The organism is Archangium sp., from assembly GCF_045802675.1.
Lineage (GTDB): Bacteria > Myxococcota > Myxococcia > Myxococcales > Myxococcaceae > Archangium.
Genome location: NZ_JBJMQO010000020.1, coordinates 1 through 56,579, shown reverse-complemented (window position 1 = coordinate 56,579; position 56,579 = coordinate 1). Strand labels below are relative to the sequence as shown.

Here is a 56,579-nt window from a genome sequence, read left to right as displayed (position 1 = left end):
GCCCTGGAGCAGGTGTTCGAAGCCGAGCCGTCCGTGCCCCAGAAGCCGTCGCGCTCGTACGCGGTGACGCAGGTGGGGAACACGCCGCCCGCGGCCCGGAAGCCCTCCGCGCCGCCCATCGACGTCACGCCCGACGAGAATCCCGCCGCCTTCGCGCCGACGTACGTCCCCTCCGAGCATCGCGCGCCGGACACGTCCCGGTTCCCGTCCTCCCCGCCGCCTCCGGCACCTCCGCCGCCCGCTCCCTCGCCCGCTCCCGCCGCGCCGGGACCGTCCGCGCTCGCGCCCGTGCCCCCTTCGTCGCTCCAGCGGCCTTCCGCCAATGCCGTGCGGCCGCAGCCCCTGGCCCGGCCGGGGGGCCTGCCGGGTTTCCAGGAGGGGAACCCGCTCGCTCCCAAGCCCAACGTCTCGCCCGGCCTGGCCGTGGCCCTGAGCCTGCTGTGCGTGCCTGGGCTCGGGCAGCTCTACAACGGGCAGGTGCTCAAGGGGCTTCTCTCCCTGGGCCTGTCCGTGGTGATGCTGGTGAATGGGCCCGGTGGGTTCTGCCTGTGCTTCATGGGCTATCTCGCGGCGGCCGTCGACGCGTACCGCATCGCCGACAAGCGTCGGAAGGGGCTGCCCGTGGGCCCCTGGGACTCCTTCTAGTTGGGGTAGATTCGCCGCATGTTGAGCCCGGGGAACGTGGTCGAGCGCTACGAGGTGGAGCGCGAGCTGGGCGGCGGCGGCATGGCGCGCGTCTACAAGGTGCGCCATGTGGCCCTGGGCAGCGTGCATGCGCTCAAGGTGCTCGACCCGGAGCTGGTGGGGAACGCCGAGCTGCGTGCCCGCTTCCTCGACGAGGGCCGCATCCAGGCGCGCCTGAAGCACCCGAACATCCTGGGCATCACGGACGTGGTCGCGGCCCCCGGGGTCGCGGGCCTGGTGATGGACTACCTGGAGGGCGAGTCGCTCGACAAATACCTCGCCCGCGCGACGCGGCCCCCGCCCGCGGACGAGGTGCGTGAGATCTTCCTGCAGGTGCTCGAGGGCATGGAGTTCGCCCACGAGAACGGCGTCATCCACCGCGACCTGAAGCCCTCCAACATCTTCCTGGAGCAGGCCCGTGGCCGGCGGACGGTGCGTGTCCTCGACTTTGGCATCGCCAAGGTGGCCAGCGATGAGAGCCGGCCCACGACGCGCACCGGCACGCGCATGGGCACCCCGCAGTACATGAGCCCGGAGCAGATTCGAGCGGCCGGAGACGTCACTCCGCGCTCGGACATCTTCTCGCTCGGCGTGACGCTCTATGAGCTGGCCACGGCGCGCCCGTGCTTCGAGGGCGAGAGCGACTTCAACATCATGGAGAAGATCGTCCGGGCCGGGTTCGTGCCGCCGCGGGTGGCGCACCCGGACCTGGAGCCCGGGCTCGTCGCGGCCATCCTCAAGGCCATGGACCTGGAGCCGGAGCGGCGGTTCGCCTCGTGCCGGGAGTTCGCCGCCGCGCTGGCGGTGGAGACTCCGGCGGAGCAGGAGAAGGAGCCCGCCGCGGAGCCACCTCCCGCCCCCCGGTCGGCGACGCCCCTGCGTGTCCCCGTGACGAGAGTTCCAACTCCCGCGCCAGTGCCCGCCGTGCCCGTTGCCGTGCCCGCGGCCGTGAGCCCTCGGAGCATGGCCGTGCTCGCCCAGGAGCCCAGGTTGGTGTCCTCCACCCAGCTGCCCGCGCAGCGAGCCGTGGCGGTCCAAACGCCGCCTGCTCCCCTCCGGGCCGTCGTGCCGGCGCCCGCCGCTCCCATCGAGAAGAGCGCGCCCGCTCCGCTCCGTGAGCGCCCCCAGCCCGCGAAGAAGCCCGAGCCGAAGAAGCCCGAACCCTCATCCGAGGAGGAGGGCCCGCCGCGCCGGAGGGCCTGGCGCTGGGCCCTGCTGTTCGCGCTCGCTGGGCTGGCGGCCATGTTCGGTCCGGGCTTCGTGGGGATGCTCCTGCACCGGGGGGCGCCGCCGAGCCTGCCCGCGCCGAAGGGGAGTGTGAACACGGCTCCGCCGGGCACCCGGCTCGGAGGTTCGTCCGGCACGCCGTCCGCTCCCGCCGTGCGCGACGAGAGCCTCCGCATCGAGATTCGTCCCGCGCAGCGCACGATGCTGGAGTTGATGGACCCTCGGGGCAGACGCTTCATGGTGCCCAGCCCGTATGTGGAGGCCAATCCCATGCCCGGGGTGTGGCACGTGATGGCGAGGGCTCCCGGTTACGAGGACGAGCGCTGGACCGTGGAGGTCACGCCGGGCAGGCCCGCGAGCCTGAGCGCGAGACTCACGTCGATGCGCGGCACGCCCTAACCCCCGGCGCCTTGCTCCGTCTTCACCACGCGGACCACCAGGCCGCGCATGAAGCGGATGGCCTCGTCGTCCTCGACGGTGCTTCGCCAGAGGAGCTCCATCGGCGCACTGCCCAGGGTCAGCGGGAGCGGGGCCGTGCGGAGGTTCGGGCGCTTCGAGAGGACCTGCTGGGCGACCATGGAGGGCACCGTGGCGAGCAAGGCGCTGCCCTCCACGAGGGCTCCAATGTTGAGGAACGTCGGCACTGATACCCGCACGCGCCGCTGGATGCCGAGCGTGTCCTCGACGACGCCTCGCAGGTCCCCGTTGTACGAGACGATGACGTGCTCGTGCGCGAGGTATCCCTCCAGTGTCGGGCGCTTCCCCAGCCGGGCGTGCCGGGGATCGAAGAGACACACGAAGCCTCCGGTGAACAGCGTGAGGCGCCGCGTATCGGCCGGGAGCTCGTCGGCCACCGTCACCGCGAGGTCCACTTCCGAGGTGCTCAGGGCCTCGGCGATGGTGCGGAACTGGACCGGGCGCACGATGAGCTTCATGCGCGGAGCCTCCTCGGCGAGCACCCGGAGGAGCGGCGGGAGGAGCCACGCCTCGTTCGCGTCCGAGAGGCCGATTCGCACGGTCCGCTCGCTCGTCTTCGGGTCGAACGTCGCGGGAGAGAGGGCGGCCTCGACGAGCGCCTGGAGGTGTGGCCGGGCCGAATCGAACAAGCGCCGCCCGCGTGCCGAGAGCGCGAGCCCGCGTCCGGCCCGGACGAAGAGGGGTGCCCCGACCGCCGTGGTGAGCCGCCGGAGCGCCGCGCTCACCGCGGGCTGCGTGAGGTAGAGCCGGCTCGCCGCCTCGGTGACGCTGCCCGCTTCCGCCACGACGATGAAGACTCGGAGCAGGTTGAGGTCGAGATTCCTCTCATAGATGCCGTGCATGATTGGGATACAGCCTATTCATTGGATTTCAGTGTGTCGATCCGTAGTCTTGGAGGGCAAGGAGAGACGAACGATGGCCACGAACGAAGCGAAGAAGACGCAGCGCGGGGTGAAGCTGGGCTCCACGGGCCCCGAGGTATTCCCGCTGGGTCTGGGCTGCATGGGAATGTCGGGCACGTATGGCGTGACCGATGACGCCGAGAGCATCCGGACGATCCAGACCGCGATCGATCGCGGCGTCACGCTGATCGACACCGGAGACTTCTACGGGATGGGCCACAACGAGCTGCTCGTGGGCCGGGCCATCGCGGGCGGCCGGAGGGAGCGGGTGCAGCTCTCCGTGAAGTTCGGCGCCATGCGAGGGCCGGATAATAGCTGGGGCGGGGTGGACACGCGCCCGGCGGCGGTGAAGAACTTCCTCGCCTACAGCCTGAAGCGGTTGGGGGTGGAGTACATCGACATCTACCGTCCCGCGCGGTTGGATCCCGCCGTTCCCATCGAGGACACCATCGGCGCGATCGCGGACCTGGTGAAGGCGGGCTACGTGCGTCACATCGGACTCTCCGAGGTCGGCGTCGAGACGATCCGCCGCGCCCACCGCGTCCATCCCATCGTGGACCTGCAGATCGAATACTCGGTCGCGAGCCGTGGCCCCGAGGCACAGCTCTTCCCCGCGCTCACCGAGCTCGGCATCAGCGCGACGCTCTACGGCGTCTTCTCGCGAGGCCTCCTCACCGGCAGCAAGCCGAAGGGGCAGGGGGACTACCGCGCCCACCTTCCCCGCTTCACCGGTTCGAACCAGCAGCAGAACGAGGGCGTCGTGAACGAGTTCCAGCGCTTCGCCCGCGAGCGCGGCATGACGCCGGGACAGCTCGCGGTGGCGTGGGTGCTGGCGCGCCAGCCCGCGTTCGTTCCCGTGGTGGGGGCGAAGACCGTCGCGCAGCTCGAGGACTCGCTCGGCGCGCTGGAGCGGCCGCTGTCGAAGAGTGATGCCGAGGCGCTCGAGGCGCTCGTGAAGATCTCCGGCGAGCGCTACGGCGCGGAGCAGATGAAGCACCTGGACAGCGAGCGCCGGTAACGCGTCGGCGCTCTGGCTGCTACACCGGCCGCCGAGAGGAACCCCGGCGGCCGGTGGTGGAGAGGCTCCTGCTCAGTGCGTCTCCAGGCCGTACCACTCGGAGGTGGACTGGCCCTGGGTGCTGACACCGCCGGCGGCGAGCACCCGGCCATCGGACAGCAGCGTGGCCGTATGGGAGTAACGGTTCACGTTCATGCTGACGGTGGGGCTCCAGCGCTGGGTAGCGGGGTCGTACAGCTCGGACGAGGTGAGGATGCCGGTGTAGTCGTGGTAGCCGCCCGCGACGAGCACCTTGCCCGTGACCAGCAGCGTGGCCGTGTGGTAGCGGCGCGGGGTAGCCATGGAGTCGGTGGCCGCCCAGGTACCGGTGGCCGGGTCATACAGCTCCGCCGAGGCACTGAAGGCGTTGTCGCTCCCGCCACCGGCGACGAGCACCGTGCCGTTGGGAAGCAGGGTGGCCGTGTGGAAGCGGCGCGGGGCGCCCAGGCCGCCGGTGGCCGTCCAGGTGCCGGTGGCCGGGTCATACAGCTCCGCCGACTGGAGATGGCCGCCATCGGCGCCGCCACCCCCGGCAACGAGTACCTTGCCATGGGGCAGCAGGGTGGCCGTGTGGTCTCCGCGAGCCGTTCCCATGGCGCCGGTGAACGTCCAGGTGCCGGTGGCCGGGTCATACAGCTCCGCCGAGGTCAGCAGTCCGCCGGTATTGCTGTCCTCGCCGCCCATGACGAGCACCTTGCCCGAGGGCAGCAGGACGGCGGCGTGGTGGGTGCGGTTCGTCAGCAGGCTGCCGGTGGGCGCCCAGCGGCCCGTGGCCGGGTTGTAGATTTCAGCGGTGGCTCCCGTGATGGGGCACGTCCCGCCACCCGCGATGAGCACCCGTCCATCCGGCAGCTTCGTCATCGTGTGGTACCGGTGGGCTGCCAGTGCGTCGCCCGTGCGGGACCAGATGCCGGTGGCCGGGTCATACAGCTCGGTGGTCGTGTTGAAGCCGCCCGCCACCAGGACCTTGCCCGAATTCAGCAGCACGGCCGTGTGCAGCATCCGGTCCAGCGCCATGCTGCCGGTGAGGACCCACCTGGGCTCGGCGGGAGTGCACGTCCTGGCCATCACCTGCACCGTGCCCGTGCAACTCGAGGAGGCGCCGCGCGAGTCGGTGCACGTGAGCTTGACCGTGTTCGCGCCCGCCGAGTAGGGGCACCCCGGTTGCTGCTCGCACTCAATGGCATCGAAGTCGGGGTCATAAGAGCCCGCGTTGATGGAACCACAGCCCTTGCAGGTGGAGTCCGCTTCGACCGTGATGTCCTTGCAGCGGGAGACAGGCGGACGGTTGGCGACGGTGTCACGGCAGCACAGGACGCCACCCCGCTCCGGGCTCGGCTTGCGGATGACGAGGGACTCGCAATAACCCGAGACTCCATCGTTGCAGTTCCAGGGGCTGCCCAGGGCGGAGCAGGCGTTATTGGAGAAACGGTTGAGCACCCCGCAGCCGTAGACACCCGTGGAGCCGAGGTTGCCGCAGCCGAACAGGTCATTCGAGGTTCGCGTCGTCTGGAGACATCCGGCCGCGCAGGTTCCGCCGTTGCACTGCTCACCCGTGTCGGTGCCCGAGGCGCAGACGCCGCAGCCGGTGCTCGACTGGCGGGTGGCGAAGAAGAGTGCCGGATCTTCCGCGAGGGTGGCTCCATTGCAGCCCGTGGGCGAGTTGGTGGCGACATCCGGCTCGTTGTTGCAGACGTGCCAGCCGGGGGAGCAGAGATCGGCCACGTTGCAGCCGGTTCCCGTGGGATTGGCGCTGTCGTCGCCCGCGACACGGCCGCAGGAGGGCGTCACCGTGTCGTAGGTGGGAAGCGTCGGGCATATCGACGCGAAGCCTGGAGTCGAGGGCAGCACGCCCGGGACGCTCCAGCCGCCGCTACAGCCGGCGATGTTCGGGTACTTCGTCTGATCGACGAATCCCTCGCGTTGTCCGTCGGCACAGCCGTTGTCGCTGGCATGCACGGCGGGCGCGATCAGTGAGAAGACCGTGAGCGCGAGCACCTGCGCGCACCACAGTCCCAAGCGTAGAGCTTTCATGTGTGTTTCCCCCTCTGTTGTCGGATGCGTCCCAGCATTGCCCTCACGTCTGGATGGACGCGGAGGCTGGGACAACCCATACACGCAGCGTAGTCGCGGGGCAATCGTGCCGGAGCGCAGGGGAACGAAATGACTCAATAGTCCACGAGCGTGATGGCGTTCGCCACCCGTTTCTTCGAGTCCGGCATGCAGCGGATGCTCGACGGTATCGCCGAGCGGCTCCGCCGGAAGAGATGATCAGCGCGCCAGCTCCTGAGCGGAGGCGAGCACCTCGGACACCACGGTCCGCACGTCCTCGGCCGTGGTGCGGTGGTTGACGAAGCAGGCGCGCAGGGCGAAGCGTCCCGACAGCGTGGCGTTGGAGAGGTAGGCCCGGCCCCGCGCGTTGAGGCGCGCCAGCAGCTTCGCGTTGAAGGCGTCGCGCTCCGGCTCGGGCACGTCCCCGGCGTAGCGGAAGCACACCGCGCTCAGCGGCACGGGGGCGAGCAGCTCCAGCGCCGGCTCGGCCCGCACGAGCCCGGCCAGCCGCCGGGCGTTCTCCAAATCCTTGCGGATGGCCTCCCGGAAGGCGCGCAGCCCGTGGTAGCGCACCGAGAGCCACGGCTTGAGCGCGCGCGCCCGGCGCGAGAGCTCCATGGACTCATCGAAGAAGGCGAAGCCCTCCACGGCGTCCGTGGTCGTGGTGCGCACGTAGTCCCCACTGAAGGAGAACGCGCGGCGCGCGGCGGCGGCGTCCCGGTAGAGCAGCACGCCGCAGTCCACCGGCTGGTAGAGCCACTTGTGCGCGTCCATGGAGAGCGAGTCGGCGAGCGCGAGGCCCTCGAATTGCTCGGGAACGGCCATGGCGGCCAGGGCGCCGTAGGCCCCGTCCACATGCATCCAGAGTCCGTGCCGCCGGGCGATGGCCGCCACGTCCTTCAGCGGATCCACCGCGCCGGTGTTGACGGTGCCCGCGGTGGCGACGACGGCCAGCGGGCGCCTGCCCGCCGCCAGATCCTCGGAGATGGCGTGCTCGAGGGCCTCGGGGCGCATGCGCCACTCCGCGTCCACCGGGATGAGGCGCAGGTTCCTCCGTCCGAGGCCGAGCAGCGCCAGGGCCTTGGGGATGGACATGTGTACCTCGGTGGAGGCGTACACCACCCCCGAGGGCGAGCCCGTCTCGTTGGCCGGGGCCTTCGCCTCGCGCGCCATCGTCAGGCCCATGAGGTTGGCCGCCGAGCCTCCACCCGTGAGGCTTCCGGTGAAGCCCGCGCAGCCCACGGCGGCGGCCAGTCCACGCACCACGGCGCGCTCCAGGCTCACCGCCGAGGGCGACGAGCGCCACGCGGTGACGTTCTGGTTGAGCACGGCCCCGAGGTAGTCCCCGAGCGCGCCCACCGGCTCGCCCGAGCCGAGCACGTACCCGAGGAAGCGCGCGTTGCCCGCGCGGAGGCCCGCCAGCACCGGACCCAGCGCATCGAGCGCGGCGTCCTTCAACCCCTCCTCGGGGAGTCCCTCGGCGAAGAGGGCCTCGGTGGCGGCGCCGGTGGTGGTGGGGGCGATGGCGCGCGAGTCCAGCTCCGTCAGCCACTGCTCGGCGAGGGTGGAGAGCCGGTCGGCCAGGCGCCGGAAGTCCGCGGGGGAGAGCTCGAGTGGAGTCATGGAGCGGTGTTCTACAACCAGCTCGCGTCGCACATGGGGCACATTGTCGCGTAGGCGTAATCGGAGCGGCGGCCTTCGAAGCCGCAGCTGTGGCAGGTCCTCCTGGGACTCTCTGGAGGCCGCTGGGACAGCACGTCCTGCGCGTTGGGCGTCAGGGTGGCCTGGGGCAGGGGCATGCCCGGCTTCCAGATGAGCTCCTCATGTGGCTTGGACAGCTCCTCCGGAGAGCCATCGAACACCGGAACCACGACGACGTCCGGGAGCTTCGCCGCCGCATGCACCTTGGTGCGCACGGTGCTCGCGAGGCCCGGGGAGTCGCGGCCCCCCAGGCCACGGAAGGAGACGAAGAGGCCTCCCGAGAGGACCGAGCCCATCAGCGACCGGCCGAGGTTGATGCCGACGGGGGGCGGCTTCGGGCCCGCCATGTCGCTCTCCTTGGGAATCTCCACGGTGTCCGAGAGCTTCCACGCGGTCCGCACGCGCTCGGCCTTGGGGTGGAGTTTCGCTTCCACGCGGAAGTGCAATTCGTCGAGCTCCAGGGGGAGCGAGAACGGCAGGCTCCAGCGCACCACCTTGCCCCCGTCGAGCGGCGGCAGGGAGAACTTGCCGAGCTTCCGTTTCTCGGGGCCCGTCTTCTGACGGCCCTCGACGTGGAGGGTGTAGCCGGAGGCGAGGGGCTCGAAGGCGCTCTGTAGCCAGAGGGTGGCGACGGTGTCTCCGAGCGGGCCGCGGATGGCGGACTCCACATGGAGGTGGATGGCGCCGAATTCGCGCGGGGTGCGCCCGGTGCGGTCGAGGACATCCTCGTAGTAATCCATGGCCGCATGCTCGCCGAGCTTCCCGGGAGATACCAGCGGGCCCGGAGGTGCGCTCCGCTGGCGCGGTGCACCTGCCCCCGAGGGCTCGCACCATGCGGTCCAGACGCTTTTCTCCTGCCCCCGAGCGCCTTAGCTTGTCACGCGGGACACGGGGGAGGGGGACAGGATGGGAGGGGTTTCAGTGGCGCTGCTCGCGGCCCTGCTCGCGAGCACGACGCCCTTGATGTCGGTGAGTGCGGGCAATGCGCTCACCCTGCCAGCGCAACGACACGCGGTACGGATTGATACGGGAAGCGGGCGGCCGCCCACCTGGCTGCTCACCGTGCAGCAGGAGGGCGTCGAGGGACGGGGGTTGTCGTTCTTCCGCTCGGATGACGGAGGAAAGACGTTCCGCTTCGCCGCCGCCATCCAACCGGATGGGAGTCACGCGGACCGCACGGATGTGATTGCAGTGGGCCGGGATGTGGCGCTCGTCTATTCATGGGAGGCGCCGAGCCTCAAACCCTCGCGCCGCCACGACGTGTACTTCCAGTGGTGGCGCTACCGGCCGGAGACGCATGACTGGGCACCCCAGCCGGCGGTGCGAATCTTCGATGCCGATGACTCCACGGCCTACTCGCGGGCCCTGCTCGCGCGCGACTCGAAGGGCCGGTTATGGGTGCAGGCCTTCCGCCTGGACGCGGATGGGGGCTCCACCGCGGTGCTGTCCGTCTCCACGGATGGAGGGGCGACCTTCCAGCGCCAGGCGAACCTGGGCCGCGTGAAGCACCGCGGGGGAGGGCGGTTGCTGAGCCTCGGCTCGAAGCTCGTCTTCCTCTACGCCATGCACGATGGCTTCGAGCCCACGCGCATGCGCATCCGCAATGACAGCGATCCGTTGGACTCGTGGAGCTCCGTGCGCGACGCCTTCTCCGACGGCATCTACCACGGGGCGGCGCTGAGCGCGGTCGCGGATGGCCGGGGAGGCATGCACCTCATCTACAAGGACGAGATGGAGCGCCTCTACCATCGCTACTTCGATGGCAACACGTTCGGCTCGCGCACGCTGCTGGAGGACTCGCGCGACTGGTCGATGCAGGCCGCCATCACGCGCATCGGCGACACGCTGTATGTCTTCTACAACGTCATGCGCCAGACCAACACCTCCTACGAAATCCACGCCCGGGTGTGGAAGGACGGGCGCTTCAGCGCGCCGGTGGTGCTCGACTCGCGGGCCACCTACAAGGGCTATCCCAACGCCCTGGAGACGTTGCCCGAGGGCTCCTCCGAGGTGCCCTGCTTCTTCGGTGAGTCTCCCGACGCCAACTCGCGCGCCAACGTGGTCCGCGTGGCCCTCGCCGTCCCGGGAGGCGGTGGCGACGAGGAGCCGCCGCCGGATCCCAGCCCGGTGCCCGGCCAGCTCCTCTTCGGGGACTCGTTCTCGCGCACCTCGTCGAGCAGCCTTGGCTCCGACTGGGCGCTGAGCGGGCTGTGGCGGATGGATGGCAGGTGGGCCATCAGCGATCTGGACAACCCCTATGGGGACGACCTCGCCTACGCGCTGCCCTCGCGCTGTGCCAATTGCCAGGTGCGGGCGCGGCTGCAGGCCTTCGCCGTGGACGAGGCGGGTGTGGTGCTGCGGGCCTCGGGGGATGCGCGCTATGCGCTCGTGCTGCTGCCCGAGGGACGCGTTCAAATCCGCCGCTACCGGGGCGGGAGCTTCACCGTGCTCGGCGAGGCGCCCAGCGGGCAGGCGGATCCCTGGGAGCCCACGACGCTCACCCTGTCCGCGTGGGGCTCGGGCCCGGTGCGGCTCACCGCGGCGGTGGAGGGACAGGTCGTCCTCACGGTGACGGACTCGGACCCGGCCGCCCTCACGGGTGAAGGACTCGCGGGGATCTCCACCCCCATCGCTGGCGTCTGGTTCGACGACTTCGAGGTCCGCGCGGTCGGCGCGCCCTGACGCCGCACGCGAATCCGGCGTTCCATGCAAGAGCGAGTGAGGTGCGGCGGCGTCAGCCCATGGCCTGGGCGGTGCTGGCGCCGCGCTCGGTGGCCTGGAGCAGGGCGGGCCAGAAGTGCTCCGCCATGCGCTGGTAGCCCACGTCCGAGGGGTGGAAGCCATCGGCCGAGAAGTAGTTGGAGCTGCCCGGCAGCTCCACGAGGCTCGGGCCATGCAGGTCCACGCCGATGAGGCGATGGCGGCTCACCACGCGGGCCACCGCCTCGTTGAAGGCGGCGATGCGCGCGGAGATGAGCTCGATCGGCAGGAAGTGCGTCGCCAGCCGCGCCACGGGGGCCAGGGACATCTCCGGCAGGTTGGCCAGCACCACCGGCGCTCCCGCGCTCACGAGGCCGCGCGCGAGCTGCTCGAGGTTGGACTCGAACTGGTGGGGCTCCACGCCGCGCCACAGGTCGTTGATACCCACCGCGAGTGTCACCACATGGGGCTTTGCCCGGGTGGCCTTGGGGAGCTGTCCGGAGAGGACGGTGGCGCTGGTGGCGCCGCTCACGCCCAGGTTGAGCAGGCCCACGCCCTCACGGGTGCGGCGCAGCCGCTGGAAGAGGTGCTCCACGTAGCCGCCGTCGCGGGCGCCCACGCCGACGGCCGAGGAGTCGCCCAGGGCCACGTATCTCAGGGAGAGTGCGCTCATGCGGGTTCTTCCATAGCGGCCGGGTGCCGGTTTCGCAGCGGTGCTCGTCTGCCCGTCCACCGGGCGGCCATCCGGGGCCCCGCACGGCCTTCCTGGTGTGCTCTAGTGCCCATACCCACGGGCCCTCTTGCGAGCCGAGGCGATGACGCGTCCTTCGATTTCCTTCCTGGGTTTTGGTTCCGCGCTGCCAGAGCGGGTGCGCACCAGCGCCGATCCCATCTTCGACCGGATTCGCGAGGAGGCCCGGGCCCGGGGCCAGTCCGAGGCCTCGCTCTTCTACGGCAACAGCGAGCACCGGTGCCTGGCGCCGGGCGAGTCCCTGGCCTCGCTCACCGCGAAGGCGGGGCTGGCGGCCCTGGAGGACGCGGGCGTGAGGGCCGAAGAGGTGGACCGGCTCCACGGCCACCTCACCGTGTCCGAGTTCATCTCGCCCAACGAGCTGTACGAGGTGCACCGGCAGATGGGCCTGGGCTCGCACGCGCTGGTGGTGCCGGTACAGTCGGACTTCGTCAACTTCATCATGGGCAGCGTGCTGGCCTGGGAGGCGATGCTGGCGGGGCACTCGGAGCGGGCGCTCGTGGCGGTGGGGGCCGGGTGGACGCGCAACGTGGACTACTCGCAGGGTCACGCCTTCGGCATCGGCGATGGGGCCGGCGCGGCGGTGCTCGGGCCCGGCGAGCGGCTCGTCCTGGTGGACTACGCCGCGGACACCTTCAGTGACGAGTACGGGGCCATGACCATGCGCCCCCGCCCCGAGGTGGGCATCGACAGGCCCGTCTATGGGCTCGAGCCCGCCCGGGGCCTACAGGCCTTCCTGAACACCGGCATGGACGGGCCTCCGAAGCTCATCGAGCGGCTGTTGCGCAAGCACGGGCTGACCGGGGACGACATCACCCTCGTGTCACACCAGGCCACGCGCAAGCTGCTCGACTACTGGAACGAGAAGGTGCGCCCGCGCGAGTACCTGCACACCCTCGAGGACTGCGGCAACATGGTGATCGCCTCGATTCCCGTCACCCTGGCCCGCCACCACCGCGAGCTGCGCACGAGGTACCTCGTGCTCGTCGGCCTGGGCATCGGCGCGCACCACATGGCCCTGCTGGTGCGCGTGTAGGGAGGGGGCTCGCGGGCGTTACTGGCCGCCCGTGCCGCGCTGCTGCATCCGCTCCTGCATCCGCTGCATGCGCTGCTGCATGCGCTCCTGCATCCTCTTCTGCCGCTCCTCGCTCCGGCCCTCGCGGTCCATCTTCCGCAGCAGCTTCACCATCCGCCCCTCGTGACGGGCCATGAAGATGGCGAGCTGCGCCCGCTTCTGCGGAGGCAGGTCCTTCGCGAGCGCCTGGTACAGGTCCCGGTCCAATGCGGTGAGCTGGGTGCGCGCGTCGAATACCCGCTGCACCGCCTGGTCCACCTGCGACTGCGCCGCCGTGTCGCCCTCCGCCGCCTTGCGCAGCACCTGCGCGGACTCACGCACCTGCTCCATCAGGGGCCGCCGGCGCTCGTCGAACTGGCGCATCGTGTCCGCCATCTTCAGCGCCTGGGTCTCGTTCAGCTCCAGCTCCTCGGCCAGCCCCAGCACCCGCATCATCCGCGCCTGCTTCTCGTCGCGGGCGGCGTCGTCGTTGGCCTCGGGCGGCGCGGCCAGCGAGACGAGGGGCAGCAGGGTCAGGGTCAGCACCGCCAGTCGGATGGGCTTCATCACAGCGACTCTCCAGGGTTGGGGATTGAAAGGAAATCCTCGGCCTCGAGGTCCGCGAGCGTCTCGTCGGCCTCCAGGTCCTCCAGGTCCACGTCGGATGCCTCGAGCACGTCGGACAGGGGATCCGTCAGCGCCCACTGCTCCAGCTCGGACGCGCTCTCCTCCGAGGGGCTGGCGGACGGCTCCACGAGGGGAGTCCGCGGGACGAGCGGCGTCACCCGGTGCAGCACCACCGGCCCCAGCGCGAGCAGCACCACGGCCGCCGCCGCCAGCAAGGCTCCGGTGGTCCGCAGGCGCGACGCCAGGTGGACCTGGGACTTGCGCCAGGCGCCGACCGTCGTCCGGGGCAGCGCCGCCAGCACGGTCTGCTCCCGAGGCGACGGGGGTGGCAGTGCGGCCAGTCCGAGCACCGCGTGGCAGGCCTCCACCTCGGAGCGGCAGGTCGCACAGGACTCGAGGTGCGCGCGCACCCGGGCCGCCTCCTCGGGCTCGAGCGCTCCGGTGGCGAAGAGGGTGAGTGTCTCGTCTGGATGCGGGCACGCGGACATCAGCGTCCCTCCTCGGGGGTATCGGCCACCAGCGCCCGGAGGCGCTTCACGGCGTGATGGAAGTTCACCTTGGCGTTCGTCTCGGTGATGCCGAGCGTCTCGGCGATGTCTCGGAAGCCCAGGCCCGCGTCCACCCGGAGCGTGAGCACCTCGCGCTGGCGGCGGGGCAGGGCGAGCACCGCCGCGCGCACCTGCCGCTCGCGCTCGCCGCGCTCCAGGGCCTCGTGAGCGGATTCGCCGGGGGCCTCGGTGTCTGGATGCTCCACCGCGTGGAGCCAGCGCCGGCCCTGGCGGGCGTGGTTCTTCGCCAGGTTGAGGGCGATGCGGATGAGCCAGGCGCGGAAGGGCGCGGGGCCCGAGGGACTCCAGCGGGAGAAGACGCGGCGCGAGGCCTCCAGGGCGCGCAGGAAGGCCTGCTGGGCGAGGTCCGCCGCGTCCTCGGGCCGGGCCGTGTAGCGCCGCATCAGCGCGAAGACGAGGGCCCGGTGCCGCTCCACCAGCGAGCCGAAGGCCGCCTCGTCACCGGCCAGGAAGGCGCGGCAGAGCGCCTCGTCGCTCGGGTCGGTGGCGGCTGCCGCCAGGGGCAGGGTTGTCTCCAGGGCCTTCACGTCTCCTACAAACCCCGGAGTCGGCGAAAAGTTAATGACGGTTTATTTCGGGGACGCCGGGGTGACGGCGGAGGTCAGGTCGGGGGGTTGCGCGGGCCCTACTTCAAAGGTTATAAGGAGGCTCGCATCGGCGGCGCGTTCCGCTATGCTGCACAGGCCGGGCCTGGGGGGCTCACGTGCTGCCCGGGAGGGCGAGGAGGAGAGACGATGGCGGAGAGCATTGGGGCGGATATCGGCACCCGGATTCTGCAGGCGGTGGAGGGTCTCGGGGTCCGGATGGACAGGCTGGAAGCCCGGATGGGCAAGCTGGAAGCCCGGATGGAGGGGCTGGAAGCCCGGATGGGCGAGCTGGAAGCCCGGATGGATGGGCTGGAAGTCCGGATGGGCAAGCTGGAAGCCCGGATGGATGGGCTGGAAGTCCGGATGGAGGGACTGGAAGTCCGGATGGACAAGGTGGAAACCCAGGTGAAGGACCTGCTCTCCCGAATGACGAAGCAGGAGGGGTTGATGGAGATGCTGGGGGCCGAGTTCATCAAGTCGCGCGACGAACTACGCGGGGGCATTCAGCAGGTGCGCACGGACATGAACGAGGGATTTCGCCGGTTCAATGCCCGCATCGACCTGACGGACGGTGTGGTGGTCCTGCTGGCTGAGGAACTGCGCCGACCTCGGGAGCTCAGTGAGCAGCTGCAGACGAATCTGCGGCATATCGAGGCACGCTGACGGCACGCGCACCCCGGTGTTCGCCTGTCTGCTCCACTTCAGGAGTTTCCTCCGTCAAGTTGCCGCCCCCCTCTTCTGGCTGACACAATCAGGCAGCTCAACGGGGGAGACACACCATGGCACCGGACAGCGCGGCCGCACGCATCAAGGGGAGTGTGCTCATCGCCCGCCTCAAGCTGCTGGCCAAGCAGGGCGGGACGGGACGTGTTGAAGCGGTGCTCCAGCGCCTGCCTCCGGCCGATCGCAAGGTCCTCGAGGGCGTCATCATGCCCATCGGCTGGTACCCCCTGGAGCTCAACCTCCGGCTCGACTCGGCCATCGCCGAGGCGCTCTCGCCGAGGGATCGCAACAAGGCCTTCGTCGACATGGGCCGCGCCTCCGCCGAGGACAACCTCAACGGTCCCCACCACGTCTTCATCCGCAAGGGCGACCCGCACTTCCTCCTCAGCCACGCGCCGGAAATCTACCGGCTCTACTACGCGGTGGGCTCGCGCTCGTACGAGAAGACCGGGGCGCGCAGCGGGGTGTTGCGCACCCTGGGCGCCGAGAGCGTCACCCACGAGGACTGTCTCACCATCATCGGCTGGTACCAGCGCGCCATCGAGATGAGCGGGGGCCGCGACGTGCGCATCGAGCACCCCCGGTGCCGCGCCCGGGGCAACGGCCACTGCGAGTACCACTGCGCCTGGGAGGCCTAGGCGCCCACCGGCTGCGGCCCCGCCGGGTGCCCCCGTAGGTAACGCAGCACGTCATCCAGGTGCTTGTAGACGCGCACCTCGTGGCGGATGACGGCCTCGATGCGCCCCTCCGGCCCGATGATGTAGGTGACGCGCCGGTCCACGTTGAGCACGGGCCAGAGCACGTCGTAGGCCTTGCTGATGGTGCGCGCCTCGTCCCCCAGCAGGGAGAAGTGGATGTCCTCCTGCTCGGCGAACTCGCACTGCGTCTTCACCGTGTCCACCGACACCCCCACCAGCTCCGCCCCCAGGGAGCGCAGGTGCTCGTGGTTGTCGCGGAAGTGACGCGTCTCCTCGGTACAGCCGAGGGTGAAGGCCTTGGGGAAGAAGAAGAGGACGACCCGCCGCCCCCTCAGCGCCGAGAGCGAGAAGGTGCGTCCCCGGCAGTCGGTGCCGGTGAAGTCCGGGGCCTGTTGTCCCACGTCGAGCATCTTCTTCGGCCTCCTGGGCCCGCTCTCCCCTAGCATGCTTCCCGCTGATACGACCACGCTCTCCCCACCCCGAGCTCTCCCGTGGCCCTGCCAACCGCCGCTCCCTTGACTTCTTCCTTCCTCGAAAGACTCGCCCGTGCGCTCGGTGTGACCCGGGTTGCACGTGTCACCGGGTTGGACCGGGCCGGCGTCGAGGTGGCCGCCGCGGTGCGTCCCGGCGGGTACGTGCTGCAGGTGTGCAATGGCAAGGGCCTGGATTTCCAGGCCGCCTCGGCCGGTGCCCTCCTGGAGACGGCCGAGCTGTGGGGCGCGGAGATGGTGCCCCAGGAGCGGCTCGTCTGGGGAACGCTGGAGGGGTGGCGGGCCCAGGGGCGCACCGCCTGGGAAGCCGGCTCCCTCGGGACGCGGGGCGGCGTCGTCGTCCCCCGCCTGTGGGGCCCGACGGTGCGCTGCGCGTGGCGCGAGGCCACCGAGCTGCATTCCTCCCAACCCGTGCTCGTCCCTGCCCAGGCGGTGTACTGCCCGCCCACGGGGGGACCCGCCCTGGGCCCGGTGGGCGTGCAGTGGACGAGCAACGGCTCGGGCGCGCACCCCGAGCGCTCCCGGGCGCTCCTGCATGCGCTGCTCGAGGCCACCGAGCGGGATCAGCTCGCGCGCCTGCTCCCGGACGGGTGGACGGAGGAGGTGCTCCACGCGCGCCTGCTGCGCCCCGCGGGACTGGAGCAGGGGGCTCCTCGCACGGCGGCGCTCGCGCGTTCCCTCGGGGAGCGCGGCTTCGACGTCCACCTCTTCGATCTCACGCCCGCCACGCGGTCTCCCGGTGCCGCGGGCCTGCCCGTGGGCGGGGCGATGCTCGTGGACAGGGACCAGGGCCCGGTGCCGCTGGCGGCGGGCTACGCGTGCGCGCTGGGGAGGGACCAGGCCCTGCTCGGGGCGCTGCTGGAGGCGGCGCAGTCGCGCCTCACCGACATCCACGGCGCGCGCGAGGACGTGGTGGCGACGGACCACGAGTCCGCCCTGGCCCTGGCCTCCGCGTGTGCCGGGGTCCGCCCGCGACGGACCGTGGACTCCCTGCCCGACCGCTCCGACGAGGTGTCCTCGCCGGAGGAGGCGGTGGACGAAGTGTTGAAACGGCTCGCGAAGGCGGGCTTCTCCCGGGCCGCCGCCATCGAGCTGGAGGCCCCTCTCCCCGGACTCCACGTGGTGCGCGTGGTGGTGCCGGGCCTGCTCGTCTCGGAGTTGCTGTGAAACGACGTCCGGCCCCCTTCAGTGCCGATGACCTCATCGTCTTCCTCGGCCCGTCCATGCCGGAGGAGGACGCCCTGGCGCTGGCGCCCTGCCGCGTCCTGCCCCCGGCCCGTCAGGGAGACATCTGGCGCGCCCTCTCGCTGCGTCCGAAGGCCATCGCCCTGGTGGACGGCGTCTTCGAGGCGCAGCCCTCCGTCTGGCACCACGAGCTGCTGGCCGCGCTCGATGCCGGGGTGGCGGTGTTCGGCGGCGGCAGCATGGGGGCCCTGCGCGCGGCGGAGCTCGCCCCGCACGGCATGGTGGGCGTGGGGCGGATTTTCGAGGCCTACCACCGGGGCGAGCTGGTGGATGACTCGGAGGTGGCGCTGCTCCACGCCGACGCGGAGCACGGCTTCCGTCCCCTCACGGTGCCACTCGTCAACGTGCGCCACGCGGCCCGCCTGGCCCAACGCGCGGGGGTGCTGTCTCCTCGCGAGGCGCGGGCGCTGGTGGACGCGGCGGTGGCGCTCTTCTACCAGGACCGCACCTGGCGCCGGGTGTTGGCGGCCGTGGTCGAGGCGTGGCGTCCGGCCACCCGGGAGAAGTGGGACGCGTGGGCCGCCGGAGGACTCGAGGACCTCAAGCGCGAGGACGCCCGGGCCTGCATCCATGCCGCCGCGGCCTTCCTCGCCTCCGGTGCACCCGCCCCCGCGCGCGCGAGCACCCGCCGGGCCCCGCCGTCCTCGTACGTGCGCCGCCGCCGCCTCGTGGAGGGGCTGTGCGCGGTGGAGGGGGACCTCGTGGCCTCGGAGGAGGTGCTCGAGCAGCTGCGCGCCGCGCCCGACGCGGGAGAGCTGGCCGAGGAGGGCCTGCGGCGGGCCCTGCTCGCGGGGTGGGCGCGGACGCTGGGGCTCGTGCCGGGCGCCGAGGAGCTGGCGCGGGTCGAGGCGGAGTGGTGGGCACGGCTCGGGGTTCCCCCCGGCGGGCGCGAGGCGTACCTGGCCGCCTGTGGCCTGGACCCGCACGAGCTGCGGCGGCTGTGTGAGGAGCGAGCGCTGGAGCGGCTCATGCTCGAGCATGCGCCGCGGCTGCTGCCGGATGGACCCTCGTGGGACGAGGCGCTCGCGACCGAGGCGCGCATCCGGGGCCGCTGGGTGGAGGCGGCCCGGAGGCTCGGAGAGCCGAGGCCGCGCCGGCGCAAGCGGTGAGCCCCGGAGGGGACGCTCGCGCTACTCGCAGACCTGCTTGCAGACGGCGGGCACCTTCTTCGGATCGAGCTGTTGCTCGAGGTAGGCGTCGCAGGAGAGGGCGTTGAGGGCGTCCTGGCACTCGAAGAAGTTGCTGGTGCTGAACTGGCTCTTGCCCGCGTTGTAGCCGACGCAGTTCTGCGCCTCCTCGGTCCGCGTGGAGCAGCCGTTGACCTCGTAGTACCTCGCCTTGCACTCCTCCGGACTGGCGCCGAAGACGTTCTTGAACGTGGTGGTGTCCGTGTCCGTCCGGCACGCGAAGCTCCGGTCGCAGAGCTGGTCGACCATCTTGCGGCAGACCTCGTCCGGCGACGGCGTGCAACCGAGGAGGGAGAGTGCGAGCAGGGCACTGCCGGTGAGCAGGGGCGGACGCATGGGGGTTGGAGTAACCACTCCCCTCCGGGCGCGGCCGTTGCCGGGCGGGTCCGACGCGGAGCGTTGTGCGTCAGCCAACGGCGGCGGGCCGGGCCGAGGCCAACGGTCGACACTCCCACCGGGAGGGGCGGGCCCGCGCGGTGACCGCTCCGTGTTCGTTCCGGCGGACACGAGGTCCCCACAAACGTTAGGCTTTGAAAACGCGGCGTGGGGGGACTGCGCCGGAGGCAGCGAGACGATGACGCGGATATGCCAGGACGACGTGGGGCGCTGTGACTTCCTCGACGTGCTCGAGGAGGCCGTCCTGAGGCACCGGCCGGTGGCGGTGCAGTTGCGCGAGGGCGAGGCCTTCATCGACGAGGTGCTGGACGTGGTGACGGAGCAGGGGGACGACTTCGCCGTCTTCAAGACGCACGCGCGGGTGTCCGTGGGGAACATTCTGGCCGTGACGCGAGCGGGGCTGGCCACGCCGCGGTGGTGAAGCGGGGTGGCTGGGGTAGGGTGCGCGCCGGATGAATCCTCACGACGAGAGCGAGTCCTTCCGCTGCGTGCGGGCCGATTCCCGGGAGCCCGGGGGCTACCGGACGGTGCTGGGCGAGACGAAGGCCACCTTCCTGCACACGGATCCGCCGTATTGCCTGCTCACGCGGCGCCGCAAGGGCGGGGACGAGCGGGAGCCTCGCGCGCACAAGAAGATCGACCGCAACCCCATCGTGCGCTTCGAGACGGTGCGCGACTACCGCACCTTCACCGAGGCGTGGATGAAGCGGGCGGTGGAGCACCTCACGCCGGACGCCCCGCTGGCCATCTGGACGAACCTGCTGGGCAAGGAGCCCATCCTCACGGTGGCGCGCTCGCTGGGCTACGGCCACCTGCGGGGCGAGTACACCTGGGGCAAGCGCACCACGGACAAGAACGCCAACGAGCAGCTGCTGCGCGTCTACGAGGTGGCACTGGTGCTCTCGCGCACGCCCGCGCCGGTGCTGGCCCCGGGAGACCTGCCCACCGTCTGGGCGGTGGTGGGCGGCTACGACGATGACGCCGAGGCGGCGCGCTGGGGCAACCATCCCCACCACAAGCCCTTCTCCGTGCTCGAGCCCCTGCTGCGCACGTGGAGCCGGCCGGGGGACTGGGTGTTGGATCCCTTCGCGGGCAGTGGCTCCATGCCGGCGGCGGCGCTGCGGCTGGGGCGCAAGGCGGCCTGCCTGGAGGTGGAGCCCGAGTGGGCCGAGCGGGTGGACCGGCGGCTGCGCGAGACGGCGAGTGCGCTGGCCCGGGGAGCAGGAGTCCAGCCGGAGACGGCCCCCCCGGGCGAGAGGGTATCCGCCACTCCGAATCACCGGTAGGCTGCGCCGCCCCCCGCGTCCCGAGGGGGTGCTCTCCCCAGCAACGCGAAGAGGCAACCGGATGAAGCAGCACCAGAAGATGCTCCTGGGCATCGTCATCGGCACGGTGGCGGGAATCGCCGCCAATACCCTGGCGGGCGGCACGCCCTGGCTCGATTGGGTGGTGACGAACATCACCGCCCTGGCCGGACAGCTCTTCCTCCGGCTGCTGCTGATGCTGGTGGTGCCGCTGCTCTTCTCCGCGCTGGTGATGGGCGTGTGCGAGCTGGACTTGAAGCAGCTCGGCCGGCTGGGTCTGCGGACCATGGGCTACACCGTGGTCGTCTCCTGCATCGCGGTGATGATTGGCCTGCTGCTCGTCAACACCCTCAAGCCGGGCGTGGGGCTCAGCGACGAGGCCCGCGCGCTGGCCATGAAGGGCACGTCGATCAAGGCGGCCCCCACCCCGAGTGACACCTCGGTGCCCTCGATGATCGCCGCGATGATTCCCAGCAACCCGCTGAAGGCGGCGGCGGACGGGGACATGATCGCCCTCATCGCCTTCTCGCTCATCTTCGGCCTGGGGCTGGCCATGACGCCCACCGAGGGCGCGCAGCGGCTGCGCGAGATGATCCAGGGCCTGCACGACGTGATGATGAAGCTCATCGACGGGGTGCTGAAGCTGGCCCCGGTGGGCGTGGGCGCGCTGCTCTTCAGCATGATGGCGCGCCTGGGCGTGGGCGTGCTCATGCAGGTGGCCTCCTACGTGGGCGTGGTGCTGCTGGCGCTCGGGCTGCACATGTTCGGCGTGTACTCGCTGTCCGTGCGCTTCCTCGGCGGGCGCAACCCGATTGCCTTCTTCCGCGACTGCCGCCTGGCCATCGTCACCGCCTTCTCCACCGCGTCCTCCAGCGCCACCCTGCCCACCGCCCTCAAGGTGGCCGAGGAGAACCTCAAGCTGCCGCGCAACGTGTCGCGCTTCGTGCTCACCGCCGGCTCGGCGATGAACCAGAACGGCACCGCGCTCTTCGAGGGTGTCACCGTGCTCTTCCTCGCCCAGGTGTTCGGCGTGCAGCTGAGCCTCTCGGACCAGGCCGTGGTGATGTTCATCTGCGTGCTGGCGGGCATCGGCACCGCGGGCGTGCCGGCCGGCTCCATCCCCGTCATCGCGATGATTCTGGGCATGTTCAAGATTCCCCCCGAGGGGCTCGCGCTGATTCTCGGCGTGGACCGCTTCCTCGACATGTGCCGCACCACCCTCAACGTGACGGGGGACCTGGCGGCGGCCGTCTACGTGGCCCGCGGCGAGCCCGCCCCCGCCTCCGAGCCCGAGGCCGCCCGGCTCGAGCCCGAATCGTCCGCTTCTTGAGCCTCCGGACAGCTTCGGGGTTGCCCCGCTCCCCCGGGCGTCCCATACCCGTAGAAACAGAAGGAGCAGCCACATGAAGGTGTCCAAGGACCACGTCGTCTCTCTGGAGTACCGGTTGCACCTCGGGGATGGGCAGACCATCGATGAGAGTGAGCCCGGGCAGCCGCTCTCCTACATGCATGGCCGCAAGCAGATTGTTCCGGGCCTGGAGTCGCAGCTCGAGGGCATGTCCGTCGGCGAGTCCAAGAAGGTGGTGGTGGCTCCGGGCCAGGGCTATGGCGAGCACGATGCGCGCGGCATCCAGGAGGTGCCCCGGGGCATGTTCCCGCCCGATGCGCAGTTCCAGGTGGGCCAGACCGTCAGCGCGCAGACGGCCGAGGGGGACGTCATCCCCATCACCATCCGCGAGGTGAAGGGCGACACGGTGGTGGTGGACCTCAACCACCCGCTGGCGGGCAAGACGCTCCACTTCGACGTGACGGTGCGTGAAGTGCGCCCGGCCACCGACGAGGAAAAGCAGCACGGCCACGCCCACGGTCCCGGCGGCGCCCACGACCACTGAGTCCCTGAAATGAGGGACGGGAGGGCCTGCCCACTCGTCGGGTAGGGGGTGTTCCGATATGGTCGGCCCCCCAATGACTCAGCCCGTGTCGCCCTCGCCGCAGCAGCTTCGCATCCAGCCCGAGTCCCCGCCCGAGCAGGCGCCCGCCGCCGCTCCCGAGGATCCCGAGCGCTACTGGCTCGAGAACGTCTACAAGGGCGAGGAGGGCCAGCTCACCGTGCGTGCCGTCATCGTCGGCATGGTGCTCGGCGGGGTGATGTGCCTGTCCAACCTGTACGTCATCCTCAAGACGGGTTGGAGCCTGGGCGTCACCATCACCGCGTGTGTCCTCTCCTTCTCCATGTTCGCGCTGCTGCGCGCCGTGGGGCTGGTGAAGACGGAGGTCTCCGCGCTGGAGAACAACGCGGTGGGCTCGGTGGCCTCGGCGGCGGGGTACATGACGGGCGGCGGCAACATGGCCGCGGTGCCCGCGCTGCTGATGCTCACCGGGGCGCTGCCCTCCACGGGATGGCTGGTGGCGTGGTTCGCCGTGGTGTCCGGGCTGGGCGTCTTCGCCGCCATCCCCATCAAGCGCCAGCTCATCAACATCGAGCAGCTCCCGTTCCCCACGGGCACGGCCACCGCCGAGACGCTCCAGGCGCTCCACGGGCAGGACGCGCGCTCGCGGGGCAAGGCGGGCTACCTCTACGTCGCGGGCGCGGTGGGGGCCCTCATCGCCTTCTGGCGGGATGGCAAGGCCCGGTGGCTGCCGTGGAACCTGCCCGCGAAGATCAGCCTGCCGTTCACCCTCGCCGGCAAGCCCGCGGGGGCGTGGACGCTCTCGTTCGACATGAGCCTGCTGCTGGTGGGCGCCGGGGCGCTGATGAGCTTCAAGACGGGTTGGTCCATGCTGCTGGGCGCTGGGCTCACCTACGGCGTCCTCGCCCCGGAGATGGTCAGCCGCGGCGTCATCCCCGAGGTCTCCTACAAGGCCATCAACGGCTGGGCGCTGTGGACGGGGGCCTCGGTGCTCGTGTCCTCGGGCCTGCTGTCCTTCGCCTTCCAGTGGCGCAGCGTGGTGAAGTCCTTCAGGGCGCTCTCGGGCCTGTTCGGCAGGAAGACCGAGGAGGAGAAGGATCCGCTCGCCGACATCGAGTGCCCGCCCACCTGGTTCCCCCTGGGCTTCCTGGTGCTCGGGCCGATGGTGGTGGCGCTGATGGCGTACCTCTTCGCGATTCCGTGGTGGGCGGGCGTCCTCGCCCTGCCGCTGTCGGTGGTGATGGGCGTCATCGCCTCGCGCGTCACGGGCGAGACGGACACCACGCCCACCAAGGCGCTCGGGCCGGTGACGCAGCTGCTCTATGGCGGCCTGCTGCCGGGTAACCTCGCGGCCAACGTGATGAGCGCCAACGCCACGGGCGGCGTGGGCCTGCACTCGGCGGACATGCTCACGAGCCTCAAGTCCGGATGGCTGCTCGGCGCGAGCCCCCGCAAGCAGTTCATCGGCCAGCTCTTCGGGGTGGTGGCGGGGGCGCTCGTGGTGGTGCCCGCCTTCAACCTGCTGGTGCCGAGCGCGGACGTGCTGGGCACCGAGGAGTTCCCGGCCCCGTCCTCGATGGTGTGGGCCGGCGTGTCGAAGATGCTCGTCAACGGGGTGGGCTCGCTGCACATGTCGGCACGCATTGGCGCGCTGTGCGGCCTGACGCTGGGCGTGGCGCTGGTGCTGCTGGAGCGCTGGGCCCCGAAGAAGGCCAGGCCGTTCATCCCCTCGGCGTCGGGCCTGGGCCTGGCCATCGTGATTCCGGGCGCCAGCTCCATCAGCTTCTTCATCGGCGCGGCCATCGCCGAAATTTTGCGCCGCAAGAAGCCGCAGCTGGCCGAGGCCACCGTGCTCCCCGTGAGCTCGGGCTTCATCGCGGGCGAGAGCCTCATGGGCATCTTCGTGGCCATCCTCAAGGCCACCGGGAAGATGCCCAAGTAAGTCGCCGGACGAGGCATTTCTTCTACCATTTGCGCGAGACCTGATCGTAGGCGCAGTAGGACTAATCAAATGAAGTTAGTGGATGTGCATCGACTCAGGTTCGGGGCCACGTATGCGGCATCCATTAACTTGGAAGTCCAAGGGCTTCGAAAAAGGACTGTCGTCCCTTGTCAGGTATCTGCTGGTCTGACAGGATGCAAGATATCCATTAGTTGAAATTTAGGGCTTACGCTATGCCATTTGAAGCACCTAGGCACATCCTGAGTCAGTTGAAATTTCCAGATCGGTATGAGCGTTTGTCCTCTCTATTGGGCAGTCGCGTAGCCGAACTGCTTATCCCTCCTCCCGAAGAAGTTCTGCTTGGGCTACGTAGCATTGCGCATAGTGTCGATACCCGAGGAGAGGGCTTTTTTTTGCCCTTGTCTGGCCCGACAGGCACCGGGAAAACAACGCTGGCCAACAGTCTCAGTGCCTTTCTCCCAGAGTATTTTTGTCAGACGTTTGAGCATCCAGAATCGTCCACAATTACTTTTGAGTCCCTGCAAACGACAGCTATCAAAGGGCGGGAACTCACCTCGCTGGATGATCATCGAATCCTTCCGATTAATGTTGATAACCGAGAGGGTGCCCCGCCATCTGAGCGAGAACTTGCCGAGATTAAGCGTTTCCTGAGATCTCCGAAGACAGGGAACAAGGCGATTGTCATATGGCCTGAGACGTCGCAATCGATTGCTCAACAAATTGGGAAGGATTTTCAGCAAATCGCAGGCGCAACGATCATTCCGCTTCCGTTTGAAGCAAAGGGGCCTCCTCGCGATACTTGGCAGGATACAGCGCTGCATATCCTGCATCTTTGTAACGAAATTACGTCTCTCGAAGAGTTGGGGATCAATCCGAAGAACTACGAACCAAGCAAGTACTCCACTCTGGGAGAGTTTCTTAAAAAGATTTCTATCGATTTTGATACGCAGTCCGCAGAGTTGCGAGCGTCGACCCAAAAGCCTCTACACTTGTTGATTACGTTTGTTTCGGAGAGCATTGAGGCAGGAGCGTTGACGCACCTGACAACGCCCAGTAAATACGGCCTCCTTGATGCCAATGGTCTCCTTAATGCAACAAAAGATAGTGCTATAGGTAAGTGGTGGTCTGCGCGGCGAGCATTGTTGACTCAGTCAATCATCAAACTCAATGCTCGGGCGTTCCATTTGCCTCCGTCGACCAGTATGATCGTGTTGCGACGCTTTGGTCCCGAAGACGTCGTCAAAAAGCTGAACGCTCTTACCAAAAAACCAAAGAGCAAACTCCCTAGGGCTGATCAATCGCGTGTTGCGGAATACGTGCGACGGACTGACCTGGGAAAATATATGTCCAATTCGACAGCCACTGCGTATGAAACGCGGGGGCGACCGCCCGAAGAGGCTAAGGCCGCATTTGCAGCTATGGCCAAACAAGGAATCTGGACTGCAGGGAAAGATAAACAGCTGAATGGAGCCATGTTGGAGGCGCTTAAGATCTTCCTCGCATCTGCGAATATGAAGGTTTCAGAGGCACAGCATGAGAAGGCTATTGATGGGTTGCCGTTGATTCCTGATAATTCGATGAGGATTGGTGAGCAGGTCTTTTGTGTTGAGTACGCTTGGCGCTCGGGGGACTATCTTGACTCTGGTAATAGGTCTGAGGCTGCTCAGTATTGCCTCAATAAGCTCAAGAATTATGCACTGGCGTTTGGCTGGACCGCTCATTGATGTTTGCTGGGGACTCCCGTGAGCTCGGGCTTCATCGCCGGCGAGAGCCTCATGGGTATCGCCGTGGCCATCCTCAAGGCCACCGGGAAGATGCCCAAGTAGGCCTTCGTGGGCTGTGCCGAGGCTGGCGTTGCGGTGCCCGGAGTGTTGTGGGTTGATGCCCGGGTAGATGATCCCTGGTCCCGACATCGTCATCGCCTGCCCGGCCTGCGGGGCCCTGCACCGGTATGCCTCGCTGAGGAGCGGCAATTCCTTCGGCGCCTGGGGCTGGACGGATGGGCGCGTGGTGTCGCCGCTGCTCCCGGACCGGCCTCGCATCACGCGCTGCCATGCCTGCGGCGGCTTCGTCTGGGTGTACCGGGCCGAAGAGGTGGGCACGCTCACCGAGGCGCGCGTCTTCGAGCCCGTGTACGAAATCATCGTGGAGCACGAGGGCCCGCGGCGGGTGGACGTGATGGCCCGGCTGCGCGATCGCTCGAAGCAGAGCTTCGCCGAGGTGAAGGAGCTGCTCGCACGTGCCCCCGTCGTGGTCGCCCGCGACGTGTTCGAGGACGAGGCGCGGCGGCTGGTGCAATCGCTCCAGGATGCGGGGGCTTCCGCTTCCATGCGCAGGCAGGTCATCGACACCGGGAAGACGCCCGAGGGACCTCCGCCCGAGTGGAAGTCCGCCCCCTACGTGACGCACTTGTCCGAGCGGGAGCTGTTGGCCGCGATCGCCGAGGGGGTGGCGGAGTCCTGGGAGGATGCGTGCTACCTGCGCGTCCAGGCGTGGTGGGCGGGCAACGAGCCCTTCCGGCGCACCGAGGTGCCCTGGGTACCGTGGGCGGAGCGCTCCCCCGAAGCGCGCGAGAACCTGCGGGCGCTCGCGGCGCAGTTGTCGGAGAGGGATCCCGTCGAGCGCTTGATGAAGGCCGAGGCCCTCCGCGAGCTGGAGTGCTTCGACGAGGCGAGGGCGGTGTTCCAGGCCGGCTTGCCCAAGGGCTTCGAGCAGGCGGCGGCGTTCATCCGCGCGCTCGCCGAGCAGGGCATCGCCGAGCTGCGCCAGCTGCCTCCTACGGAGCGGCCGGAGCCTTCTCGGTGATGTCGATGATCAGGGTCAGCTGCTTCTGATCTCCGCTGTCGGGAGGGCCCGACATGACCCGCACCTGGTGGAAGTGGCCGAGCTTCGAGACCTGCTCCCGGATGTTCTCGAGCGTCTTCGCCGTGCACGCCTTGTCCTTGGGGAGCGCGCTCTTCGCCGCCTCGATGGCGCGGGCCGGGGACACCGTCGCGTCCTTCTCCGGCGTCACCCAGATGATGGTGCCCACCCGGTAGCGCGCCCCGAGCTGGGCATTCAACCCGTCTCCCTGATGTGCCACGCGCGCCTCGGGCCAGCAGAGCGAGTGCAGCCGGTCCTCGAGCAACCGCGCCGCGGTGTCCTCGCACCGCGACTTCTCCGTACTCCCCACCGCTTGCAGGGGAAGGTTCTCGAGCACGCGCTCGCGGACGGACGAGGGCAGCTCGTCGAGCCCGGTGACCTGCTTTTTGGTCAGCGAGCCCATGCTCGTGGTTTTGCACTGCTCCCGAAGGAAGAAGCTGCTGTCGACGCGCTGGAGCACCTCGCGGGTGTTGTGCTGCTGCGCCGCGCAGGCCGCCAGCATGAGACCGAGGAGGGGAAGAATCGAGCGACGGATCATGACGGGTGTTTGTAGCGCACCAGGGGCTTCGGCGCAGGTGACGAGAGGATGCGCGTTCTTCGCTCGTGTTAGCGTCCGCGGTCATGAGCGCGGATTTGTTGCGTGAGCTCGCCGCGGTGCTTCCTCCCGAGGCCCTCGTCACCGACCCCGATGTCCTCGAGGCCCACCGCCATGATCAGGCGGGTTGGGCGCCCTCCGGTTGTCCCCGCGTCCTCGTCCGCCCTGGCTCCACCTCCGAGGTCCAGGCCGTGCTCCGGGTGGCTTCCGCCCTTCGTGTGCCCGTCGTTCCCCGTGGTGCGGGCTCGGGGCTCTCGGGCGGCGCCAACGCGGTGGATGGGTGCATCGTGCTCTCGCTCACGCGGATGAATCGCATCCTGGAGCTCGACCGGCGCGGCATGTTCGCCGTCGTCCAACCGGGTGTCATCAACGGCTCGCTCAAGGCCGCCGCCGCCGAGCAGGGGCTCTGGTATGCGCCGGATCCCGCGAGCTGGGAGTTCTCGACGATCGGCGGCAACCTCGCGACCAATGCCGGCGGCCTGTGCTGCGTGAAGTACGGCGTCACCGGAGATGCCGTGCTCGGGCTCGAGGCCGTCCTCGCCGATGCCTCCGTCGTCCGCACCGGCGGCCGCACCGTCAAGAATGTCGCGGGCTATGACCTCACCCGGTTGTTCGTCGGCTCCGAGGGCACGCTCGGCGTCATCACCGAGGCCACCCTGAAGCTCCGGCCACGTCCGCCCCCGGCCACGACGCTGGTGGCCTCCTTCCCCACGCTCGTCGGAGCCGGTGCGGCCGTCATGGACATCATGGCCGACACCCGGCCCTCGCTCCTGGAGCTGATGGACCGCACCACCGTGCGCGCCGTCGAGGCCGCCCGGCCCATGGGACTGGACGTCGAGTCCGCGGCGCTCCTGCTGGCGCGCTCGGATGCCGGAGGCGAGCAGGGCGTGGCCGAGTGCGCTCGAATGGTGGCCGCCTGTGAGGCCAACGGGGCCACCTTCGTCGCCCACTCCGCCGACGAGGCCGAGGGCGAGCTGCTGCTCGGTGCTCGCCGGTTCGCCTTCCCCGCGCTGGAGCGGCAGGGCTCGACGCTGCTCGATGATGTCGGCGTGCCGCTCTCGCGCATCGCGGAGCTGCTCGCGGCGGTCGAGCGCATCGCCGAGCAGCGCCAGGTGCTCATTGGCACCTTCGGGCACGCGGGCGATGGGAACATGCACCCCACGCTCGTCTTCGACCGGAACGATCCGGAGGCGGTGGCTCGGGCCCGGGCGGCGTTCGACGACATCCTGCACGTGGTGCTCGAGCTGGGAGGCACCATCACCGGCGAGCATGGGGTCGGCACTCTCAAGCGGCCGTTCATCGCCCGGCAGCTCGGTCCCGAGACCCACCGGCTCCACCTCGCCATCAAGGCCGCGGTGGATCCGCTCGGCATCCTCAACCCCGGCAAGCTGCTCTGAGCTTCTTGCCGAACCCCCAGGCCCGCGAAAACCCTCGTTGTTCCGGGGACTTGCACGAAATCGCGGGAGCACACGTCACATTTCCCGCCGGGCGACGACCTTGTTCGCGAAGGCCCTCCGGGGCATGAACAGGAGCGGATGTCGATGACGCGGAACATGGAGAACCTCAGTCCGGTCGTAGCGGCGGCGCGGGGCGATCGCGACGCCTTCCACGCGGTGGTGCTCGCCCATCAGCGCCTCGTCGGCTCAATCGCGTTGGCGATGAGTGGGGACCTGGCTTCGAGCGAGGACATCGCGCAGGAGGTGTTCCTGCACGCGTGGAAGGGCCTCCACCGGCTGACGCGGCCCGAGAGCTTTCTGCCCTGGCTCCGCGAGCTGACGCGCAACCGCGCGCGCGATTTCCTCCGGCGCAGGGGCCGGAGGCACGAGGTGCTGGGCGCGGAAGCCGAGCTCCTGCTCGGCCAGAGCGCCGCTCCGTTGGAGGACGCGGAGGCAAAGCTCCTCGGAGCGGAGCAGGCGGCACGGCTCGCCGCGGCGCTCGACGCGCTGCCGGAGGAGAGCCGCGAGGTGGTCATCCTCTACTACCGGGAGGGGAGATCGGCCGCGCAGGTGGCGAAGCTGCTCGACCTGAGTGAAGCGGCGGTGCGCAAGCGGCTCGAGCGGGCGCGCGGCGTGCTGCGTGAGGCGACGCTCGACGACGTGGGCGCGTGCGCCGAGGGCACGGCCCCGGACGAGGGCTTCGCACGCGCCGTCATGGCCGCGCTGCCCATGGGCGCACCGGTGGGCGGCTCCCTGGCGGCGCTCCAGCTCCCGCTGCTGGGCAAGGTGGGCGCGGGGGTGCTCGGGTCCGGAGGCGGGCTCATGGCCGGGCTCCTCGGGCTGCGTTACGGGCTGCGGCGCCAGCTCGCGGGGGCGCACGACGAGGAGGAGCGGCGCGCGTTGCGGCGGTTCGCGCTCTGGGCCGCGGTGCAACTGGTGGGGGTGTGCGGCGCCATGGGCCTCGCTACCGCGCTCGGGCACCTCCGGGTCGCGCTGGTGCTGGGGGCGGTGCAGGCGATCGCCTCCGGAATCCTGGCGGGCATCTGGTTGCCGCGGCTCCAGCGGCGGCGCATCGAGGCCGAGGAGCGCGCGGACCCGGAGTCGGCCGCGCGGCGCCGGGCGAAGCGCATCGTGGGCTGGACGGCCTGCGCGCTCACCGCGGGGACGCTGCTGCTCGCCGCGGTGCTCGCCTGAGCGGGCGTCTAATGGCATCAGCCGAGCGCCTGGTCGAGGTCCCCGAGGAGCTCCTCGATCAATCCGCGCGGCCCACGAGCCGGCGCACGTCGCCCGCGATGCCGCGAGCCAATGCGCCCAGCAGGAGCCCCGGCGGAGCCCACTGCGCGGGGTCGATGCGGCGGCCGACCAGGAGCGAGAAGCGCTTCATGTACTCGGCATCCGTCATCATCCAGCGGAGCACGCTCCTGGCGGCCCAGGGTGGCATCTCGGTGTAGATCTCCCGCTTCAGCCGGTCGAGCGTGGCCTGGAACATGGGGCGCGTGGCGGCGATGGCTTCGCGCTCGTAGCGTTCGACGGCCTGCTCCCAGCTGAGGGTGCCCTGTTTCCACTCGACGAGCGCGGCGGCGAGCAGCTTGCTCTCGAGGAGGGCGTCGTAGATGCCCTGCGCGTCGATGGAATCCTTCTGGTGGAAGGCGTCGCCCACGAGCACCCAGCCGGGACCGCCCGCCTGACGGTACAGGTTGCCCACCCGCTTCATGCCGCTGAGCTTCGAGACCTGGGTGGCGTTGGCCAGACGGCGCCAGATGGAGGGGTAACGGCGCAGGCCCTCGAGGTAATAGGACTGGGCGTCCTCGGGCGCCTGGAAGCGATCGGCGCGCCCCTGGAAGACGACCGCGACGCGGTTCTCCGTGGTGGGCATGAGGATGACGCTGAAGCCGTCGCCGGGCGCATGGACGTGGATGCCCACGGGGTCGGGCTCGTACGGCGCGTGCCCGGTCCAGTATGCGTACAGCAGCGAGGTCTCGACGTCCGTGTGCTGCTCGGTGATGCGAGCGCCGGCCTGACGCGCGACGAGGCTGAAGCGTCCATCGGCGCCGACGACACAGCTGCCGTTCACCTTCTGCTCCGAACCATCCTCGAGCCGGACCTTGACCCCGTTCACCCGCCCGGAGGCATCGCGCTCGAGGTCCAGGACGCTCACGCCCTCGAGCCGCGTCACCGAGCCGTAGCGGGAGAGGTGATTCCAGAGGCTGCTGTCGAGGCGCTCGCGATCGACGGTGTAGATGTAGTCGCGGCCACCGACATCGCTGATGGCGCAGTGGGCGCGGAAGTAGTCCTTGTACTCGATGAAGAAGTTGCGGAGGCGCGGCGCGTCGTGGGCGTACTCGGACTCGGGGATCTCGAGCTCGTCGAGCAGGCTCATGGCGCTGTTCATGAGGAAGGGCACCGAGACCGGTGGCGCGCTGGGGAAGTTCGCCCGTTCGATGATCAGGACGCGCCAGCCGAGACGGCCCAGGCGCAGCGCGAGGCTCGCTCCGGCGGGGCGGCCACCGACGATGATGGCGTCATACGGCTCGGAGGACAGTGGGCTCGTGGTGCTCATGGATGCTCCTGTGACGAGGAGCATCCGCCCGCGTGACCCGGCCTGTCAAAACCACCCCCGGGAGTCCCTGGCGGGTGAGGCGAAAAGCAAAGCCCCGGTCACCAGGGGAGGTGCCGGGGCTCGGTGCGTGGGCTCTGCCCGCAGCGTCAGCTGCGCAGGCCGGGGGCCTCGTGGCCGCTGCGCGCCACGTACTCGGTGTAGCCACCGCCGTACTGGTGGATGCCCTCGGGCGTGAGCTCCAGCACCCGGTTGGACAGCGCGGCGAGGAAGTGCCGGTCGTGGCTCACGAAGAGCATGGTGCCCTCGTAGTTGGCCAGCGCCGTGATCAGCATCTGCTTCGTCGTCATGTCCAGGTGGTTGGTGGGCTCGTCGAGCACCAGGAAGTTGGGCGGATCGTAGAGCATCTGCGCCAGCACGAGCCGGGCCTTCTCGCCACCGGAGAGCACCTTGCACTTCTTCTCGATCTCATCGCCGGAGAAGCCGAAGCACCCCGCCAGAGCGCGCAGCGAGCCCTGCGAGGCGCGGGGGAACTTGTCCACCAGCGAGTCGAACACGGTCTGCTCGGGCTTGAGCAGCTCCATGGCGTGCTGGGCGAAGTAGCCCATCTTCACGCTGCCGCCGACCGACACCGCGCCGTCATCCGGCCGCGACTCGCCGGCGATGAGCTTGAGCAGCGTGGACTTGCCCGCGCCGTTCACGCCCATCACGCACCAGCGCTCGCCGCGCCGCACGAGGAAGTCCAGGCCGCTGTAGATGCGGCGCTTGCCGTAGCCCTTCACCACCCGCTCCAGCTTCGCCACGTCGTCGCCCGAGCGCGGCGCCTGCTGGAACTCGAAGAGCAGCGTCTGGCGGCGCTTGGGCGGCTCCACCTTCTCGATCTTGTCCAGCTTCTTCACCCGGCTCTGCACCTGGGCCGCGTGCGAGGCGCGCGCCTTGAAGCGCTCGATGAACTTCAGCTCCTTGGCGAGCATCGCCTGCTGGCGGTCGTACTGCGCCTGCTGGTGCTTCTCGTTGATCGCCCGCTGCTGCTCGTAGAAGTTGTAGTCGCCCGTGTACGTCGTGAGCTCGCCGCCGTCGATCTCGATGATCTTCGTCACGATGCGGTTCATGAACTCGCGATCGTGGCTCGTCATCAGCAGCGCGCCCTCGAAGCCCTTGAGGAAGGTCTCCAGCCAGATGAGCGACTCGAGGTCCAGGTGGTTGCTGGGCTCGTCCAGCAGCATCACGTCCGGACGCATGAGCAGGATGCGCGCGAGCGCCACGCGCATCTTCCACCCGCCCGACAGCGCCCCCACGTCCCCGTCCATCATCTCCTCGGTGAAGCCGAGGCCCGCGAGAATCTCCCGCGCCCGTCCCTCCAGCGCGTACCCGCCGAGCTCCTCGTAGCGCCCCTGCACCACGCCGAAGCGCTCCACGAGCTTGTCCATCTCGTCCATGCGCTCGGGGTCCGCCATGGCCGCCTCGAGCTGCTTGAGCTCCGCGGCGATCTCGGACACCGGCCCCGCGCCGTCCATGGCCTCGGCCACGGCGCTCTTGCCCGCCATCTCGCCCACGTCCTGGTCGAAGTAGCCGATGGTGACGCCGCGATCCACGGACACCTGGCCCTCGTCCGGGTGCTCGCGCTGGACGATCATCTTGAAGAGCGTGGACTTGCCCGCTCCGTTCGGGCCCACCAGGCCCACCTTCTCGCCCTTGTTGAGCTGCGCAGACGCCTCCACGAAGAGGATCTGCTGTCCGTGCTGCTTGCCGATGTTGTCGAGACGAATCATGGGACCTCAGATGGGGGCGGGATACGCCATACCCTCACCCCGTCCCTCTCCCGGAAGGAGAGGGGATTTTTCACAGTGGTTTCTCGGGAGACTCAGGCTGCTCCGGCGGCCAGGTCTTGCAGTTCCTGCCAACGCGCGTAGAGGCGATCTACCTCCGCGGATGCCGCCTCCAGGTTCTTCTGCACCTCGGCCGCCTTGCTTCCGCTCGAGTAGACGCTCGGATCCACGAGCTGCGCTTCCAGCTCGACCTTGCGCGTCTCCGCCGCTTCGATGGCCGCCTCCATCCCGTCCAGCTCGCGCTGCTCCTTGTACGAGAGCTTGCCCGGCTTGCGCGCCTGCTTGGGCTCGGCCGCTGGAGTGGATTCCGCCTTCTTCAGCGCGGCAGCCGGGGGGGCCGAGGCGCGGGCCTGGGCCTGCTCCTTCAGCCGCCGGTACATCGCGAAGTTGCCTTCGTACCGCGTCACCTTCCCGTCGCCCTCGAAGGCCAGGATGGACGTGGCCACCTTGTCCAGGAAGTAGCGGTCGTGCGTCACCAGCAGCACGCTGCCCGTGAAGCGCACCAGCAGGCTCTCGAGGATGTTCAGCGTGACGATGTCCAGGTCGTTCGTGGGCTCGTCGAGCACGAGGACGTTGGCGCCCTCCAGGAAGAGCCGCGCGAGCAGCAGCCGGTTGCGCTCGCCACCCGACAGCGCCTTCACCTGCATGCGCTGCATGGGCACGGGGAAGAGCAGGTCGTCCAGGTAGTCGCGCAGCGCCACCCGCTCGTCGCCCAGCTCCACCCAGTCGTCCCCGCGGGGCGAGGCCGCCTCGTACACCGTCTGCTCCGGGTCCAGCGAGGCCCGCGTCTGATCGTAGTAGGCCACCTTGGTGTTCTTGCCGATGACCACCTTGCCGGCGTCCGGCTGCAGCTCGCCGAGCAGCACGCGCAGGAAGGTCGTCTTCCCCACGCCGTTGGGGCCGACCAGGCCCACGCGCTCGCCGCGCTGGAGCAGCAGGTTCACGTTCTCGAGCACCTTGCGCTCGCCGAAGGACTTGCGCACCGCCTCCGCCTCGATGACGGTGTGTCCCAGCCGGGGGGCCTGGAGCACCTGCAGCGCCGCCACCTTGGGCCGCTGGAAGCCCTTCTCCGCCATCAGCTTGCGCGCCCGCTCGATGCGCGCCTTGCTCTTGGTGCGCCGCGCCTCGGGGCCCTTGCGCAGCCACGCCACTTCCTGGGAAATCCAGCGCTCGCGCTTGTGCTGGGCGACGGACGCGTTCTCCTGCGCCACCAGCTTCTGCTCCACGTACGCCTCGTAGTTGCCCGGGAACGAGACGAGGCCCTCTCCGGGCTGGATCTCCACGATGCGATCCACCAGGCCGTCGAGGAAGTAGCGGTCGTGCGTCACCAGCAGCAGCGAGCCGGGGAGCTGATCCAGCTCATCCTCCAGCCAGTCCACCGTGTCGGCGTCCAGGTGGTTGGTGGGCTCGTCCAGCATCAGCATGTCCGGCCGCATCAGCAGCGCCCGGGCGATGGCCACGCGCTTGCGCAGACCGCCGGAGAGCTCGGCCACGGGCCGGTCCCACTCCTTCACCCCCAGCCGGTCCAGGAGCGTCTTCGCGTGGTGCTCCGTGTCCCAGCCGCCGAGGTGATCGATGCGGTCCGACAGGGCCGAGAGCTGCTCCAGCAGCTTGCCCTGCGCCTCGGTGGGCGAGGACTCGAGGCGGCGGCTCAGCTCGGTGTGCGCGGCCAGGACCTCGCGCAAGGGGCCCTGGGCCACGCTCAGCTCCGAGGCGACCGTGGCGCCCGGGGGGAACTCGGGCTCCTGCGGGAGGTAGGTGACCCGTGCCCCCCGGCGCAGCTGCAGTTCCCCCGCGTCCGGGCGCATCACCCCCGCCATGATCTTCATCAGCGAGGATTTGCCGGAGCCGTTCACTCCCACGAGGCCCACGCGCTCACCCTCTTCAATGGTGAGCGTCAGGCCCTGGAAGACGGTACGGCTGCCGAAGGAGAGTTGAACGTCGGCGGCGCGGAGCAGGGTCACGGTCGTCTCGAATGCAGAACAGAGGTTCTCGTCGCGGCTGCTTCTTTACAGCCACTTGGGGGCGCGAGGCCTCTGGGAAACGGCGGGCGGTGCCGCCGGAGCCTGCGTGGAGGAACGGGCGGCCTGCTGCGAGCCACCCTGCGCCGCGGGACGGGCGCCCTGGCTGGCCGGACGATCGTTCCGGGCCCCGCCACGGCCACCACCTCCGCGTCCACCGCCACCGCCACCGCCACCGCCACCGCCACCGCCACCGCCACCGCGACCACCGCGCTGGCGGCGGCCACCGTTGCCCTCGTTGCGCTCGCCGCGGAACCCACCGCCCTGGCCCTGCGGAGCACGGGTGCTCTGCTGCTGGGGCCGGGCCGCCGGAGCGGACTCGAGCGACGTGTCCGAGCGGTACGGCTGGGCCTCCACCACCGGCACGCGCCGGCGGATGATGCGCTCGATGTCCTTCAGGTACGCGCGCTCCTCGGTGTCGCAGAAGGAGAGGGCGATGCCCGCGGCGCCCGCCCGGCCCGTGCGGCCGATGCGGTGCACGTACGTCTCCGGGATGTTGGGCAGGTCGAAGTTGATGACGTGGGTGATGCCATCGATGTCGATGCCGCGCGCCGCGATGTCCGTGGCCACCAGCACCCGGCACGCGCCGGACTTGAAGTCCGCCAGCGCCCGCTCGCGCGCGTTCTGGCTCTTGTTGCCGTGGATGGGGGCCGCGCCGATGCCCGCCGTCTCCAGCTGCTTCGCCACCCGGTTCGCCCCGTGCTTGGTGCGCGTGAAGACGAGCACCCGCTCGATGGCCTTGTCCGTCTGCAGCAGGTGGACGAGGAGCCCGCGCTTCTGCTCCTTCTCCACGAAGTACAGCCGCTGATCGATGGTCTCCGCCGTGGTGGCCACCGGCGCCACCTCGACCCGCACCGGGTTCTTCAGGATGCTGTTGGCCAGGCCCTGGATCTCCGGCGGCATGGTGGCCGAGAAGAACAGCGTCTGCCGCTGCGTGGGCAGCTTCGCGATGACGCGCTTCACGTCATGGATGAAGCCCATGTCCAGCATCCGGTCCGCCTCGTCGAGGACGAACACCTCGAGCGACTTGTAGGACACGAAGCCCTGGTTCATCAGGTCCAACAGGCGGCCCGGCGTGGCCACGAGGATGTCCACGCCGTGCTTGAGCGACTGCTCCTGGGCGTTCTGGCCCACGCCGCCGAAGATGACGGCGCTGGTGAGGCCGGTGTGGCGGCCGTACGCACGGACGCTCTCGGCAATCTGGGCGGCCAGCTCGCGGGTGGGGCTGAGCACGAGCGCTCGGATGGGGCGCCCACGGGCGGGCGGCGGCGGGCGGCCCACGGAGAGCCGCTGGAGGATGGGCAGCGTGAACGCCGCCGTCTTGCCGGTACCCGTCTGAGCGCAGCCGAGCACGTCCTTGCCCTCCAGCACGTGCGGAATGGCCTTCTGCTGGATGGGGGTGGGGATGGTGTAGCCCTCGGCCTTCACGGCGCGCAGGAGGGGCTCGGCAAGCTTCAGGTCATCAAAAGTCATGGATTCTCGGATTGGGGGTGTGTCCCCGGGTGGGCCCGCGCGGCACTCGCCGCCGGACCCGAAAAAACAGAAGGCGCCCCCGGGGGAGGCGCCTTCCTTCAACAGCCTGGAACTGTCAGGCCGTGCAGCGCGGTACTACTTGCGCGCGGCCTGCTCGGCGGCCTGCTTCTCCTTGTACTTCGCCATCAGGGCCTCGGCCTCGTTGCGGGGCACCGGCGAGTACTTGGCGAACTCCATGGTGAACTCGCCCTTACCCTGGGTGGCCGAGCGGAGGTCCGTGGAGTAGCCGAACATGGTGTTCAGCGGCACCTCGGCCACCACCGTCACGTAGCCCTCGGCCGTGCTGGACTCGAGGATGGTGCCACGGCGCTGGTTGATCTGTCCCACCACCGAGCCCTGGAAGTCCTCGGGAGCCTGGACCTCCACCTTCATCATCGGCTCGAGGATGATCGGCTTGGCGGCCGCGTAGCCCTCGCGGAAGCCCATGATGGCGGCGGTCTTGAACGCCATTTCGGACGAGTCCACCGCGTGGAACGCGCCGTCGTTGATGACCACGCGCAGGCCCACCACGGGGAAGCCGATGAGGCTGCCCTTCTTGACGGCCTCCTGGAAGCCCTTGTCGCACGCGGGGATGAACTCGCGGGGGATGGAGCCGCCCACGATGTCGTCCACGAACTCGTACTGCTGCACGGCGTCGGCCGGCAGGGGCTCGACGTAGCCGCACACGCGCGCGAACTGGCCGGAACCACCGGTCTGCTTCTTGTGCGTGTAGTAGAACTCGCCCTTCTGGGAGATGGTCTCGCGGTAGGCCACCTGCGGCTTACCGGCGATCACCTCGCAGTTGTACTCGCGCTTCATGCGCTCGATGTAGATCTCCAGGTGCAGCTCACCCATGCCGCGGATGATCGTCTCGGCGGACTCCTCGTCCCGGGTCACGCGGAAGGTGGGGTCTTCCTTGGTGAAGCGGTTGAGGGCCTTGGAGAAGTTGGCCTGGGAGTCGCGGTTCTTCGGGGAGACGGCGAGCGAGATGACGGCGTCCGGCACGAACATGGACGTCATCGTGTACTGCACGGTGCCGTCGGTGAACGTGTCGCCGGAGGCGCACTCGACGCCGAAGAGGGCGACGATGTCGCCGGCACGCGCCTCGTTGATGTCGTTCATCTCGTTCGAGTGCATGCGAACGAGGCGCGGGACCTTGACCTTCTTCTGGTTGGCCTGGTTGACGATGAAGTCACCCTTCTTCACCTGGCCCTGGTAGATGCGCATGTAGGTCAGCTGACCGTAGCGGCCGTCCTCCAGCTTGAACGCGAGGCCGACGAAGGGCTTGTCCGGGTTGGACTCGAGGATGACCTTCGCCTCGGCGTTCTTCTGGTCCAGCGCCTCGTTGGTGATCTCCGCCGGGTGGGGGAGGAACGAGCAGATGGCGTTGAGCAGCAGCTGCACGCCCTTGTTCTTGTACGCCGAGCCGCACATGACGGGCGTCATCTTCAGCGCGATGGTGGCGCGGCGGACGGCGGCCATGATCTGGTCGTTGGTGATGGCGGCGTCGGCCAGGAAGAGCTCGCCCAGGGTGTCGTCCACCTCGGCGACCTTCTCGATCATCTCCAGACGGTCGGCCTTGGCCTTGTCGAGCAGGTCGGCGGGGATGGCCTCCTCGCGGATGATCTCGCCGGCCTCACCGTCGAAGTAGAAGGCCTTCATCTGGATGAGGTCGATGAGACCCTGGAAGCGCTCCTCGGCGCCGATCGGAACCTGGAGGCGCACGGGGTGGTGGCTCAGCTTCTCCTTGAGCTGGGCGGCGACGCGCTCGTAGTTGGCGCCCGCGCGGTCCATCTTGTTGACGAACGCGATGCGGGGAACCTTGTAGCGCTTCATCTGCCGGTCCACCGTGATGGACTGGGACTGAACGCCGGACACCGAGCAGAGCACGAGGATGGCACCGTCGAGCACGCGCAGGGAGCGCTCCACCTCGATGGTGAAGTCCACGTGTCCCGGGGTGTCGATCAGATTGATGTTGTACTCGCCCCACATGGCGTAGGTGGCGGCGGACTGGATCGTGATGCCCTTCTCACGCTCCAGATCCATCGAGTCCATCTTCGCGCCCACGCCATCCTTGCCACGCACCTCGTGGATCTCGTGGATGCGGCCCGTATAGAAGAGGATGCGCTCGGAGAGCGTCGTCTTGCCCGAGTCGATGTGGGCGGAGATGCCGATGTTACGAACCTTTTCGATGGGAACTTGGGTGGCCACGAGAGTCGGTCCTTCTGATGATGAAAGTCCTGCGAGAACAGGGCAGGGGGCGCCCTTACTTCCCGCCGCTTGAAGTTTCCAGCCAAATCGGCATGGAGCCGGGGGAGCCGTGTACTCCCTCTGAGGCCCAAGGGGAAGCCCCCCCGGGTGCTGGGCTGCTGGAGGAGCCCCGCCTACACTCGCCGTTCATAACCATGAAGGCCCCCGAATACTTCTGTCGCCCCCGGGGATTTCCGGGGGTAGAGGTGGGGGGAACGCCCGGACGGTTGCCCGGGAGCCAGGAAGGGTGGAGCGCCCCGCTCCCCCGCTCGAGGAGGATGCACATGGCGAAGCCCGCGGGATTCGACAGGGACATCGGCTACCTGATGCCCTTCCTGGATCGGGTGGCGGCCGTGGCCCGGGAGCTGCCGGACGCCGGCGCCCGCGAGGAGCTGACGCGGCTGATGGCCGAGGAGAAGGCCCGCTGGGCGCGCATCCAGCAGTTGCTCGCGGGGGCCGGGGGAAGCACCGCGCCCGCCTCGGGGACTGCCGCCGCCGGCCCGCACTCGTCCTCCACCGTGCCGGAGCTCGCCCGCGCCCGCGCCGATGAGATCAACCGCGTGCAGCCGCGCCAGGCGGGGCTCACGGTGGGCAGCCTCAAGCGCCAGTCCTGAGCGTCACTCCTTATGAGGACGGGGTGTAGCGGAGCCCCTCGGCGAGCTCCGCGTCGGTGAGGAGCCGGAAGGAGCCCTCGGGCACGTCCAGCTCCACGCCGCCCACCGCCTCGCGGTGCAGGGCGCGCACCGGCAGCCCCACCGCGCCGAGCATCCGCTTCACCTGGTGGTTGCGGCCCTCGGTGACGGTGACCTCGACGGTATGAGGATCTCGCAGCACGACCTTCGCGGGCCGGGCCGTGCCGTCCTCCAGCTCCACCCCCTGGCGCAGCGGGGCGACCTTCTCCTCGTCCGCTTCGCTGAACACCGTGGCCACGTAGCGCTTGGTGAGGTGCGTCTCGGGGGACGTCACGTGCGTGACGAGCTTGTCGTCATTGGTGAAGAGGAGCAGCCCGGTGGTGCCCCGGTCCAACCGGCCCATCGCATGCCAGGTGAAGCCAGCCAGCTCGGGCGGCAGCTGGGGCAGGAGCACCTCGTAGACGGTGCCCACGCGGTGCTGGCTCACCGTGGAGGTGAGCAGCTCCGCCGGCTTGTGGAAGGCGATGACGCGCGTGGGCGCCTCGAGCGACACGGGCAGCCCGTCCACGCGCACGCTGGCTCCCGGGGACACCGGAGCGAGCGGGGACTTCACCACCTTCCCATTCACGGAGACCCGGCCCGCCTGGATGGCCTGCTCGGCCTCCTCCTGTGGCAGCACCCCGGCCCGAGCGAGCGCGCGGGACAGCCAGTCCGGCTTGGGCTTGCCCTCCCAGCGCCCGGTATGGGTGTGCTTGGCAGGGGGGGGCGCGGGCCGGCGGGAGGGGGGAGGCTTACGGGGCATGCTCCGCCCACTGTAACGGCCGCGGCTCAGCGCCGCGAGGGCTCATCGTCGAAGGCGCCGCCTTCCGACGAGCCAGGCGTCGGGCCGGGCTCGCCCTGGGGCATGGAGCGCTCTCCGCCCTCGGTGCCCTCGGCGGCATTGGGCGTGCGCTTGGGTCCGTTCTCCTTCTCCTCGGGCGCCTCGCGCTTGGGGATGGCCGGGGTGTCCTCGGGCCCGTCACCAACGGACATCCGCTCGTAGGGCATGTGCCACATGGTCAGCTCCTTCCACGGGTGGAATCTCCAGGGAAGGTAGGGACCCGGAGCGCGCCGGACTGGGACGGCTTCCCCGCCGCTCCCTGGAGGGCCCTGGGCACGAGAGCGCTTGCGGCCGCACGCCCGCTCGCCCAGGCTGCGCGCCCCGCTCCCTGGAGGACCCATGCCGCGTTTCATCCCGTTGCTCGCCCTGCTCGCCCTGCCGGCCTTCGCCGCCGGGCCCGTTTCCGCTCCCGTGCCCAGGCGGCCCGTGCACACCTACTCCATCGTCGCGAGAGACCCGGAGACGGGGGAGCTGGGCGTGGCGGTGCAGTCGCACTGGTTCTCGGTGGGCTCGACGGTGCCCTGGGCCGAGGCGGGCGTGGGCGCGGTGGCCACCCAGTCCTTCGTGGACCCGACGTACGGGAAGCTCGGGTTGGATTTGATGCGCGCGGGCCGTGGCGCTCCCGAGTCCCTCGCGGGGCTGCTGGCCGCGGACTCGGCGAGCCAGGTGCGGCAGGTGGCGATGATCGACGCGAAGGGCCGGGTGGCGGCGCACACGGGAGACAAGTGCATCAGCGCGGCGGGCCACCTCGTGGGCGAGAACTTCTCGGTGCAGGCCAACATGATGGAGAAGGACACCGTGTGGCCGGCGATGGCCAAGGCCTTCCGGGAGGCGAAGGGGGACCTGGCCGAGCGGATGCTCGTGGCGCTCGAGGCGGCCGAGGCGCAGGGCGGGGACATCCGCGGGCGTCAGTCGGCGGCGCTCATCGTGGTGTCGGGCAAGGCCTCGGGGCGCCCGTGGGTGGACCGCAAGTTCGACCTGCGGGTGGAGGACGCTCCCACGCCCCTCAAGGAGCTGCGCCGGCTGGTGACGCTGCAGCGCGCCTACAACCTGATGAACGAGGGAGACCTCGCCATCGAGCGCAACGACACCGAGGCGGCGCTGAAGGCCTACTCCTCGGCCGAGGCGCTCGCGCCGGGCAACGCGGAGATGGTGTTCTGGCACGCGGTGTCGCTCGTCAACGTGGGCAGGGTGGACGAGGCGGTGCCGCTCTTCCAGAAGACGTACAAGGCGGACGCGCGCTGGAGGAAGCTGCTCGAGCGCCTGCCGAAGTCGGGGCTGCTGCCGGACGACCCGAAGCTGATGACGAAGCTCCTGGGCCCCTCGCGGTAGCTCAGGGCGTCGTGGCCGCCGTGGCCCCCTCCACCCGGGTGAAGTCCGAGGGCACCTGGAGGAGGGCCTCATCCACGGGACCGGCCTTGAGGTCGCGCAGCTCGAAGCCCAGTTTCTGCTTCTCCGCGGCGAACCGCACCATGGCCCCGAGCGAGGGATCCACCCACGCCAGGGCCGGGTTGTCCTTCTGGGCCTGCTTCTCGCTGGCCAGGTCGAGCCGCCATTTCACCAACGGGCGCCCGTCGACCGTCTCCTCGCCCTCGCGCGTGCACAGGATGTGGGGATGCTGGGAGCAGGGGTTCCCGCTCACATCGGGCAGGAGCATGGCGAGCATGACCTGGGAGCGCTGGACGTTGCGCTCGACCGCCAGCTTCTGCTTCGGACGGAGGATCCACTTCTTGCCCGCGCCGAGGTCGTAGAGGTCGGCGTCGCCCGCGTTGGGCTGCCCGACACGCAGCACGTCACCGCGCACGAGGAGCTGGCTCGAGTCCTCCTTGCCGTCGACGCGGGTGACGAGCGTGGCGGTGAAGCTCCTCGGAGCGGCCGCCGCCGGGGCCTGCTGGGACGCCACCGGGGCCTGGGCCGTGGCCGGTGCCTGGGGGGCCTCCGGTGCCTGCGTGCACGCCTGGAGCGCGGTGAAGAGGACGACCCCGGACAGCCCATGAATCCAACGCATCCTGCCTCCCATGTCTCCGCCGGAAGGTGGCGGCAGCCGGGTTTTATCACCCCTCCCGGGAGTCCCCCAGTGCGCGGCTACGGGCGCAGCCGCTTGGCCAGGGTGTGCAGGGCGGCGAGCCACAGCTTCGCCTCCTTGCGCGTGAGCCGGGAGCGGCGCAGGGGGGCGAAGAGATCCCTGAGCCCGGTGCGCCCCCGGGCCTGCTCGTCCACGAGGAAGCCGCCGGCCACGAGGGCCTGCTCCAGGGCGGACTCCACCTGGGTCAGCTCGGTGTCCGTGGCCGCGACGGGGAGGGGAGCGGCCGGGGGAGGCGAGGCGGCCAGCGTGGCCATGCGGATTTCGTAGGCGTACAGCAGCACGGCCTGGGCGAGGTTGATGGAGGGCTGCTCGGGGGCGGTGGGGACGGCGGACAGGTCGTGACAGCGCTCGACCTCGGCGTTGGTGAGCCCGCTGCGCTCATCGCCGAAGACGAGGGCCACGGGCCCCTGGGCGGCGCGCTGCACCAGCTCCTCGGCCACGGCGCGGGGAGACAGCCGGCGCTTGCCCTCCACCTTGCGCGAGCTGGTGCCCACCACCCAGACGCAGTCGGCCACGGCCTCGTCGAGCGAGTCCGCGCGGCCCGAGGCCTCCAGCACGTCCTCGGCGTGGACGGCGAGCCGGCGCGCGGGTGCGAGGTCCTCGGCCTCGGGGTGGACCCAGGTCCACTCGGAGAGCCCGCAGTTCTTCATGGCCCGGGCGGCAGCCCCCAGGTTCTCCGCGTTGCGCGGGCGTAGCAGCACCAGCCGGATGGGCAGAGGCATCGGCCGCGCACCTTAGCGCGGCTTGCGATGGGCTGGACCGGGACTCTCCCGGGCAGCGCATGTGCGCCCCAGACGGCCCGCACTTCTGGACGTCTGGAAGTTATGTTGCATGTAAAATGCATAATCACTTCTGGACGTCCAGAAGTGAAGCGCGCGAGTGCCTCCCGTTTGGAGAAACCGGCCCGTGGAGCCCGAGCCGGGAGGCCGCCCGTGAGGCGGCACCGCTCTGTTTGTCTCGTGTGAGGACGAGCCGCCACACCTCCCGGGCCTCGTCATGACGGCCGAGCTGCGCGAGGCAATCCCCCCAGGCTAGCAAGCCGTCACCCCCCTGGCCCTGGTAGGGGTGCGAGACTCCAGCCTCGAAGAAGCGCAGGGCGTCCTCCGGTTGACCCGCCTCCAGGGTGATGCGTCCGAGCAGGAACAGCCCGTTGCGCGTGCTCGATACCCGGCGGGCGTGCTTCAACCCCGTGCGTGCCTCGCGCCGCGCCTCCTCGTACCGGTGCACCGCCAGCAGCGAGGCGGCGAGGGCGAAGTGCGCTTCGCTCCGGTACAGCCGGGGCAGGCGCCGCCAGTCCACCTGGGCGAGTGCGCTCAGCGCGTCCTCTCCGCGTCCGGTGTGCGCGAGGATCCACGCTCGCTGGACGGGGAAGAAGTTCCACAGGAAAGAATCCCCGCGCGCCACCTCCTCCAGGTTGGACAGACGGGCGCTGGCGGCCTCCCAGCTCCCGAGGTTGTAGACGGCCTCGACGAGATTGAAGCGCACCAGGGCCCACGTGCGCGCCGCGGAGGGCTCCGGGGGATGGGACGGACCCGGCCAGCTCCGTTCGATGTCGAGTGCCTCCCGATAGAGGCCGGCGTTGATGAAGAGGTTGATGGCACAGTTGGCGCAAGGCAGACACCCATCCGCCTTGGCATGGACCGCGAGGCGGCGGGCGCCCGTGATGGCCCTCTCGGTGTGTCCGAGCGCCGAGTGCGCGTAGAGCTCCTCCCGCCACAGCCAGGATCTCATCCAGGCCGCGAGGGGAAGCCACTCCAGGACACGAGTGAGGACGAGGGCCACGCGGAAGGCGCCCCATTCGAAGCACCACGCCGTGAGACGCAGGAGGACCCGATGCACCGGAGGCCAGAGCAGCAGCGAGGCGGCGAGGACGAAGAGCAGCTCAGGGGGGAAACGGGCGAAGCCCGCGGTGGCGAGGGTCATGGGCGGAAGGCCTCCGGACCCGGGCACTCTACCTCATGGGGCAGTTGGGCGGGGTGACTTTCGAGGTGGTGCGCGGGCGGGCCGGCCGTGCCGCGCGGGTGGCGGTCAGTCGAGGAAGCGGCGCTGCCAGCGTCGTGCGGTCTCCTGGGAATCGGGCTCCTCGTACAGGTAGGGTTCCAATACCCGGGCCAGGACGCGGTACGGTTTCATCTCTCTCTTTTGCTCCACGTCTCCTGCCTCAGGCCATTTCCCCAGTGACACCAGCACCTTTTGCGCGCCTGCCTCTTCGATGGATACCTCTGGAAGAGTCAGCCGCGCTCGAAGGCCTGCCACACCGCCAAGTTGATTGAGCAATGGCTGACCGTAGAAGTTCAGCCAGTAGGCTCCCCGTACCCTCTCACCCAGGTCCATGGCTGTGGTGTCGAGGTGATGTACATCCAGGCCTGGATAGCGCCAGCATTGCTCGCGGATGAACTGCATCACCGGCTTGCTCTCCAGGAGGGAGTTGAAGGCAAGGCTGGCATAGCCAGAGGTGAGGGGGAACTCTTGTGCGAGCGCCACTGCCAGGGCCTTGACGCGGTCGGGGCCCTGTTGCTCCAGGTATTCGGTGGGCAACCATAAGGACACCGCGCTCACGAAACCTGGCAGGTCGAGGTCTTCTCGCGGCCTGCCGTGGTATTCGAAATGAAACCCACCCACCTGATTCTCGTGTTCCGCCAAGCGCAGGATGCAGCTCTCGCGGGAGCTCAGTTCGTCGCGAACCTTCGCCCAGCGTCCGCCATCCAGAGGTCGGATGTCCCCTGCCCAGCCCTTGTATTCTCCGGGGTCGAGGCCGCCTCCCATGTCCACGTACCAGCCCAGTTTCTCGTGCCCCACGGCATCGAGGTAGAGGTCGAGAGCACGTGTGACGGCCGCCGACAGTTCTTCGTGCGGGCGCCGCATGAAGAAACAGAGGATGAGGCCCTCGCGCAATATCAACCGGCCATCGGGCGAGGTCTGCCTGAGCTTCGGATAGCGTTCGCTCACCATAGGGAATCCGGAATGACTCCGTCCAAGGGCGTCACACGAGAAGGCGAGCGCCCCAGGGCTCGCCGGTACATCTCTCCTTGGGTGCGCCCCTGGTACGGATGTCCCTTGGGATATTTGGTCCAGGTGGGGAGGTTGGTCTCCGGGCAGGGAAACTTGAAGTCATAGACGGCCCACGCTTGCAATGGGTCTCCTGAATGGATGACGACGTCAGGCTCCAGGGTACCCTCGAGCTCTTTTGCCCGGCCTTGTCGCACGAGCTTGTCTCGCGCTTCCTTGCTCACGAGACTCTTCTGGCCTGTCGCGGGGTCGAAGCGGTAGCGCTGTTCCAGGCTGAATTGCGTGGGTATCAGTTGGGTCAAGGCTCTATCCACACACTCGCGTGCCTCCTTGTGCTTCTCCAATCCCCAGAGCATCGCTTGGGTTATCGGATCGCCGTTGGGTTTCTTCCCGATTTCCTGGTCGCAGTCGCTCCTTTCTGGCTTCTTTCCACCCAACCGCCTCCGATTGAGCTCTTCTTCCGCGTAGCGTGCGCAGTCCACCAGGATCTTTTCGATGTCCGCCCGAGCTGCCTGGAAGGAGTCGACATCATGTAGTACGAGCGCGGCGGCGGCCGTGAGCGCGACTTTTCCACCCAGAATGGGGGGCTTCGCCGTGGATTTGACGACACGGAAGGCCACCCCTTCCGCTTCCTCCATGGCGTCGCAGGCCCCCGGGTTCATGGGGTTGTTCTTCACGCAGCAGCTATGGGTGTTATCCGCTGGCGTGCAGTTGCCCGCCTCGAAGCAACCGCCAATGCCAATGTTGGCGAGCAGGATGAGCAGAGAAGATGCGGCCCGGCGCTGCTGGAGCGAGAGACGAATCTCCTGTGATGGCATGGGCGCACGTTACCGCACGCTGCCCTCGGTGGTGGCGGGCGAACTCGTGCTCATGGAGTCCACCGTACCGGTAGCATGGCGCGCATGATGCGAAGGGTCGGGCGGGAAAAGCGGCGGACCGTACTGGTGTTCGCCGCCGTGGCGCTGCTGGTCCTCCCGCTCGTGGGGCTCATCATCCTGTGGAGACGGGCGCCCCTGGAGCGGGTGGTCGAGGGGTGGCGCTTCGCTCCGGGGTTGTCTCCCGCGGAGGCCCGCGAACGGCCCACCCTCCTTCAGCCCTGTCAGGATGACGAGCAGTGTGATCCTCCGTTCGTGTGTTTCCATGACCCGCGCTACCAGCAACGGCGGTGCACGGGCAGTGGTTGCGAGTCGGACTCCCGGTGCCCGGCCCAGACCGCCTGCCGCTCCATTCCCATGCGCGGGCGGCAGCGGATGGCGCTCCGCGCATGTGCCTTCGAGGGCACGCGCAAGGAGGGCGAGCAGTGCCTCCGGTTTCCACAGTTTGCCCAGCTGGAATGGGGGTGTGCTCAGGGTCTCTTCTGCTCCATTTCCGGCTGGTGCGGCCGACGGTGCGTGCCTGGAATGGAGGGGACGTGCCCGGAGGGCTCCTTCTGTGCTCGCGGAGACCCCGATGGGCCCGTGTGTCAGCCCACGTGCGAGGGCCGCGCGTGTCCCGAAGGCCAGCAGTGCATCCAGCGTGAGGGCGGCGTGTCGGTGTGCGCGCGGGCGTGGGGACGCCGCTGCCCCCGTGAGCCCTGTCCCGGGAACCAGGTGTGTGAGGCGGAGATGTCCGTCCACGTCATGGGCGAGGCGCGGATGCGGTGCGTGCAGCCTTGTGGTCAAGATGGGTCCGGCGAATGTCGGGAAGGATCCCGCTGCCATCAGGGGCGATGCCGTCCGCGGTGCCTCGTGAGTCAACCCGATACGTGCGGCCCATTCCGCTTCTGCGTGAGCACCGATGACGCGGGCAATGGCGTGTGCCTGTCCTCGCCGGAGCAATGGGACCTGGACACCGCGCCCGCCCGGAATGGCGGGTGACTCCGAGCGCCCGTCGTTGACCGCCGACCTCGAGCCGCCCTAGCGTCGCCCGCGATTTCACTCGGGGGGGAACGCGCGTGCACAACCCGAGTCTCGTTCTCGGAGGCACCATGGGTCCGCGGTCTGTTCGGTGGTTGCTGGCGGCGCTGCTGGTCGGCGCATTCGCTGGCTGCAAGAAGGATGAGTCCAAGAGCTCCACGGATCCATCCAACCCGTCCTCCATCCCGGGCGCCCCGGCCAGTGGCAGCGGCTCGTCCAATACGAGCACTCCGCCCTCGGCCGAGTCCCTCGCCCCCGCCATCCACGAGCTCGGCTCCGAGGGCATGCTGCCTCGCGAGGTGGTGCTGGAGTTCCCCCGCGCCGTGGCCCCCGAGGACAACGAGGTGAAGAAGGGCACCGTCGTCACCGTGTCCCCGAACGTGCCCGGCGCGCTGAGCTTCCGCGGCGGCTCCACGCTCGTTTTCACCCCGAGCGACAGCTTCGCCTTCAAGACCCAGTACACCGTCTCGCTCGACGCGCTCGAGCTGGCCGATGGCACCGTGGTGAAGCCCAAGGCCGACGGTGAGTGGAGCCGCTCCTTCACCACGCCGGGCTTCGCCTTCCTGCGCCTGTCGCCCAGTCAGATGGACGTGCGCAAGGGCAAGGTCGAAGCGGACCTCGTCTTCTCCGGCCCGGTGGACGTGGGCAACGTGCGCCGCTTCGCCTCCTTCTCCGTCGACGGCAAGTCGCTCTCCGACGTGAAGCTGCGCTCCCACGCCACGGACCGCCATGTCGTCACCGCCGCGCTCGGCGGCTCCAGCCTCCGTCCGGGCGCCGAGGTGAAGTTCTCCCTCAAGCCGGGCCTGGCCTCGGCCGGACGCAATGGCGGCACCTCGGCCGCGGGCGAGGGCTCCTTCACGCTGAAGGTGGGCAAGCGGCTCGACCTCACCAATGCCTACGCGCAGGAGGGCTCCACGGGCCATTACATCGAGGTCCGCTGCCGCGAGGTGGAGGGTGACGCCGCCCCCAGCCACGAGGAGGGCGAGGAGGACTACGACTACTACGGTGGCGGTGGCCCGCGCTGCAGCCTCGACGAGGACTCGGCCGCGGACACGATTCACTTCAACCCGCCGGTGAAGTTCTCCGTGTCGCCCTCGCGCTGGGGCTTCCGCGTCTTCGGTGACTTCAAGCGCGGCTCCTACGCCATGCGCATCGACGTGGGCGCCACCTCGGCGACGGGCGGCTCTCTGCTGTCCACCTACGAGCGGTCCTTCTCCATCTCCGCGCGCAGCCCGCAGCTGAGCTTCGGCTCCACCGGCCGCTACCTGCCGCGCAGCGCCTGGCGCAACCTGCCCCTCAACCACCTCAACCTGGACTCGGTGGAGCTCGTGGTGCGCAACGTGCCCCAGGAGAACCTCGTCTTCTGGATGAGCAATGACGGCCAGGAGGCCGCCGACGAGCGCACCTCCAACATCCTGCTGCGCAAGTCGCTCCCCCTGCGCGGCGCCCAGGATGCGCTCACCACCTCCTGGCTGGATGTGGGCAGCCTCGTGCCCGCCAACACCAAGGGGCTCGTGGAGATCACGGCCTCGGGCGGCTCCAAGTCCGCGGCCTCGCGCATCCTCCTCACCGACCTGAGCCTGGTGGCCAAGCGCGGCATGGCGCCCCGGGGCTCGGAGGCGAAGGAGGAGGTCTTCGTGTGGGCGCTCGGCATGGAGAGCACCGAGCCCCTCTCCGGCGTCGAGGTCTCCCTGGTGAAGAAGAGCGGCCAGGTGGTGGCCCGCTGCACCACGGGGGGCGCGGAGGGCTGCAAGCTGACGGTGCCCGCTCCGGGCGTGGACAACGCCGAGCCCTTCGCCCTGCTCGCGCGCAAGGGCGAGGACTTCACCTACCTCAAGTACAGCGAGCTGAAGACGGAGATCGCCAACTCGGACGTGCAGGGCGAGCCGTACCGCTCGGACAAGCCGTACCGTGCCTCCATCTACTCGGACCGCGGGGTGTACCGCCCGGGTGACACCGCGCACGTGGCGGCGGTGCTGCGCGGCCAGGACGACGTGGCGCCGCCCGTCGGCATGCCCGTGGAGCTGAAGGTGGTGGACCCGCGCGAGCGCGACCTGAAGAAGGTGACGCTCAAGACGAACGAGGCGGGCCTGGTGGCGCTGGACGTGCCCTTCGAGGCCTACCAGGACACGGGCGCCTACCGCGTGGTGCTGAGCGTGGCGGGCCAGCAGGTGAGCGCGTACGGCCTCAACGTGGAGGAGTTCGTCCCCGAGCGCATGAAGGTGACGGCCCGCGCGGAGAAGCCGGGCTACGTGCAGGGCGAGGAGGTGCCGCTGACGGTGGAGGCCGCGTACCTCTTTGGTGGCTCGGCGGAGAGCAGCCCGGTGGAGGTGACGTGCCGGCTGGAGCCGTCCGTGTTCCGCCCGAAGGACAACGCGCAGTACACCTATGGCGTGTGGCGCCCCGAGGGCTCGGACGCGAAGGCCACGGTGCTGGGGCAGGTGAAGGGCGAGCTGGACGCGAAGGGCCGCACGCTGGTGCGTTGCCCGGCGCAGCAGGACGCGGGCGGCTTCAAGGGCCCGGCGAAGCTGGTGGCGCAGGCCAGTGTCTTCGAGGCGGGCAGTGGCCGCTCCACGCTGGGCGAGGCCAACGTGCCGGTGCACCCCGAGGCCTACTACGTGGGCCTCCAGGCCAGCGTGGACAAGGTGCAGGCCCACCAGCCCTTCACCGTGTCGGGCGCGGTGGTGGACTGGAATGGCGCCTTCTACGGCAAGGCCCTCAAGCCGCTCGAGGTGGAGTACCTGCGGCTCGATGAGGAGTACGGCTACTTCTACGACGAGGAGGCCAGCGAGGAGCGCTACCAGCGCCACCTGCGCCCCGTGCGCGAGGGCCGCATCACCGTCAAGCCCGAGGGCGGGAAGTTCTCCTTCCAGGTGACGCCGTCCTCGGACGCGGCGGGCTACGTGGTGCGCGTGCGCTCCGGCGCGGCGCAGACGGACCTGCACCTCGAGGGCAACGGCCGCTACTACTGGTGGGACGAGTCCTCCACGCGGGTGGACCAGACGCCGCGTCCGGCGCGGCCCACGTCGCTCGCGGTGGAGCTGCCGCGCTCGGCGAAGGTGGGCGACGCCATCACGGTGAAGGTGAAGGCGCCCTACCGTGGCCGCATGCTCTTCACCGCCGAGACCGACGGTGTGCAGGCCGCCGAGTGGAAGGCCGTGGAGCCGGGCGAGGTGACGTGGAGCTTCAAGCCCTCGGCCTTCGCGCCCAACGTCTACGTGAGTGCCTTCCTGGTGAAGGATCCACACCTCGAGTCCGCGCAGGCCTTCATGCCGGACCGGGCCTTCGGCGTGGCCAGCATGACGCTCGAGCCGGTGGACTTCACGCAGGCCGTCACCCTCAACGTGCCCAAGGAGGTGCGCTCCAACGACTCCCTGCCGGTGGACGTGGAGCTGGGCTCGGTGGAGCCGGGCACCTACGCCACGGTGGCGGTGGTGGACGAGGGCATCCTCTCGCTCACGCGCTTCAAGAGCCCGGATCCGCTGGAGGCGCTCTTCACCAAGCGCGCCCTCGGCGTGCAGACGTACGAGACGCTCGGGTGGACGCTGCTGATTCCTCCCGCGGGCGCCAGCCGCTCCACGGGTGGTGACGGCGACGGTGACGGGGCTTCCGGCCGCGTGCAGCCGGTGAAGCCGGTGGCCCTCTGGAGCGGCGTGCTGCCGGTGCCCGCCAACGGCAAGCTGCGCGTTCCCTTCAAGTTGCCCCAGTACCGCGGCGCGGTGCGGGTGATGGTGGTGACGAGCGGCCCCAAGCGCATCGGCCACGCCAGCGCGCAGGTGCTCGTGAGAGATCCGCTCGTGCTGCAGACCACGCTGCCGCGCTTCCTCAGCCAGGGTGACGAGATCCAGATTCCCGTCTTCCTCACCAACCTCTCCGGCAAGGCGCAGGACGTGAAGGTGTCCCTCACCGCGGAGAACCTCCCGGTGCCGGGCATGAGCATGCCCGCGTCCATGGCGTCGCCGCTGCAACTGCTCGGCAAGAGCGAGGGCAAGGTGCGGCTCGAGGACGGCAAGGCGGCCACGCTCGTCTTCCAGGCCAGGGCGGTGCAGGCGGTGGGCGCCGCGCGCCTCAAGGTGACGGCCGAGGGCGGGGGACACACCTCCTTCGAGCAGCTCGATGTGCCCTTCCTGCCCTCGGGCCCGCGCGAGCGCAAGGTGCAGCGGATTGAGCTGGCCGCAGGCACGGTGGACCTGTCGCAGTACCTGCAGGGGTGGCTGCCCACCAGCGAGCGCTCGACGATCTGGGTGACGACGAATCCCTACGCCGAGTCCTTCCAGCACCTCTCGTACCTGGTGCAGTACCCGCACGGCTGCATCGAGCAGACGACGTCCTCCACGCGCCCGCTGCTCTACGTCTCCGAGCTCATCGACAGCGTGGATCCGACGCTCACCGCCAGCGCGAAGCTGGAGGACATGGTGATGTCGGGCGTGAACCGGGTGCTCTCCATGCAGACGCCCGCGGGCGGCTTCGCCTACTGGCCGGGCGCCACCGAGCCGGTGGAGTGGGGCACGGCCTACGCCACGCACATGCTGCTGGACGCGCAGAAGCGCAAGTACGCGGTGCCGCAGGACCGCATCGACGACGCGCTCGAGTGGATGAACCAGCAGGTGACGCGCCGCGAGGGCCGCTCGGGCCCGGGCTATTACAACGACGGCTCCGAGGCCTACATGCACTACGTGCTGGCCATGGCCGGCAAGGGCCACAAGGCGCGTGTGCAGAAGCTCATCGACCAGACCGGCAGCCAGAAGTTCTACAGCAACGGCCAGCGCGCCGAGCAGGAGTTCACGCTCAAGGCCGCGCTGTACCTGGCCGGTGACCGCCGCTACGAGAAGGAGCTGCGCAACCCGGACGTCTCGACGGTGGTGGAGGAGCGGTGGAACGGCTGGTCCTTCTACTCGGACCGGCGCCGGCGCGGCTTCATGCTGAGCACGTTCCAGGACCTCTTCGGCGACGACCCGGCGGGCGAGCCCCTCGCGCAGCGCGTGGCCGAGGCCCTCAAGCAGGAGCGCAGCAGCTACTACACCACGCAGGAGCTCGTCTGGGGGATTACGGGCCTGGGCAAGCGCGTGGGGGGCGCGGCCTCGAAGTTCGCTCCGCCGGTGCTGACGGCGGACGGCAAGGAGGTGGCCACGAAGGACGGGGGCAAGCAGCGCGCCTCGGATCGCACGTGGGCGCTGGTGCGCGCGAGCGAGCGCAAGGGCCTCTCGCTGAAGATTCCCGAGAAGGGCGACGGCAAGCTCTACCTGGTGCTCGCCAGCGACGGTGTGCGCGCGGATGGCCAGTACCGCACGGGCGGCGAGGGCCTCACGCTCACGCGCCGCTACCGCGATCTCGAGGGCAGTGAGCTCGACGTGAAGGGCGGCTCGGTGAAGCTGGCGGACCTCGTCTACGTGGAGGTGCAGCTCAAGAACACCTCGGGCGAGCGCATCCAGAACATCGCGCTGGTGGACCGGCTGCCCGCGGGCTGGGAGATCGAGAACGCGCGGCTCGGACGCGGGGGCAAGGTGGAGTGGGCCTCGGCGGAGGAGCAGTGGAGCGCGGACTACGTGAACATCCGGGACGACCGGGTGGAAGTCTTTGGCAGCCTGGACGCGGGCGAGACGAAGACGGTGGTCTACGCGGTGCGCGCGGTGACGTCCGGCAAGTTCACGCTGCCGCCCGTGGAGGCCGAGGCCATGTACGAGCCGCGCATCTGGGCTCGCGAGGCGGGAGGCACCGTCGAGGTCTCCGGCCCCTGGCAGGACTTCCTGCTGTAGTCCGCCGTTCCTGTATCCGGGAGTCCTCGAGGGGCTCCCGGATTTCTCCCGCGGTGATGCCCGCTCGCCCGCCTGTCCACCCGCGTGGCGAGCGGGGCCGGGCGTGGCCAGAGGCGAGGGCCGTCCGAACATTGAGCGAAGCGTCTTTTGCTCCACACCAGGAGAAGACTGATGGCTTCGTCGAAAAAGGGAAGCACCCGGCAGTTCGCCGTCGTAACTGGCGCCTCCAGCGGGATCGGCTTCGAGCTAGCGAAGCAGTTCGTCGAGAACGGCTTCGACGTGCTGATCGCCGCCGAGGACGACGGCATCACCGAGGCCGCGAGGACCCTCGCGGACGGCGCGCAGGTGGAGAGTCTGAAGGTCGATCTCGCGACCTACGATGGCGTCGAGAAGCTCTACGCGAAGATCCAGTCGCTCGGCCGCCCGGTCGATGCCATCGCCATCAACGCGGGCGTCGGCGTCGGCGGCGAGTTCACGGAGACGAAGCTGGAGGATGAGCTCAACCTCATCAACCTGAACGTCGTCTCGTCGGTCCACCTGGCCAAGCGCGTGGCCCGGGACATGGTCAAGCGCGGCAGCGGCCGGATCCTCTTCACCTCGTCGATCGCGGCGATCATGCCCGCGCCCTTCGAGGCCGTTTATGGCGCGTCCAAGGCCTTCCTGTCGTCGTTCGCGGAGGCCATTCGCAACGAGCTCGCCGACGCGGGCATCACCGTCACCTCGCTGATGCCGGGCCCCACCGAGACCCACTTCTTCCATCGCGCGGGCATGGACGACACCCGGGTCGGCCAGCAGGAGAAAGACGACCCCGCCCAGGTCGCTCGCCAGGGCTTCGAGGCGATGATGGCGGGCAAGAGCCAGATCATCGCCGGCTCGCTCAAGACGAAGCTCATGGGCGCCGCCGCCCGGGTCCTCCCGGACAAGCCGAAGGTCCAGGCGCATCGGCACCTGTCCGAGCCGGGCTCCGGGTCCGTCGACGTGGATCCCGAGCCGGAGCACCAGTAGCCGCGGCTCCTCGGGCAGTGGGGCGGGCGGGCGCGGAACTGCTAAGGTCCGGCGGGACACCGCGCCTTCTCTCCCATGCCGTCACTTCGTTTCTCCCGGAAGAGGCTTCTCCAGGGGGCCCTCTGGCTCCTGGGCCTCACGCTCGCCGCGCTCGCCATGGCGTGGCTCGTGCCCCTTCCCGAGCGCCTCGCCGCGCCGCATTCGGTGGTGGTGGAGTACCGGGACGGCACGCCCGCCCATGTCTTCCTCGCACCGGACGAGCGGTGGCGGGTGCCCACGGTGCTGGACGAGGTGGACGCGGCGTACGTCCACGCGCTGCTGACGCTCGAGGACAAGCGCTTCCAGTGGCACCCCGGCGTCGATCCGCTCGCGGTGGTGCGCGCGGCGGTGACGAACGTGCTGCGGGGCCGGCGGGTGTCGGGGGCGTCCACGCTGACCATGCAGCTGGTGCGCGTGCTGGAGCCCCGGCCGCGCACGCTCGTGTCCAAGGCCATCGAGTCCCTGCGGGCGGCGCAATTGGAGCTGCGGCTGTCCAAGCAGGAGATCCTCGCGGCCTACCTCCAGTTCGTGCCCTATGGACGCAACGTGGAGGGCGTCGAGGCGGCGGCGCTGGCGTACTTCGGGCACCGGGCCACGCACTTGAGCCCGGCGGAGATGGCGACGCTGCTGGCGGTGCCGCAGAACCCCAACCGTCGCTTCCCCACGCCGGAGAACGCGGCGCGGCTGAAGGCGGCGCGTGACGAGGTGGCGCAGCGGCTCTTCGACGAGCAGGCGCTGCCGCTCGGGCCCGAGGGCGCGCGGGTGACTCCCGAGGCAGCGCTGGCCGAGGTGCGCGCCACGCCGGTGCCCTCGCAGCTCATGCCCTTTCCCCGTGAGGCCCCGCACGCGGCGGTGTGGCTGCGGGCGCAGCGGCCTGGACAGGCGCGGTTGCGCACGACGCTGGACGCGGGCTCGCAGCGGCTGGTGGAGCGGGTGATGCGCGAGGCCGCTCCGGAACTGGGTGCGAAGGGCATCCACAACGGCACGGCGGTGGTGGTGGACCGCGAGCGCGCGGAAGTGGTCGCGCTGGTGGGCAACTTCGACTTCTTCGACACGGAGCACGGGGGCCAGTTGCCGGGCTTCGCGATGACGCGCTCGCCGGGCTCGGCGCTCAAGCCGCTCATCTACGCGCTGGCCATCGACCAGGGGCTGGCCGGGCCGGAGCAGCTCGTGGCGGACATCCCGGCCTCGTACGGCACCTACGCGCCGCGCAACTTCGACGGGCGCTTCCAGGGACTGGTGCGCCTGGAGGACGCGCTCTCGCAGTCGCTCAACCTGCCCTTCGTGAAGCTGCTGCAGCGGCTCGGGGTGGAGCGCTTCCTGGGGGCGCTGCGGCTGTCGGGCGTGACGAGCCTCCATCCGGACCCGGGCCATTACGGCCTGTCCGCGGCGGTGGGCGGCATCGAGCTCACGCCGCTCGAGGTGGCCGGCGTCTACCTGGCCATCGCCGAGAACGGCCATTCGCGTCCGCTGAAGCTGCTGGAGACGGGGCAGTCCGAGCCGGGTGCGCAAGCCCTCTTCTCGCCCGGGGCGGCGTGGCTCACCCGGCGCGCGCTGTCGCTCAAGGACCGCCCGGACTTCCCGGCGCGCCGCAAGCTGACGGGCCTGCCGCTTCGGGTGCACTGGAAGACGGGCACGAGCTTCGGCCACCGGGATGCGTGGGCGGCGGGCTCGGGGCCCCGGCAGACCGCGGTGGTGTGGGTGGGCAACTTCGACAACTCGCCCAGCGTGCACATCGTGGGCGCGGAGGCGGCCGGGCCCCTCCTCTTCGACATCCTCGAGGGCCTGGGGCCTCGGGGGCGGCTCGAGGACCCCGACGCGGTGGTGCCCTCGGAGCTCACCCAGGTGGAGGTGTGCGCCTACTCGGGCCACCTGCCGACGGAGGCCTGCACGCAGCGGCGCAGGGTGTT

The 56,579-nt window shown here is 69.5% G+C and carries 46 protein-coding genes (1 of these 46 running past the window's edge); 23 read left to right on the top strand and 23 right to left on the bottom strand.

All coding sequences use genetic code 11. The features are described from left to right. Together ACJ8AN_RS05000 and ACJ8AN_RS04995 are read left to right on the top strand one after the other, a co-directional pair. On the top strand, positions 1–645 hold the end of the coding sequence (locus ACJ8AN_RS05000) for a serine/threonine protein kinase (protein WP_407754070.1). Its footprint begins 855 nt before the window's first position; 645 of the gene's 1,500 nt are visible here — the last part of the coding sequence; its start codon lies off the left edge, out of view; it ends in the stop codon at positions 643–645. 18 nt (positions 646–663) lie between these two features. Beyond that, positions 664–2,310, top strand: coding sequence for a serine/threonine-protein kinase (locus ACJ8AN_RS04995; protein WP_407754069.1), 1,647 nt, complete (start codon positions 664–666; stop codon positions 2,308–2,310). Here ACJ8AN_RS04995 and ACJ8AN_RS04990 read toward each other — a convergent pair. Further along, positions 2,307–3,230 carry a LysR substrate-binding domain-containing protein gene (locus ACJ8AN_RS04990; RefSeq protein WP_407754068.1) on the bottom strand — a complete coding sequence of 308 codons (924 nt, stop codon included), beginning with the start codon at positions 3,228–3,230 and terminating at the stop codon, positions 2,307–2,309. The genes ACJ8AN_RS04995 and ACJ8AN_RS04990 overlap by 4 nt on opposite strands. A 73-nt stretch (positions 3,231–3,303) precedes the next feature. On the opposite strand from ACJ8AN_RS04990, the gene ACJ8AN_RS04985 reads away from it, so the two are divergent. Further along, complete coding sequence (locus ACJ8AN_RS04985) at positions 3,304–4,308, top strand: aldo/keto reductase (RefSeq protein WP_407754067.1); 1,005 nt, start codon at positions 3,304–3,306, stop codon at positions 4,306–4,308. Positions 4,309–4,380: 72 nt separating this feature from the next. On the opposite strand, the gene ACJ8AN_RS04980 is transcribed toward ACJ8AN_RS04985, so the two are convergent. The 3 genes from ACJ8AN_RS04980 to ACJ8AN_RS04970 form a co-directional block, all read right to left on the bottom strand. After that, a complete protein-coding gene (locus ACJ8AN_RS04980; protein WP_407754066.1) occupies positions 4,381–6,381 on the bottom strand; it encodes a Kelch repeat-containing protein in 2,001 nt (666 codons plus the stop codon). Between the two features lie 237 nt (positions 6,382–6,618). Then, positions 6,619–8,022 carry a pyridoxal phosphate-dependent decarboxylase family protein gene (locus tag ACJ8AN_RS04975; RefSeq protein ID WP_407754065.1) on the bottom strand — a complete coding sequence of 468 codons (1,404 nt, stop codon included), beginning with the start codon at positions 8,020–8,022 and terminating at the stop codon, positions 6,619–6,621. Positions 8,023–8,033: 11 nt separating this feature from the next. Then, positions 8,034–8,840, bottom strand: a complete 807-nt coding sequence (locus ACJ8AN_RS04970; RefSeq protein ID WP_407754064.1) for a hypothetical protein — start codon at positions 8,838–8,840, stop codon at positions 8,034–8,036. Positions 8,841–9,006: 166 nt separating this feature from the next. On the opposite strand from ACJ8AN_RS04970, the gene ACJ8AN_RS04965 reads away from it, so the two are divergent. Then, on the top strand, positions 9,007–10,782 hold the full coding sequence (locus ACJ8AN_RS04965) for a hypothetical protein (protein ID WP_407754063.1): 1,776 nt from the start codon (positions 9,007–9,009) through the stop codon (positions 10,780–10,782). A 52-nt stretch (positions 10,783–10,834) separates the two neighbouring features. Here ACJ8AN_RS04965 and ACJ8AN_RS04960 read toward each other — a convergent pair whose 3' ends face one another. Then, a complete protein-coding gene (locus ACJ8AN_RS04960; protein WP_407754062.1) occupies positions 10,835–11,473 on the bottom strand; it encodes an SGNH/GDSL hydrolase family protein in 639 nt (212 codons plus the stop codon). 142 nt (positions 11,474–11,615) lie between these two features. Between ACJ8AN_RS04960 and ACJ8AN_RS04955 the strand changes: the two genes are divergently transcribed. Next, positions 11,616–12,587 carry a 3-oxoacyl-[acyl-carrier-protein] synthase III C-terminal domain-containing protein gene (locus tag ACJ8AN_RS04955; protein ID WP_407754061.1) on the top strand — a complete coding sequence of 324 codons (972 nt, stop codon included), beginning with the start codon at positions 11,616–11,618 and terminating at the stop codon, positions 12,585–12,587. Positions 12,588–12,605: 18 nt separating this feature from the next. Here ACJ8AN_RS04955 and ACJ8AN_RS04950 read toward each other — a convergent pair whose 3' ends face one another. Genes ACJ8AN_RS04950 through ACJ8AN_RS04940 form a run of 3 tightly spaced genes read right to left on the bottom strand, consistent with a single transcriptional unit; the run spans position 12,606 to position 14,328 of the window. Further along, positions 12,606–13,172: a hypothetical protein gene (locus ACJ8AN_RS04950; RefSeq protein WP_407754060.1), complete on the bottom strand. Its 567-nt coding sequence runs from the start codon at positions 13,170–13,172 to the stop codon at positions 12,606–12,608. Continuing rightward, the gene (locus ACJ8AN_RS04945) at positions 13,172–13,720 is read right to left on the bottom strand and encodes an anti-sigma factor family protein (protein WP_407754059.1); all 549 of its coding nucleotides are present in this window, start codon (positions 13,718–13,720) and stop codon (positions 13,172–13,174) included. The genes ACJ8AN_RS04950 and ACJ8AN_RS04945 overlap by 1 nt, the downstream gene beginning before the upstream one ends. Then, positions 13,720–14,328, bottom strand: a complete 609-nt coding sequence (locus ACJ8AN_RS04940) for an RNA polymerase sigma factor (RefSeq protein ID WP_407754058.1) — start codon at positions 14,326–14,328, stop codon at positions 13,720–13,722. Before ACJ8AN_RS04940 ends, ACJ8AN_RS04945 begins: the two co-directional genes overlap by 1 nt. A gap of 207 nt (positions 14,329–14,535) precedes the next feature. On the opposite strand from ACJ8AN_RS04940, the gene ACJ8AN_RS04935 reads away from it, so the two are divergent. Together ACJ8AN_RS04935 and ACJ8AN_RS04930 are read left to right on the top strand one after the other, a co-directional pair. Then, entirely contained in the window at positions 14,536–15,051 is a 516-nt protein-coding gene (locus ACJ8AN_RS04935) for a hypothetical protein (protein WP_407754057.1), read from the top strand. Positions 15,052–15,167: 116 nt separating this feature from the next. Then, on the top strand, positions 15,168–15,749 hold the full coding sequence (locus ACJ8AN_RS04930; RefSeq protein WP_407754056.1) for a TIGR02265 family protein: 582 nt from the start codon (positions 15,168–15,170) through the stop codon (positions 15,747–15,749). Here ACJ8AN_RS04930 and ACJ8AN_RS04925 read toward each other — a convergent pair. After that, entirely contained in the window at positions 15,746–16,219 is a 474-nt protein-coding gene (locus ACJ8AN_RS04925) for a peroxiredoxin (protein ID WP_407754055.1), read from the bottom strand. The genes ACJ8AN_RS04930 and ACJ8AN_RS04925 overlap by 4 nt on opposite strands. A gap of 81 nt (positions 16,220–16,300) precedes the next feature. Here ACJ8AN_RS04925 and ACJ8AN_RS04920 point away from each other — a divergent pair, with 81 nt between their 5' ends. Next, positions 16,301–17,467 carry a YcaO-like family protein gene (locus ACJ8AN_RS04920; RefSeq protein ID WP_407754054.1) on the top strand — a complete coding sequence of 389 codons (1,167 nt, stop codon included), beginning with the start codon at positions 16,301–16,303 and terminating at the stop codon, positions 17,465–17,467. Continuing rightward, positions 17,464–18,654, top strand: coding sequence for a TfuA-like protein (locus ACJ8AN_RS04915; RefSeq protein ID WP_407754053.1), 1,191 nt, complete (start codon positions 17,464–17,466; stop codon positions 18,652–18,654). Before ACJ8AN_RS04920 ends, ACJ8AN_RS04915 begins: the two co-directional genes overlap by 4 nt. Before the next feature lie 21 nt (positions 18,655–18,675). Here ACJ8AN_RS04915 and ACJ8AN_RS04910 read toward each other — a convergent pair whose 3' ends face one another. After that, a complete protein-coding gene (locus ACJ8AN_RS04910) occupies positions 18,676–19,068 on the bottom strand; it encodes a hypothetical protein (RefSeq protein ID WP_407754052.1) in 393 nt (130 codons plus the stop codon). A 238-nt stretch (positions 19,069–19,306) separates the two neighbouring features. On the opposite strand from ACJ8AN_RS04910, the gene ACJ8AN_RS04905 reads away from it, so the two are divergent. The 7 genes from ACJ8AN_RS04905 (at position 19,307) to ACJ8AN_RS04875 (ending at position 27,110) form a co-directional block, all read left to right on the top strand. Continuing rightward, entirely contained in the window at positions 19,307–19,549 is a 243-nt protein-coding gene (locus tag ACJ8AN_RS04905) for a hypothetical protein (protein WP_407754051.1), read from the top strand. Between the two features lie 31 nt (positions 19,550–19,580). Next, positions 19,581–20,414, top strand: a complete 834-nt coding sequence (locus ACJ8AN_RS04900; protein ID WP_407754050.1) for a DNA-methyltransferase — start codon at positions 19,581–19,583, stop codon at positions 20,412–20,414. A 61-nt stretch (positions 20,415–20,475) separates the two neighbouring features. Beyond that, positions 20,476–21,762: a dicarboxylate/amino acid:cation symporter gene (locus ACJ8AN_RS04895; RefSeq protein ID WP_407754049.1), complete on the top strand. Its 1,287-nt coding sequence runs from the start codon at positions 20,476–20,478 to the stop codon at positions 21,760–21,762. 73 nt (positions 21,763–21,835) lie between these two features. Then, on the top strand, positions 21,836–22,324 hold the full coding sequence (locus tag ACJ8AN_RS04890) for a peptidylprolyl isomerase (RefSeq protein ID WP_407754048.1): 489 nt from the start codon (positions 21,836–21,838) through the stop codon (positions 22,322–22,324). A gap of 73 nt (positions 22,325–22,397) precedes the next feature. Beyond that, positions 22,398–24,284 (top strand): OPT family oligopeptide transporter, encoded by a 1,887-nt coding sequence (locus ACJ8AN_RS04885; protein ID WP_407754047.1) that lies wholly within the window; start codon positions 22,398–22,400, stop codon positions 24,282–24,284. A 233-nt stretch (positions 24,285–24,517) separates the two neighbouring features. Then, positions 24,518–26,029, top strand: coding sequence for a hypothetical protein (locus ACJ8AN_RS04880; protein WP_407754046.1), 1,512 nt, complete (start codon positions 24,518–24,520; stop codon positions 26,027–26,029). Between the two features lie 169 nt (positions 26,030–26,198). Next, positions 26,199–27,110 carry a hypothetical protein gene (locus tag ACJ8AN_RS04875; RefSeq protein WP_407754045.1) on the top strand — a complete coding sequence of 304 codons (912 nt, stop codon included), beginning with the start codon at positions 26,199–26,201 and terminating at the stop codon, positions 27,108–27,110. On the opposite strand, the gene ACJ8AN_RS04870 is transcribed toward ACJ8AN_RS04875, so the two are convergent. Beyond that, a complete protein-coding gene (locus ACJ8AN_RS04870) occupies positions 27,082–27,705 on the bottom strand; it encodes a hypothetical protein (protein WP_407754044.1) in 624 nt (207 codons plus the stop codon). The genes ACJ8AN_RS04875 and ACJ8AN_RS04870 overlap by 29 nt on opposite strands. An 83-nt stretch (positions 27,706–27,788) precedes the next feature. Between ACJ8AN_RS04870 and ACJ8AN_RS04865 the strand changes: the two genes are divergently transcribed. Continuing rightward, positions 27,789–29,159 (top strand): FAD-binding oxidoreductase, encoded by a 1,371-nt coding sequence (locus tag ACJ8AN_RS04865; RefSeq protein WP_407754126.1) that lies wholly within the window; start codon positions 27,789–27,791, stop codon positions 29,157–29,159. 144 nt (positions 29,160–29,303) lie between these two features. Beyond that, positions 29,304–30,392, top strand: coding sequence for an RNA polymerase sigma factor (locus ACJ8AN_RS04860; protein ID WP_407754043.1), 1,089 nt, complete (start codon positions 29,304–29,306; stop codon positions 30,390–30,392). Between the two features lie 58 nt (positions 30,393–30,450). Here ACJ8AN_RS04860 and ACJ8AN_RS04855 read toward each other — a convergent pair whose 3' ends face one another. The 5 genes from ACJ8AN_RS04855 to fusA form a co-directional block, all read right to left on the bottom strand. After that, positions 30,451–31,758 carry an NAD(P)/FAD-dependent oxidoreductase gene (locus tag ACJ8AN_RS04855; RefSeq protein ID WP_407754042.1) on the bottom strand — a complete coding sequence of 436 codons (1,308 nt, stop codon included), beginning with the start codon at positions 31,756–31,758 and terminating at the stop codon, positions 30,451–30,453. Positions 31,759–31,904: 146 nt separating this feature from the next. After that, positions 31,905–33,527: a ribosomal protection-like ABC-F family protein gene (abc-f, locus tag ACJ8AN_RS04850; protein ID WP_407754041.1), complete on the bottom strand. Its 1,623-nt coding sequence runs from the start codon at positions 33,525–33,527 to the stop codon at positions 31,905–31,907. Positions 33,528–33,619: 92 nt separating this feature from the next. After that, entirely contained in the window at positions 33,620–35,548 is a 1,929-nt protein-coding gene (locus ACJ8AN_RS04845) for an ABC-F family ATP-binding cassette domain-containing protein (protein ID WP_407754040.1), read from the bottom strand. A gap of 45 nt (positions 35,549–35,593) precedes the next feature. Then, complete coding sequence (locus ACJ8AN_RS04840) at positions 35,594–37,078, bottom strand: DEAD/DEAH box helicase (protein ID WP_407754039.1); 1,485 nt, start codon at positions 37,076–37,078, stop codon at positions 35,594–35,596. 135 nt (positions 37,079–37,213) lie between these two features. Beyond that, complete coding sequence (fusA, locus tag ACJ8AN_RS04835) at positions 37,214–39,328, bottom strand: elongation factor G (RefSeq protein WP_407754038.1); 2,115 nt, start codon at positions 39,326–39,328, stop codon at positions 37,214–37,216. Positions 39,329–39,651: 323 nt separating this feature from the next. Here fusA and ACJ8AN_RS04830 point away from each other — a divergent pair, with 323 nt between their 5' ends. Continuing rightward, complete coding sequence (locus ACJ8AN_RS04830; protein WP_407754037.1) at positions 39,652–39,981, top strand: hypothetical protein; 330 nt, start codon at positions 39,652–39,654, stop codon at positions 39,979–39,981. Between the two features lie 10 nt (positions 39,982–39,991). Here the strand turns inward: ACJ8AN_RS04830 and ACJ8AN_RS04825 are convergent, their stop codons facing one another. Both ACJ8AN_RS04825 and ACJ8AN_RS04820 read right to left on the bottom strand, forming a co-directional pair. Continuing rightward, positions 39,992–40,801, bottom strand: a complete 810-nt coding sequence (locus tag ACJ8AN_RS04825) for a pseudouridine synthase (protein WP_407754036.1) — start codon at positions 40,799–40,801, stop codon at positions 39,992–39,994. A 26-nt stretch (positions 40,802–40,827) separates the two neighbouring features. After that, positions 40,828–41,055: a hypothetical protein gene (locus tag ACJ8AN_RS04820; protein ID WP_407754035.1), complete on the bottom strand. Its 228-nt coding sequence runs from the start codon at positions 41,053–41,055 to the stop codon at positions 40,828–40,830. 163 nt (positions 41,056–41,218) lie between these two features. Between ACJ8AN_RS04820 and ACJ8AN_RS04815 the strand changes: the two genes are divergently transcribed. Continuing rightward, positions 41,219–42,211, top strand: a complete 993-nt coding sequence (locus tag ACJ8AN_RS04815; RefSeq protein WP_407754034.1) for a DUF1028 domain-containing protein — start codon at positions 41,219–41,221, stop codon at positions 42,209–42,211. 1 nt (position 42,212) lies between these two features. Here the strand turns inward: ACJ8AN_RS04815 and ACJ8AN_RS04810 are convergent, their stop codons facing one another. The 5 genes from ACJ8AN_RS04810 to ACJ8AN_RS04790 all read right to left on the bottom strand — a co-directional run bounded on the left by ACJ8AN_RS04810 (position 42,213) and on the right by ACJ8AN_RS04790 (position 46,792). Continuing rightward, entirely contained in the window at positions 42,213–42,887 is a 675-nt protein-coding gene (locus ACJ8AN_RS04810) for a hypothetical protein (protein ID WP_407754033.1), read from the bottom strand. A gap of 77 nt (positions 42,888–42,964) precedes the next feature. Next, the gene (locus ACJ8AN_RS04805) at positions 42,965–43,687 is read right to left on the bottom strand and encodes an RNA methyltransferase (RefSeq protein WP_407754032.1); all 723 of its coding nucleotides are present in this window, start codon (positions 43,685–43,687) and stop codon (positions 42,965–42,967) included. Between the two features lie 124 nt (positions 43,688–43,811). Further along, on the bottom strand, positions 43,812–44,888 hold the full coding sequence (locus ACJ8AN_RS04800; RefSeq protein ID WP_407754031.1) for a hypothetical protein: 1,077 nt from the start codon (positions 44,886–44,888) through the stop codon (positions 43,812–43,814). A 105-nt stretch (positions 44,889–44,993) separates the two neighbouring features. Further along, positions 44,994–45,917, bottom strand: coding sequence for a type VI immunity family protein (locus ACJ8AN_RS04795; protein WP_407754030.1), 924 nt, complete (start codon positions 45,915–45,917; stop codon positions 44,994–44,996). Further along, complete coding sequence (locus ACJ8AN_RS04790) at positions 45,911–46,792, bottom strand: hypothetical protein (RefSeq protein WP_407754029.1); 882 nt, start codon at positions 46,790–46,792, stop codon at positions 45,911–45,913. Before ACJ8AN_RS04790 ends, ACJ8AN_RS04795 begins: the two co-directional genes overlap by 7 nt. 1,148 nt (positions 46,793–47,940) lie before the next feature. On the opposite strand from ACJ8AN_RS04790, the gene ACJ8AN_RS04785 reads away from it, so the two are divergent. The 3 genes from ACJ8AN_RS04785 to pbpC all read left to right on the top strand — a co-directional run. Further along, a complete protein-coding gene (locus ACJ8AN_RS04785; protein WP_407754028.1) occupies positions 47,941–53,625 on the top strand; it encodes an MG2 domain-containing protein in 5,685 nt (1,894 codons plus the stop codon). 171 nt (positions 53,626–53,796) lie between these two features. Then, positions 53,797–54,630 carry an SDR family NAD(P)-dependent oxidoreductase gene (locus ACJ8AN_RS04780; RefSeq protein WP_407754027.1) on the top strand — a complete coding sequence of 278 codons (834 nt, stop codon included), beginning with the start codon at positions 53,797–53,799 and terminating at the stop codon, positions 54,628–54,630. A 75-nt stretch (positions 54,631–54,705) separates the two neighbouring features. Then, positions 54,706–56,579: penicillin-binding protein 1C (gene pbpC, locus ACJ8AN_RS04775; protein WP_407754026.1), on the top strand; the 1,874-nt coding region annotated here is incomplete at its 3' end.

Bases quoted from the DNA above. Each gene is read 5' to 3' on its own strand.
- ACJ8AN_RS04795 (WP_407754030.1), bottom strand. From the start codon at position 45,917: ATGGTGAGCGAACGCTATCCGAAGCTCAGGCAGACCTCGCCCGATGGC.
- ACJ8AN_RS04800 (WP_407754031.1), bottom strand. From the start codon at position 44,888: ATGACCCTCGCCACCGCGGGCTTCGCCCGTTTCCCCCCTGAGCTGCTC.
- ACJ8AN_RS04870 (WP_407754044.1), bottom strand. From the start codon at position 27,705: ATGATCCGTCGCTCGATTCTTCCCCTCCTCGGTCTCATGCTGGCGGCC.
- ACJ8AN_RS04925 (WP_407754055.1), bottom strand. From the start codon at position 16,219: ATGCTCGACGTGGGACAACAGGCCCCGGACTTCACCGGCACCGACTGC.
- ACJ8AN_RS04970 (WP_407754064.1), bottom strand. From the start codon at position 8,840: ATGGATTACTACGAGGATGTCCTCGACCGCACCGGGCGCACCCCGCGC.
- ACJ8AN_RS04895 (WP_407754049.1), top strand. From the start codon at position 20,476: ATGAAGCAGCACCAGAAGATGCTCCTGGGCATCGTCATCGGCACGGTG.
- ACJ8AN_RS04860 (WP_407754043.1), top strand. From the start codon at position 29,304: ATGACGCGGAACATGGAGAACCTCAGTCCGGTCGTAGCGGCGGCGCGG.
- ACJ8AN_RS04950 (WP_407754060.1), bottom strand. From the start codon at position 13,172: ATGAAGCCCATCCGACTGGCGGTGCTGACCCTGACCCTGCTGCCCCTC.
- ACJ8AN_RS04945 (WP_407754059.1), bottom strand. From the start codon at position 13,720: ATGTCCGCGTGCCCGCATCCAGACGAGACACTCACCCTCTTCGCCACC.
- ACJ8AN_RS04780 (WP_407754027.1), top strand. From the start codon at position 53,797: ATGGCTTCGTCGAAAAAGGGAAGCACCCGGCAGTTCGCCGTCGTAACT.
- ACJ8AN_RS04785 (WP_407754028.1), top strand. From the start codon at position 47,941: ATGGGTCCGCGGTCTGTTCGGTGGTTGCTGGCGGCGCTGCTGGTCGGC.
- ACJ8AN_RS04995 (WP_407754069.1), top strand. From the start codon at position 664: ATGTTGAGCCCGGGGAACGTGGTCGAGCGCTACGAGGTGGAGCGCGAG.
- ACJ8AN_RS04900 (WP_407754050.1), top strand. From the start codon at position 19,581: ATGAATCCTCACGACGAGAGCGAGTCCTTCCGCTGCGTGCGGGCCGAT.
- ACJ8AN_RS04815 (WP_407754034.1), top strand. From the start codon at position 41,219: ATGCCGCGTTTCATCCCGTTGCTCGCCCTGCTCGCCCTGCCGGCCTTC.
- ACJ8AN_RS04880 (WP_407754046.1), top strand. From the start codon at position 24,518: ATGCCATTTGAAGCACCTAGGCACATCCTGAGTCAGTTGAAATTTCCA.
- ACJ8AN_RS04865 (WP_407754126.1), top strand. From the start codon at position 27,789: ATGAGCGCGGATTTGTTGCGTGAGCTCGCCGCGGTGCTTCCTCCCGAG.
- ACJ8AN_RS04810 (WP_407754033.1), bottom strand. From the start codon at position 42,887: ATGCGTTGGATTCATGGGCTGTCCGGGGTCGTCCTCTTCACCGCGCTC.
- ACJ8AN_RS04955 (WP_407754061.1), top strand. From the start codon at position 11,616: ATGACGCGTCCTTCGATTTCCTTCCTGGGTTTTGGTTCCGCGCTGCCA.
- ACJ8AN_RS04890 (WP_407754048.1), top strand. From the start codon at position 21,836: ATGAAGGTGTCCAAGGACCACGTCGTCTCTCTGGAGTACCGGTTGCAC.
- ACJ8AN_RS04855 (WP_407754042.1), bottom strand. From the start codon at position 31,758: ATGAGCACCACGAGCCCACTGTCCTCCGAGCCGTATGACGCCATCATC.
- ACJ8AN_RS04960 (WP_407754062.1), bottom strand. From the start codon at position 11,473: ATGAGCGCACTCTCCCTGAGATACGTGGCCCTGGGCGACTCCTCGGCC.
- ACJ8AN_RS04790 (WP_407754029.1), bottom strand. From the start codon at position 46,792: ATGCCATCACAGGAGATTCGTCTCTCGCTCCAGCAGCGCCGGGCCGCA.
- ACJ8AN_RS04935 (WP_407754057.1), top strand. From the start codon at position 14,536: ATGGCGGAGAGCATTGGGGCGGATATCGGCACCCGGATTCTGCAGGCG.
- ACJ8AN_RS04990 (WP_407754068.1), bottom strand. From the start codon at position 3,230: ATGCACGGCATCTATGAGAGGAATCTCGACCTCAACCTGCTCCGAGTC.
- abc-f (WP_407754041.1), bottom strand. From the start codon at position 33,527: ATGATTCGTCTCGACAACATCGGCAAGCAGCACGGACAGCAGATCCTC.
- ACJ8AN_RS04805 (WP_407754032.1), bottom strand. From the start codon at position 43,687: ATGCCTCTGCCCATCCGGCTGGTGCTGCTACGCCCGCGCAACGCGGAG.
- ACJ8AN_RS04930 (WP_407754056.1), top strand. From the start codon at position 15,168: ATGGCACCGGACAGCGCGGCCGCACGCATCAAGGGGAGTGTGCTCATC.
- ACJ8AN_RS04840 (WP_407754039.1), bottom strand. From the start codon at position 37,078: ATGACTTTTGATGACCTGAAGCTTGCCGAGCCCCTCCTGCGCGCCGTG.
- ACJ8AN_RS04980 (WP_407754066.1), bottom strand. From the start codon at position 6,381: ATGAAAGCTCTACGCTTGGGACTGTGGTGCGCGCAGGTGCTCGCGCTC.
- ACJ8AN_RS04830 (WP_407754037.1), top strand. From the start codon at position 39,652: ATGGCGAAGCCCGCGGGATTCGACAGGGACATCGGCTACCTGATGCCC.
- ACJ8AN_RS04825 (WP_407754036.1), bottom strand. From the start codon at position 40,801: ATGCCCCGTAAGCCTCCCCCCTCCCGCCGGCCCGCGCCCCCCCCTGCC.
- ACJ8AN_RS04910 (WP_407754052.1), bottom strand. From the start codon at position 19,068: ATGCGTCCGCCCCTGCTCACCGGCAGTGCCCTGCTCGCACTCTCCCTC.
- ACJ8AN_RS04875 (WP_407754045.1), top strand. From the start codon at position 26,199: ATGATCCCTGGTCCCGACATCGTCATCGCCTGCCCGGCCTGCGGGGCC.
- ACJ8AN_RS04885 (WP_407754047.1), top strand. From the start codon at position 22,398: ATGACTCAGCCCGTGTCGCCCTCGCCGCAGCAGCTTCGCATCCAGCCC.
- ACJ8AN_RS04905 (WP_407754051.1), top strand. From the start codon at position 19,307: ATGACGCGGATATGCCAGGACGACGTGGGGCGCTGTGACTTCCTCGAC.
- ACJ8AN_RS04985 (WP_407754067.1), top strand. From the start codon at position 3,304: ATGGCCACGAACGAAGCGAAGAAGACGCAGCGCGGGGTGAAGCTGGGC.
- ACJ8AN_RS04975 (WP_407754065.1), bottom strand. From the start codon at position 8,022: ATGACTCCACTCGAGCTCTCCCCCGCGGACTTCCGGCGCCTGGCCGAC.
- ACJ8AN_RS04965 (WP_407754063.1), top strand. From the start codon at position 9,007: ATGGGAGGGGTTTCAGTGGCGCTGCTCGCGGCCCTGCTCGCGAGCACG.
- ACJ8AN_RS04820 (WP_407754035.1), bottom strand. From the start codon at position 41,055: ATGTGGCACATGCCCTACGAGCGGATGTCCGTTGGTGACGGGCCCGAG.